Annotated in this window: 60 protein-coding genes and 1 tRNA gene (2 of these 61 running past the window's edge); 28 read left to right on the top strand and 33 right to left on the bottom strand. The window is 60.8% G+C overall.

Going from position 1 to position 56,126, the window contains the following annotated elements:
* Positions 1-775, bottom strand: partial view of a cell division protein ZapE gene (zapE, locus tag KZO83_RS13710; RefSeq protein ID WP_040242152.1) — the 5' portion only. 401 nt of this gene lie to the left of the window's left edge; only the first 775 of its 1,176 coding nucleotides appear in the window; its start codon is at positions 773-775; its stop codon lies off the left edge, out of view.
* 193 nt (positions 776-968) lie between these two features.
* On the opposite strand from zapE, the gene KZO83_RS13705 reads away from it, so the two are divergent.
* On the top strand, positions 969-1,421 hold the full coding sequence (locus tag KZO83_RS13705; RefSeq protein ID WP_178997157.1) for a Z-ring associated ZapG family protein: 453 nt from the start codon (positions 969-971) through the stop codon (positions 1,419-1,421).
* A 101-nt stretch (positions 1,422-1,522) separates the two neighbouring features.
* Here the strand turns inward: KZO83_RS13705 and KZO83_RS13700 are convergent, their stop codons facing one another.
* Positions 1,523-2,281 carry a Nif3-like dinuclear metal center hexameric protein gene (locus KZO83_RS13700; protein WP_247621199.1) on the bottom strand — a complete coding sequence of 253 codons (759 nt, stop codon included), beginning with the start codon at positions 2,279-2,281 and terminating at the stop codon, positions 1,523-1,525.
* 102 nt (positions 2,282-2,383) lie between these two features.
* Between KZO83_RS13700 and KZO83_RS13695 the strand changes: the two genes are divergently transcribed.
* On the top strand, positions 2,384-3,607 hold the full coding sequence (locus tag KZO83_RS13695; RefSeq protein ID WP_247621198.1) for a Do family serine endopeptidase: 1,224 nt from the start codon (positions 2,384-2,386) through the stop codon (positions 3,605-3,607).
* Positions 3,608-3,680: 73 nt separating this feature from the next.
* Here KZO83_RS13695 and hisD read toward each other — a convergent pair whose 3' ends face one another.
* The 9 genes from hisD to KZO83_RS13650 form a co-directional block, all read right to left on the bottom strand.
* Positions 3,681-4,997 carry a histidinol dehydrogenase gene (hisD, locus tag KZO83_RS13690; protein WP_040241813.1) on the bottom strand — a complete coding sequence of 439 codons (1,317 nt, stop codon included), beginning with the start codon at positions 4,995-4,997 and terminating at the stop codon, positions 3,681-3,683.
* 17 nt (positions 4,998-5,014) lie between these two features.
* Positions 5,015-5,668: an ATP phosphoribosyltransferase gene (gene hisG, locus KZO83_RS13685; RefSeq protein WP_178997151.1), complete on the bottom strand. Its 654-nt coding sequence runs from the start codon at positions 5,666-5,668 to the stop codon at positions 5,015-5,017.
* A 67-nt stretch (positions 5,669-5,735) separates the two neighbouring features.
* Positions 5,736-6,998: a UDP-N-acetylglucosamine 1-carboxyvinyltransferase gene (murA, locus tag KZO83_RS13680; RefSeq protein WP_040241817.1), complete on the bottom strand. Its 1,263-nt coding sequence runs from the start codon at positions 6,996-6,998 to the stop codon at positions 5,736-5,738.
* A gap of 12 nt (positions 6,999-7,010) precedes the next feature.
* Positions 7,011-7,265: a BolA family protein gene (locus KZO83_RS13675; RefSeq protein WP_178997147.1), complete on the bottom strand. Its 255-nt coding sequence runs from the start codon at positions 7,263-7,265 to the stop codon at positions 7,011-7,013.
* A gap of 152 nt (positions 7,266-7,417) precedes the next feature.
* Positions 7,418-7,771, bottom strand: a complete 354-nt coding sequence (locus KZO83_RS13670) for an STAS domain-containing protein (RefSeq protein WP_247621197.1) — start codon at positions 7,769-7,771, stop codon at positions 7,418-7,420.
* On the bottom strand, positions 7,768-8,433 hold the full coding sequence (locus KZO83_RS13665; protein WP_247621196.1) for an MlaC/ttg2D family ABC transporter substrate-binding protein: 666 nt from the start codon (positions 8,431-8,433) through the stop codon (positions 7,768-7,770). Before KZO83_RS13665 ends, KZO83_RS13670 begins: the two co-directional genes overlap by 4 nt.
* A gap of 15 nt (positions 8,434-8,448) precedes the next feature.
* Positions 8,449-8,913, bottom strand: coding sequence for an outer membrane lipid asymmetry maintenance protein MlaD (mlaD, locus tag KZO83_RS13660; protein ID WP_178997142.1), 465 nt, complete (start codon positions 8,911-8,913; stop codon positions 8,449-8,451).
* The gene (mlaE, locus tag KZO83_RS13655; RefSeq protein WP_418904320.1) at positions 8,910-9,689 is read right to left on the bottom strand and encodes a lipid asymmetry maintenance ABC transporter permease subunit MlaE; all 780 of its coding nucleotides are present in this window, start codon (positions 9,687-9,689) and stop codon (positions 8,910-8,912) included. Before mlaE ends, mlaD begins: the two co-directional genes overlap by 4 nt.
* Entirely contained in the window at positions 9,689-10,540 is an 852-nt protein-coding gene (locus KZO83_RS13650) for an ATP-binding cassette domain-containing protein (protein WP_248287148.1), read from the bottom strand. The genes mlaE and KZO83_RS13650 overlap by 1 nt, the downstream gene beginning before the upstream one ends.
* A 144-nt stretch (positions 10,541-10,684) precedes the next feature.
* Between KZO83_RS13650 and KZO83_RS13645 the strand changes: the two genes are divergently transcribed.
* The 11 genes from KZO83_RS13645 (at position 10,685) to mgtE (ending at position 19,219) form a co-directional block, all read left to right on the top strand.
* Positions 10,685-11,665 carry a KpsF/GutQ family sugar-phosphate isomerase gene (locus KZO83_RS13645; protein ID WP_247621194.1) on the top strand — a complete coding sequence of 327 codons (981 nt, stop codon included), beginning with the start codon at positions 10,685-10,687 and terminating at the stop codon, positions 11,663-11,665.
* Between the two features lie 8 nt (positions 11,666-11,673).
* Entirely contained in the window at positions 11,674-12,216 is a 543-nt protein-coding gene (locus tag KZO83_RS13640; RefSeq protein WP_247621193.1) for a KdsC family phosphatase, read from the top strand.
* Positions 12,217-12,224: 8 nt separating this feature from the next.
* Positions 12,225-12,812, top strand: a complete 588-nt coding sequence (lptC, locus tag KZO83_RS13635) for an LPS export ABC transporter periplasmic protein LptC (RefSeq protein WP_040241834.1) — start codon at positions 12,225-12,227, stop codon at positions 12,810-12,812.
* Positions 12,809-13,333 carry a lipopolysaccharide transport periplasmic protein LptA gene (gene lptA, locus KZO83_RS13630; protein ID WP_247621192.1) on the top strand — a complete coding sequence of 175 codons (525 nt, stop codon included), beginning with the start codon at positions 12,809-12,811 and terminating at the stop codon, positions 13,331-13,333. The genes lptC and lptA overlap by 4 nt, the downstream gene beginning before the upstream one ends.
* A gap of 49 nt (positions 13,334-13,382) precedes the next feature.
* Positions 13,383-14,108 carry an LPS export ABC transporter ATP-binding protein gene (lptB, locus tag KZO83_RS13625; RefSeq protein WP_133696888.1) on the top strand — a complete coding sequence of 242 codons (726 nt, stop codon included), beginning with the start codon at positions 13,383-13,385 and terminating at the stop codon, positions 14,106-14,108.
* Between the two features lie 124 nt (positions 14,109-14,232).
* Positions 14,233-15,663 (top strand): RNA polymerase factor sigma-54, encoded by a 1,431-nt coding sequence (locus tag KZO83_RS13620; protein ID WP_247621191.1) that lies wholly within the window; start codon positions 14,233-14,235, stop codon positions 15,661-15,663.
* A gap of 135 nt (positions 15,664-15,798) precedes the next feature.
* Positions 15,799-16,107 carry a ribosome hibernation-promoting factor, HPF/YfiA family gene (hpf, locus tag KZO83_RS13615; RefSeq protein WP_040241842.1) on the top strand — a complete coding sequence of 103 codons (309 nt, stop codon included), beginning with the start codon at positions 15,799-15,801 and terminating at the stop codon, positions 16,105-16,107.
* Positions 16,108-16,113: 6 nt separating this feature from the next.
* Positions 16,114-16,590 carry a PTS IIA-like nitrogen regulatory protein PtsN gene (gene ptsN, locus KZO83_RS13610; RefSeq protein ID WP_040241845.1) on the top strand — a complete coding sequence of 159 codons (477 nt, stop codon included), beginning with the start codon at positions 16,114-16,116 and terminating at the stop codon, positions 16,588-16,590.
* A 41-nt stretch (positions 16,591-16,631) separates the two neighbouring features.
* Positions 16,632-17,528: an RNase adapter RapZ gene (gene rapZ, locus KZO83_RS13605; protein ID WP_178997126.1), complete on the top strand. Its 897-nt coding sequence runs from the start codon at positions 16,632-16,634 to the stop codon at positions 17,526-17,528.
* Positions 17,515-17,784, top strand: coding sequence for an HPr family phosphocarrier protein (locus tag KZO83_RS13600; protein ID WP_178997124.1), 270 nt, complete (start codon positions 17,515-17,517; stop codon positions 17,782-17,784). The genes rapZ and KZO83_RS13600 overlap by 14 nt, the downstream gene beginning before the upstream one ends.
* Positions 17,785-17,866: 82 nt before the next feature.
* Positions 17,867-19,219 (top strand): magnesium transporter, encoded by a 1,353-nt coding sequence (gene mgtE, locus KZO83_RS13595; protein ID WP_040241856.1) that lies wholly within the window; start codon positions 17,867-17,869, stop codon positions 19,217-19,219.
* A 75-nt stretch (positions 19,220-19,294) separates the two neighbouring features.
* On the opposite strand, the gene pmbA is transcribed toward mgtE, so the two are convergent.
* Positions 19,295-20,635: a metalloprotease PmbA gene (gene pmbA, locus KZO83_RS13590; RefSeq protein ID WP_178997120.1), complete on the bottom strand. Its 1,341-nt coding sequence runs from the start codon at positions 20,633-20,635 to the stop codon at positions 19,295-19,297.
* Positions 20,636-20,744: 109 nt separating this feature from the next.
* Here pmbA and yjgA point away from each other — a divergent pair, with 109 nt between their 5' ends.
* Positions 20,745-21,263, top strand: a complete 519-nt coding sequence (gene yjgA / locus KZO83_RS13585; RefSeq protein WP_247621190.1) for a ribosome biogenesis factor YjgA — start codon at positions 20,745-20,747, stop codon at positions 21,261-21,263.
* A 92-nt stretch (positions 21,264-21,355) separates the two neighbouring features.
* On the opposite strand, the gene tldD is transcribed toward yjgA, so the two are convergent.
* From tldD to KZO83_RS13550, 7 genes are all read right to left on the bottom strand, one after another.
* Positions 21,356-22,810 carry a metalloprotease TldD gene (tldD, locus tag KZO83_RS13580; protein WP_247621189.1) on the bottom strand — a complete coding sequence of 485 codons (1,455 nt, stop codon included), beginning with the start codon at positions 22,808-22,810 and terminating at the stop codon, positions 21,356-21,358.
* Positions 22,807-26,697: a YhdP family phospholipid transporter gene (locus KZO83_RS13575; RefSeq protein ID WP_247621188.1), complete on the bottom strand. Its 3,891-nt coding sequence runs from the start codon at positions 26,695-26,697 to the stop codon at positions 22,807-22,809. The genes tldD and KZO83_RS13575 overlap by 4 nt, the downstream gene beginning before the upstream one ends.
* Before the next feature lie 4 nt (positions 26,698-26,701).
* A complete protein-coding gene (gene rng, locus KZO83_RS13570; protein ID WP_247621187.1) occupies positions 26,702-28,165 on the bottom strand; it encodes a ribonuclease G in 1,464 nt (487 codons plus the stop codon).
* Positions 28,166-28,196: 31 nt separating this feature from the next.
* Entirely contained in the window at positions 28,197-28,799 is a 603-nt protein-coding gene (locus tag KZO83_RS13565) for a Maf family protein (RefSeq protein ID WP_247621186.1), read from the bottom strand.
* 54 nt (positions 28,800-28,853) lie between these two features.
* Positions 28,854-29,333 carry a rod shape-determining protein MreD gene (gene mreD, locus KZO83_RS13560; protein WP_418904319.1) on the bottom strand — a complete coding sequence of 160 codons (480 nt, stop codon included), beginning with the start codon at positions 29,331-29,333 and terminating at the stop codon, positions 28,854-28,856.
* Positions 29,333-30,256: a rod shape-determining protein MreC gene (gene mreC / locus KZO83_RS13555; RefSeq protein WP_257467242.1), complete on the bottom strand. Its 924-nt coding sequence runs from the start codon at positions 30,254-30,256 to the stop codon at positions 29,333-29,335. Before mreC ends, mreD begins: the two co-directional genes overlap by 1 nt.
* A gap of 123 nt (positions 30,257-30,379) precedes the next feature.
* Positions 30,380-31,417: a rod shape-determining protein gene (locus tag KZO83_RS13550; protein ID WP_040241875.1), complete on the bottom strand. Its 1,038-nt coding sequence runs from the start codon at positions 31,415-31,417 to the stop codon at positions 30,380-30,382.
* Positions 31,418-31,607: 190 nt separating this feature from the next.
* Between KZO83_RS13550 and gatC the strand changes: the two genes are divergently transcribed.
* The 3 genes from gatC to gatB are packed head-to-tail and all read left to right on the top strand — an operon-like array spanning position 31,608 to position 34,848.
* Positions 31,608-31,895: an Asp-tRNA(Asn)/Glu-tRNA(Gln) amidotransferase subunit GatC gene (gene gatC, locus KZO83_RS13545; RefSeq protein ID WP_040241878.1), complete on the top strand. Its 288-nt coding sequence runs from the start codon at positions 31,608-31,610 to the stop codon at positions 31,893-31,895.
* A gap of 41 nt (positions 31,896-31,936) precedes the next feature.
* The gene (gene gatA / locus KZO83_RS13540) at positions 31,937-33,397 is read left to right on the top strand and encodes an Asp-tRNA(Asn)/Glu-tRNA(Gln) amidotransferase subunit GatA (protein WP_247621185.1); all 1,461 of its coding nucleotides are present in this window, start codon (positions 31,937-31,939) and stop codon (positions 33,395-33,397) included.
* Entirely contained in the window at positions 33,397-34,848 is a 1,452-nt protein-coding gene (gatB, locus tag KZO83_RS13535; RefSeq protein ID WP_035412325.1) for an Asp-tRNA(Asn)/Glu-tRNA(Gln) amidotransferase subunit GatB, read from the top strand. The genes gatA and gatB overlap by 1 nt, the downstream gene beginning before the upstream one ends.
* A gap of 25 nt (positions 34,849-34,873) precedes the next feature.
* Here gatB and KZO83_RS13530 read toward each other — a convergent pair whose 3' ends face one another.
* Positions 34,874-36,520: a bifunctional protein-serine/threonine kinase/phosphatase gene (locus KZO83_RS13530; RefSeq protein ID WP_418904318.1), complete on the bottom strand. Its 1,647-nt coding sequence runs from the start codon at positions 36,518-36,520 to the stop codon at positions 34,874-34,876.
* 262 nt (positions 36,521-36,782) lie between these two features.
* On the opposite strand from KZO83_RS13530, the gene ppa reads away from it, so the two are divergent.
* Positions 36,783-37,313, top strand: a complete 531-nt coding sequence (ppa, locus tag KZO83_RS13525; RefSeq protein WP_178997100.1) for an inorganic diphosphatase — start codon at positions 36,783-36,785, stop codon at positions 37,311-37,313.
* A gap of 63 nt (positions 37,314-37,376) precedes the next feature.
* Here the strand turns inward: ppa and KZO83_RS13520 are convergent, their stop codons facing one another.
* Positions 37,377-38,387, bottom strand: coding sequence for a DUF2333 family protein (locus KZO83_RS13520; protein ID WP_247621183.1), 1,011 nt, complete (start codon positions 38,385-38,387; stop codon positions 37,377-37,379).
* A 215-nt stretch (positions 38,388-38,602) separates the two neighbouring features.
* On the opposite strand from KZO83_RS13520, the gene aroQ reads away from it, so the two are divergent.
* From aroQ to purH, 7 genes are all read left to right on the top strand, one after another.
* On the top strand, positions 38,603-39,040 hold the full coding sequence (gene aroQ / locus KZO83_RS13515; protein WP_247621182.1) for a type II 3-dehydroquinate dehydratase: 438 nt from the start codon (positions 38,603-38,605) through the stop codon (positions 39,038-39,040).
* Between the two features lie 62 nt (positions 39,041-39,102).
* Complete coding sequence (gene accB / locus KZO83_RS13510) at positions 39,103-39,561, top strand: acetyl-CoA carboxylase biotin carboxyl carrier protein (RefSeq protein ID WP_247621181.1); 459 nt, start codon at positions 39,103-39,105, stop codon at positions 39,559-39,561.
* 70 nt (positions 39,562-39,631) lie between these two features.
* On the top strand, positions 39,632-40,978 hold the full coding sequence (gene accC, locus KZO83_RS13505; RefSeq protein WP_247621180.1) for an acetyl-CoA carboxylase biotin carboxylase subunit: 1,347 nt from the start codon (positions 39,632-39,634) through the stop codon (positions 40,976-40,978).
* Positions 40,979-41,046: 68 nt separating this feature from the next.
* On the top strand, positions 41,047-41,946 hold the full coding sequence (gene prmA / locus KZO83_RS13500) for a 50S ribosomal protein L11 methyltransferase (protein ID WP_247621179.1): 900 nt from the start codon (positions 41,047-41,049) through the stop codon (positions 41,944-41,946).
* Between the two features lie 94 nt (positions 41,947-42,040).
* Positions 42,041-43,072: a tRNA dihydrouridine synthase DusB gene (dusB, locus tag KZO83_RS13495; RefSeq protein WP_247621420.1), complete on the top strand. Its 1,032-nt coding sequence runs from the start codon at positions 42,041-42,043 to the stop codon at positions 43,070-43,072.
* Positions 43,069-43,368: a DNA-binding transcriptional regulator Fis gene (gene fis / locus KZO83_RS13490; RefSeq protein WP_040241893.1), complete on the top strand. Its 300-nt coding sequence runs from the start codon at positions 43,069-43,071 to the stop codon at positions 43,366-43,368. Before dusB ends, fis begins: the two co-directional genes overlap by 4 nt.
* Positions 43,369-43,467: 99 nt before the next feature.
* Positions 43,468-45,057, top strand: coding sequence for a bifunctional phosphoribosylaminoimidazolecarboxamide formyltransferase/IMP cyclohydrolase (gene purH, locus KZO83_RS13485; RefSeq protein ID WP_247621178.1), 1,590 nt, complete (start codon positions 43,468-43,470; stop codon positions 45,055-45,057).
* Between the two features lie 114 nt (positions 45,058-45,171).
* On the opposite strand, the gene KZO83_RS13480 is transcribed toward purH, so the two are convergent.
* From KZO83_RS13480 to KZO83_RS13455, 6 genes are all read right to left on the bottom strand, one after another.
* Positions 45,172-46,629, bottom strand: a complete 1,458-nt coding sequence (locus KZO83_RS13480; RefSeq protein ID WP_247621177.1) for an NAD-dependent succinate-semialdehyde dehydrogenase — start codon at positions 46,627-46,629, stop codon at positions 45,172-45,174.
* 105 nt (positions 46,630-46,734) lie between these two features.
* Positions 46,735-47,187: a hypothetical protein gene (locus KZO83_RS13475; protein WP_075369864.1), complete on the bottom strand. Its 453-nt coding sequence runs from the start codon at positions 47,185-47,187 to the stop codon at positions 46,735-46,737.
* 43 nt (positions 47,188-47,230) lie between these two features.
* On the bottom strand, positions 47,231-47,629 hold the full coding sequence (folX, locus tag KZO83_RS13470; protein ID WP_040241902.1) for a dihydroneopterin triphosphate 2'-epimerase: 399 nt from the start codon (positions 47,627-47,629) through the stop codon (positions 47,231-47,233).
* A gap of 59 nt (positions 47,630-47,688) precedes the next feature.
* A complete protein-coding gene (gene folE, locus KZO83_RS13465; RefSeq protein ID WP_040241905.1) occupies positions 47,689-48,243 on the bottom strand; it encodes a GTP cyclohydrolase I FolE in 555 nt (184 codons plus the stop codon).
* A gap of 171 nt (positions 48,244-48,414) precedes the next feature.
* On the bottom strand, positions 48,415-49,398 hold the full coding sequence (locus tag KZO83_RS13460) for a serine/threonine protein kinase (RefSeq protein ID WP_075369866.1): 984 nt from the start codon (positions 49,396-49,398) through the stop codon (positions 48,415-48,417).
* 33 nt (positions 49,399-49,431) lie between these two features.
* Positions 49,432-50,160, bottom strand: coding sequence for a ComF family protein (locus KZO83_RS13455; protein WP_247621176.1), 729 nt, complete (start codon positions 50,158-50,160; stop codon positions 49,432-49,434).
* Between the two features lie 209 nt (positions 50,161-50,369).
* On the opposite strand from KZO83_RS13455, the gene KZO83_RS13450 reads away from it, so the two are divergent.
* Both KZO83_RS13450 and KZO83_RS13445 read left to right on the top strand, forming a co-directional pair.
* Positions 50,370-50,454 (top strand) — tRNA-Leu (locus KZO83_RS13450).
* 267 nt (positions 50,455-50,721) lie between these two features.
* Entirely contained in the window at positions 50,722-50,874 is a 153-nt protein-coding gene (locus KZO83_RS13445) for a hypothetical protein (RefSeq protein ID WP_247621175.1), read from the top strand.
* Positions 50,875-51,229: 355 nt separating this feature from the next.
* On the opposite strand, the gene KZO83_RS13440 is transcribed toward KZO83_RS13445, so the two are convergent.
* The 3 genes from KZO83_RS13440 to KZO83_RS13430 all read right to left on the bottom strand — a co-directional run bounded on the left by KZO83_RS13440 (position 51,230) and on the right by KZO83_RS13430 (position 53,697).
* Positions 51,230-51,607 (bottom strand): Rap1a/Tai family immunity protein, encoded by a 378-nt coding sequence (locus KZO83_RS13440; protein ID WP_247621174.1) that lies wholly within the window; start codon positions 51,605-51,607, stop codon positions 51,230-51,232.
* 361 nt (positions 51,608-51,968) lie between these two features.
* Positions 51,969-53,477 carry a sodium:solute symporter family protein gene (locus tag KZO83_RS13435; RefSeq protein WP_247621173.1) on the bottom strand — a complete coding sequence of 503 codons (1,509 nt, stop codon included), beginning with the start codon at positions 53,475-53,477 and terminating at the stop codon, positions 51,969-51,971.
* Positions 53,467-53,697 (bottom strand): hypothetical protein, encoded by a 231-nt coding sequence (locus KZO83_RS13430; protein ID WP_075369869.1) that lies wholly within the window; start codon positions 53,695-53,697, stop codon positions 53,467-53,469. Before KZO83_RS13430 ends, KZO83_RS13435 begins: the two co-directional genes overlap by 11 nt.
* A gap of 211 nt (positions 53,698-53,908) precedes the next feature.
* Between KZO83_RS13430 and KZO83_RS13425 the strand changes: the two genes are divergently transcribed.
* Complete coding sequence (locus tag KZO83_RS13425; protein ID WP_247621172.1) at positions 53,909-54,727, top strand: DUF1206 domain-containing protein; 819 nt, start codon at positions 53,909-53,911, stop codon at positions 54,725-54,727.
* Positions 54,728-54,738: 11 nt separating this feature from the next.
* Here the strand turns inward: KZO83_RS13425 and KZO83_RS13420 are convergent, their stop codons facing one another.
* The 3 genes in view from KZO83_RS13420 to KZO83_RS13410 are tightly spaced (at most 38 nt apart) and all read right to left on the bottom strand, a layout consistent with a single transcriptional unit that may run on beyond the window.
* On the bottom strand, positions 54,739-55,344 hold the full coding sequence (locus KZO83_RS13420) for a HupE/UreJ family protein (protein ID WP_247621171.1): 606 nt from the start codon (positions 55,342-55,344) through the stop codon (positions 54,739-54,741).
* Between the two features lie 38 nt (positions 55,345-55,382).
* Entirely contained in the window at positions 55,383-56,045 is a 663-nt protein-coding gene (gene ureG, locus KZO83_RS13415; RefSeq protein WP_247621170.1) for an urease accessory protein UreG, read from the bottom strand.
* 11 nt (positions 56,046-56,056) lie between these two features.
* Positions 56,057-56,126 carry the end of an urease accessory protein UreF gene (locus KZO83_RS13410; protein WP_247621169.1) on the bottom strand. The gene runs 623 nt beyond the window's last position, so only the last 70 of its 693 coding nucleotides appear in the window; the start codon falls outside the window, past its right edge — the gene reads right to left on this strand; its stop codon occupies positions 56,057-56,059.

Below are 56,126 nucleotides of genomic sequence, written 5' to 3'. Positions count from 1 at the left end.
CATGAAAGCTTTCGCCCAGGGCACGGTCAGCAGCTTCGCCCCACGGGTGATAGAAGATCTTCACTTGTTCCAGCGCCCGCAAGCGGTAATCGATTCCCGAGTCGACATTGACCACGTCGCAGTGACGCTTGAGCAAGTCGATAGCAGGAATGAAACGGGCACGCTGCAGACCATTCTTGTAGAGGTCGTCGGGTACGATATTGGACGTCGTCACCAACACCACACCCTGCGCAAACAGCGCCTCGAGCAGATTGGCGAGAATCATCGCATCGGTAATGTCCTTGACGAAGAACTCATCGAGACAGATTACCCTGGCCTCAGACGCAAACTTGCCCGCAATCAGCGTCAGCGGGTTTTTCTCCCCCTTGTAATGCGTCAACTCATTATGCACACGCTGCATGAAGCGGTGAAAATGCGTACGCATCTTGTCGGCGAACGGCAAGGTCTCGTAGAACGTATCCACCAAGTATGTCTTGCCTCGTCCCACGCCACCCCAGAAATAAAGCCCCAAAACCGCCGGTGGCGCCTCGAAAGGAGAAGGTGCGGACTTCTTGCCGAACAGCTTGGCGACCTTGGACTTGAGGCCATCGCCACTTATCGATGGTGCGCTCGACGATTGGCGTGGCGCATTCACCAAGTCGTCATAGAGTCGCTGCAAATGTTTAACGGCCTCTTCCTGATCGGGATCGTACTCGAAATCGTCGCGCTGCAAGTCCTGGCGATATTTTTCCAGGGGCGTACGTGCTTCCACGGACGGGGGCATGGTGGCACTCATGGGGGCGAAACACACCTCGACTGAATGATGAAAGCTGTCATTATACGCGTCATCACGACACTTGCATGGACACACGCGGCATGGTGCCTCACTTTCGGGTTTGACCCGCCGCGCCAAGACACCGATATAATAGCCATGCCTGGTATGCCAACGCATCGCAACCGCATGCCCCGTGACGATCAAGGAGAGCATTGTGAACGAGAGCAACATCGACTGGATCCTGGCCATCGCGTGCTTTCTGGCAGGCATCGGCATCGGTGCCCTCGGCTACCATCTGCTGAACGCCAACGTGGCCCGTAACCAGAAGGTTCGCCAACGCCTGGCAGAGGCGGAGCTGGAACTCAGTCAAGTAAAGGACTCACTGAACGATCATTTCGCCAAGGCTTCTGAGCTGGTCAACAGCATTCAGCGTCAGAGCCATGAGCTTGAGCAGCAACTATCTCAAGGTGCCGATCGTCTCGTCGACGATTTGCAACTCAAGCGCCGCCTGCATCCACGCCAGGAGGGTGAGACGCAAGAAGATGCTGACCCACCCCAGATGCCACGCGACTACGCTGAGGGCGCTCAGGGCACGCTCTCTGAAAATTATGGCCTAGAGCCACGCAAGCAGCGCGCCACCGAAGACGAGACACCGCCGCGTTACTGAGTTAGATATTCAGGCATCCTTGTTGGACACCCCTCAGGCTTGCTACAACGCTTAGGCGCCGACCGTTTCAAACGCTCGGCGCCTTCTTGTTTCGGAATCACTCAGGCAGGGTTGTCGATATCCATGAAACGATGCGTGATATCGAAACGTGACGCCAGCCAATCCCCCAGCGCCCTGACGCCATCACGCTCGGTGGCGTGATGGCCGGCCGCCACATAGGTCACGCCCATTTCACGTGCCATATGCGTGGTGCGCTCGGAAATTTCTCCCGAAATGAAGGCATCGACACCCGCCTCGGCCGCCAGCGGCAGCATGTCCTGTGCGCCACCCGTACACCACGCGACACGTTCGATCGAGCGAGCATGTCCCGCTATGACCAAGGGCTCACGCCCCAATTGTCGCTCGATATGCGCCGCGAACGCGGCATGATCCATCGACGACGACGTATTCCCGTACCACAAGAGACCCTGCCCGAGCGCACCATCGAGACAGCCTGACGGCGTGAGGTCGAGACGCTTGGCGAGCTGTACGTTATTGCCCAACGTCGCATGCGCATCCAGCGGCAGGTGGTACGCCAACAGATTGATATCATGCGTCATCAACGTGGCCAGACGGCGGCGTTTCATTCCCGTGACCGCTACCGGTTCGTTCTTCCAGAAATAACCATGATGGACGAGCACCAGATCCGCTTTCCAGGCCACGGCTTCATCGAGCAATGCTTGGTTGGCGGTGACGCCGCTCATAACGCGCGTCACCGTGTCACGCCCTTCCACTTGCAGACCGTTTAGGGTGTAGTCCTTGAAGTCGCCGCACTGCAATTCGGACTCAATCGCGGCGATCACTTCTTGTCGAGCACTCATGGGCGGCTCCAGACAGCTTAGGGATGCAATGTTACACTCAGCGCCATTGTAACGGCTGCCCTACGGGGCAGCGACTGCCCGCTCGCCGACAAGGAACCCTACATGCGTCGCTCACTGATGTCGCTCGTCTGGCCCATCATCAGTGGCATCCTGCTCGCCATCGTGCTACTCAACGCCTTTCCCCAACTGATGGGCGAGCGCAGCACCGACGATGCCACCACGCCAGTGCCCGATACCAGCGCCGTGCGCGCCATCGCCGAACGTACCGATACCGCCGAGCGCGCGCCGGAGGTCGTCGAGGCCGCGCCCCTGAACAGGTCTCAAGGCCCCGCAAGCTATGCCGGTGCCGTGAACAAGGCAGCCCCCGCCGTCGTCAATATTTATTCGTCGCGCATGGTCGAGCGTAGCGAACACCCGCTGATGTCCGACCCTTTTTTCCAGCAATTCTTCGGCAAGGACATGCCGCAACGTCAGCGCATGCTCTCTAGCCTGGGCTCGGGCGTCATCGTCAGCGCCGAAGGGTACGTACTGACCAACAATCATGTCATACGCGATGCCGATGAGATTCAGGTCGCCCTGCGCGACGGCCGCGAGACACTTGCCAAGGTCGTGGGCACCGACCCCGAGAGCGACTTGGCGGTGCTCAAGATTCCCAGCGAAAACCTCCCCGTCATCCAGCTCAGTGACTCCGAGCAAGTTGCCATCGGCGATGTCGGCCTCGCCATCGGCAACCCCTTTGGCGTCGGACAAACCGTCACCATGGGCATCATCAGTGCCACGGGCCGTAACCATCTCGGTTTGAACGCTTACGAAGACTTCATCCAGACCGATGCTGCCATCAATCCTGGCAACTCAGGCGGAGCACTGGTCAATGCGGAGGGGGCACTCGTAGGGATCAATACCGCGATCTTTTCACGCTCAGGCGGGTCACAAGGCATCGGCTTCGCCATTCCCGCCAACCTGGCGCACCAAGTACTCGATCAGATCGTCGCCCATGGCCGTGTCATCCGCGGCTGGCTGGGCATCGATGTTCAAGCGATGACGCCCGACCTAGCCGCGTCGTTCGGCCTCAAGACCCTGACCGGTGTGGTCATCGCCAGCGTCGTACCCGACGGGCCAGGTGACAAGGCTGACCTGCAGCCGGGTGACGTACTCCTATCCATCGACGGCGAGCCCATCATCGATGCTCGTGAGGCCATGGCCGATATCGCCGAGATTTCTCCCGGCACAAAGCTGCCCATTACCATCGTGCGTGATGGAGAGAAACGCGAGATCACACTGACGGCCGGCGAACGCCCCGTAGCGTCGGAGTCGGAGGCGCAATAATCCTAACGCAGCATGCCCCCACCGGCGCACCGGCGGGGGCATGCGATAACTGCCCTTAGGATGCCAATCGTCGTCAGGTGTCGCCGAGACGATTCTCCGCCGAACGCGCATGCGCCGTCAGCGACTCTCCTCGCGCCAGCACCGAGGCAGTACGGCCCAGAGTGGCCGCGCCTTCCGGCGAGCAATGAATCAGCGACGAACGTTTCTGGAAATCGTAAACGCCCAAGGGCGAGGAGAAGCGCGCAGTGCCTGATGTCGGCAACACGTGATTGGGGCCGGCGCAATAATCGCCCAACGCTTCCGCCGTGTAACGGCCCATGAAGATCGCACCGGCGTGACGCACGCCTTCCGCCATCGCTTCAGGATCGCCAACCGATAGCTCAAGGTGCTCGGGCGCAATGCGGTTGATGATCGTCAGCGCCTCCTCGCGATCACGGCACTGGATCAAGGCACCGCGTGACGCCAGCGACTCACGGATGATCGCTTCGCGCTCCATGGTAGGCAGTAAACGTTCGATGGCGGCGTGAACCGCATCGAGATGGGCCGCGTCCCAGCCCACGAGGATTGCCTGAGCGTCCTCGTCGTGCTCGGCCTGCGAGAACAAGTCCATGGCCAGCCATTCGGGATCGGTCTCTCCATCGGTCACGACCAGAATCTCGGAAGGCCCCGCGATCATGTCGATCCCTACTTGTCCGAACACCGCGCGTTTGGCCGTGGCCACGTAGATATTGCCCGGCCCAACGACTTTATCCACGCGTGGAATGCTCTGAGTGCCATACGCTAGAGCCGCCACGGCCTGGGCGCCACCCACGGTGAAGACATAATCGACCCCCGCCAGATACGCGGCTGCCAGCACGAGGTCATTGAGCACCCCGTCAGGCGTAGGCACCACCATGACGATTTCGTGCACCCCAGCAACATGCGCGGGAATGGCGTTCATCAGCACCGAGGACGGGTACGCAGCCTTGCCGCCCGGCACATAGATGCCCGCGCGGTCCAGCGGCGTGACTTTCTGGCCCAGCACACTGCCATCGGCCTCGGTGTACTGCCAGGACTCAGGCTTCTGACGCTGGTGATAGAGGCGAATGCGCTCGGCGGCGTGTGCCAGCGCCTCGCGCTGCGCATCCGGCAGGCCCTCATAGGCCTCGCGCAACCGTGCCGCATCCAGCGTCAACTCACTCATGTCACGCGCCTGCATGCGATCCAGGCGATTGGTGTATTCGATCACTGCGGCATCGCCTCGCGAGCGCACGGCATCGATGATCTGTTCGACGCTTTCGGCTACCTGCTTGTCGGAGACCCCTTCCCACGCCAGCAACGCTGTCAGACGTGTATCGAAATCGTCTTGTATGGTGCTCAGACGCGCCACATTCACGGCATTGTCAGTCATCTCGCCCTCTCGTGTTCTTACGCCTGCGTTTCACCGCGCCGCGACTCGACCGCGCGCCCCAGGCGCTCGATCAGTGGCTTGAGCCGATCATGCTTCATGGTCATCGAGGCCTTGTTAACCACCAGTCGCGAACTCACCTCGTCGATCAACTCGCGCGGCTCCATGCCATTGGCGCGCAAGGTGTTACCGGTATCGACGATATCGACGATCTCATCGGCCAGATTCATCAAAGGCGCCAACTCCATAGCCCCGTAGAGCTTGATCACCTCGGCCTGAATTCCCTGTCGGGCATAGTAACGACGCGCCACATTGACGAACTTGGTGGCCACCCGACGCCGCGCATGGGTCGGCTGCGCCCCGACCACGCCGGCCGTCATCAACTTGCAGCGCGATATTTCCAGATCCAGAGGCTCATACAGCCCTTCGGCCCCATGCTCGAGCAAGGTATCCTTACCCGCCACGCCAACATCGGCGGCACCGAGTTGCACGTACGTCGGTACATCGACGGCACGAATCACGACCAATTTGACATCGGGAAGATTGGTATCGAACAGCAACTTGCGGCTCTTGCCGAAGTCTTCCGCCGGCTCTATGCCCGCGTCAGCCAACAGCGGGAGCGTTTCTTCCAGTATGCGCCCTTTGGACAGGGCCAGAATCAGTTGCTTTGACATGATGTTGGCACGTCTATTGAACTTGGCGTTCCGCCACCATGGCGGAACGGGAGAATGAAACCGCCGATCAACCGGGTACGCGACGAATCTTGGCACCGAGCAATTGCAACTTCTCCTCGATGCATTCGTAACCGCGGTCGATATGATAAATGCGATCCACCTGCGTTTCGCCTTCCGCCATCATGGCCGCAATGACCAGGCTCGCCGACGCCCGCAAATCAGTGGCCATCACCGGCGCGCCGGAGAGATGTTCGACGCCCGTGATGACCGCGGCGTTACCTTCCAGCGCGATCCGCGCCCCCATGCGATTGAGTTCCTGCACATGCATGAAGCGGTTTTCGAAGATCGTCTCGACGACGGTGCCCGAGCCTTCGGCGACACAGTTGAGCGCAACGAATTGGGCCTGCATGTCGGTGGGAAACGCGGGGTACGGAGCAGTACGCACATTGACCGCCCGTGGACGCCGTCCACGCATATCGAGTTCCAGCCAGCCATCGCCCACCTCAACGCGAGCTCCAGCTTCATCGAGCTTGGCAAGCACGGCCTCCAGCGTATCGGCACGTGTGTTACGTACCCGAACGCGACCACTGGTCGCTGCGGCCGCCACCAAGAAGGTGCCCGTTTCGATGCGATCCGGCATGACATCGTAATGGCATCCGTGCAGGCGCGGCACACCCTCGACCACGATCGTATCCGACCCGTGACCACGAATCCGAGCCCCCATGGCGATCAGACACTCGGCCAGATCCACCACTTCCGGCTCACGCGCCGCGTTCTCGAGTACCGTAGTGCCGTCGGCCAAGGTGGCCGCCATCAGCAGGTTTTCGGTGCCGGTTACGGTCACGGTGTCGAAGAAGATCGTCGCCCCTTTCAGGCGACCGGCGCAGCGTGCCTGCACGTAACCGCCATCGACATGAATCTCGGCGCCCATGGCCTCGAGACCGCGCAGGTGCAAATCGACTGGACGCGACCCGATCGCGCAGCCACCCGGCAAAGACACATCGGCCGTACCGAAATGAGCCAGCAAGGGGCCGAGCACGAGAATCGAGGCGCGCATCTTCTTGACCAGTTCGTAAGGCGCATGGCAATGCGTTACCTGAGAGCCATCAAGCTGAATGCTCATCTTGTCGCCCATCACCGGCTCGACGCCCATGCGCCCCAATAGCTCCAGCGTGGTGGTGATATCCTGCAAATGTGGCAGGTTGCCGATAGTCACCGGCTCATCGGCCAACAGGGTCGCCGCCAGAATCGGCAAGGCGGAGTTCTTGGCACCACTCGCCCACACTTCCCCGTCGAGCGGCCCATTACCGGTAATGATCAATTTGTCCATGAAATTCCGTGCTTAGACGCCCGCGTTTTCAGGAGCTTGCTCCCACTGAGACGGGGTGTAGGTCTTGATACTAATGGCATGTAGGGCGCCACTGGCGATTTCATCTGACAACGCCGAATAAATCAGCTGCTGGCGCTTGACCGGCGATAGTCCCTCAAAAACGTCACCGACGGCGACCACCTGGAAATTGCAGCCTTCACCTTGAATATGAAACTGGCAATCGTCGATACGCGATTCGAGTAGGGCCTTGACGTCGCTGGGTTGCATAAGGCGTTGGCTCCTGTTCTACGGCACGGCGCGCGTAACACGCACGAGTGCGGTAATTGGGTCGGGATTTCAATCAGGCATGATAAAGAAAACGGGCGCCGTTGGCGACGCCCGCTTGCACGCAGAACCCCGGGAGGCGACGCGCCGCGCTGTCATGACGTGTGCGAAGCCACCCGCGTCTCATCAATGGGAAGCAAGGGATCCAGCCCTGCCATGGCCGTCAAACGCGCCAAGGGGTGCGACAGGGCCACATGAACGATATGCACGCCGTGCGACTGCGCGCAACGCAACCATTCGAGCAGGACACTGAGCACGGCACTGCTGGCACAGCTCACGCCGGTCAGATCGAACTCGACCTCGACATCGCGCGGCAAGCTTTGCAGCCATTCCCGCCCTTTGGCTGCCAACGAGGCGGCACTGTCGAAATCCGCCTCGCCATCGACTTTCAGAATACGCGCGTCGCGCACTTCAAGCCGGGCATCGTCACGCTCGAGGAGGACGCTCATTGGTTGCCGTCGCCGCCTTTTTCGAGCTCATCGGTGGCGACGTCGGGCGCCCAGCCATCGATGACCGCATCGATATCGCGATTATTGTCGCGCATGGCCTGATCGAACTGATTGCGGAACGTCAGTCCCAGATTAATGCCATTGACGATGACATTGATCACACGCCACTCGCCGTCGCGCTTATGCAACGTGTACACCACGGGATAAACATCGCCATTGCTTGAGACCACTTCCATATCGACGCTGGCCTGATCCTCATAACGCCGCTCGCTATCATTATCGAGCACCCGGATGTCGCGATAATCGAACGTCACCAACCCCTTGGCATACGTCTCGATCAGCGTCTTACGAAACGTCTCGACGAAACGTGAGCGCTGCTGCGGCGAGGCATTACTGAAATATCGGCCCATGACGCTGGCGCCGATGTAGCGAAAATCGGCCACGTCGTCGAGGCTATCGTCAACCAGCGACTCAAGCTCGCCTTCATGCTCGGCGTAATAATCCTTGCGCCCATCCAGCTTTTGCATCAACGCGGCCACGTTGCCTTCGATCAGCTGCTGGGGCGTTTGCTGGGCCTGCGCCGTCAATGCCACGCACCATAGAACCGACAGCAGTAGTGCGCAAAGACTGAAGCGCCGGGGAGTGAATTGCCTTGATGTCATGGGAACCTCCTTGGCTCAATCGTTTGTCATGTTCGACACGAACTGCTGAATCAATTGCTCCAGCACCAGCGCTTGCTGTGTATCGCGGATGGTGTCGCCTTCTTCGAGCATCTCGGGGTCGCCCCCCACGCTCAGGCCGACATATTGCTCACCCAATAACCCCGAGGTGAGGATCGACGCCGTACTGTCCCGCGAGATCTTACCCTCCAGATCCTCGTCGAGCTCCATGGTCACGCGGGCATCGAGCCATTCGGTGTCGAGCGCGACATCGCTGACGCGCCCGATGGTCACGCCTGCCATGGCAACCCTGGAACCCGACTTGAGTCCGCCGATGTTGGCGAAATTGGCCTGCAGCGTGAATGTGTCCTGCGGTACACCAAGGCTAAGGCCACTGACGCGCAGGCCAAGAAACACCATGCCTAAAATCCCGGCCAGGACGAACAATCCCACGCCGAACTCCATCATCTTGCTGCGCTTCATCCAAGTTCTCCAAACATCAGCGCGGTCAGCACGAAATCCAATCCGAGCACCGCCAGGGACGAATAGACCACCGTGCGGGTCGTGGCCCGCGAGATGCCTTCCGACGTCGGGATCAGGTCATATCCCTGAAACACCGCAATCCATGTAACGACGAGACCGAACACCACGCTTTTGAGCATGCCGTTGAGAATATCGTCGACGAACGCGACACTGCTTTGCATATTGCTCCAATAGGAGCCATCGAACACGCCCAGCCACTGCACGCCGACCAGGTAACCGCCCCAGATACCGACTACGCTGAAGCCCACCGTCAGCAACGGCATCGAGATAAACCCCGCCCAGAGACGTGGTGCCACGATGCGCCGCAACGGATCGACCCCAATCATTTCCATACTGGTTAACTGTTCGGTTGCTTTCATGAGCCCGATCTCGGCCGTCAGCGCCGAACCGGCACGCCCCGCGAACAGCAACGCCGCCACTACCGGCGCCAGTTCACGTAACAGAGACAGCGCCACCATCTGTCCCAACGCATCCTCCGCGCCGAAACCGACCAGAATGGTATACCCCTGCAAGCCCAGCACCATGCCGATGAATAGCCCCGACACCAGCACGATCGCCAACGACATGACACCGATGAAATGCATCTGACGAAGCCACAGATGCCATCCTTCGCGAGAAGGAATGCCCACTGCCGACTGCGCCAGGAACATCGCCGCCCGGCCCAAGGCACTCAGTGCATCGAGCGTGCTTCGTCCAAGCGACGCGATAGGACGCATCATGAACGCTCTCCTTTGCTGGCCAGGATATCGCGATAAAAATCGGGCGCCGGGTAGTGAAACGGCACCGGGCCATCAGGCTCGCCATGCACGAATTGCTTGACGCGCGCGTCGCGATTGACATCCAGCGTTTGCGGCGTGCCATGGGCCATGACCTGACCGTCGGCGATGATATACACATAATCGGCGATAGAGAGCGTCTCCTTGATATCGTGCGAGACGATGACCGCAGTCAGCCCCAAGGCTTGATTGACCGTCTTGATCAGTTCCACTAGCACGCCCATTGAAATCGGATCCTGGCCGACGAAAGGCTCGTCATAGAGCACTAGCTCAGGATCGAGCGCCACCGCACGCGCTAACGCCACGCGCCTGGCCATGCCACCGGACAACTCCGCCGGTGACAAATTGCGCGCACCTCGCAAGCCTACCGACTGAAGCTTCATCAGCACGATATCGCGCACCATGGCCTCCGGCAGGTCGGTATGCACACGCAGAGGAAAGGCCACGTTCTCGAAAACGCTCAGATCCGAAAACAGCGCGCCGCTCTGGAACAGCATGCCCATGCGCCGCCGCATCCGAAACAACGCACGACGAGACAAACCATGCACATCTTCTCCGTCGATACACACACGTCCCGCATCCGGCACTAGCTGACCGCCGATCAACTTGAGCAGCGTCGTCTTACCCGTTCCGCTAGGGCCCATGACCGCGGTAATCTTGCCTTTAGGAATACGCAGATCGACGCCTCGAAAGATGTCATTCTCGCCTCGCGAGAAATGCAACCCCTCGACGTCGACCAGGGTCGTGTCAGTCACGTAACGCTCATCCACGTCTCGATAATTATCGAACATCGTATCCTAACTCGAGCGATCACCGCCAGCCTCACCTTGCAACACTCTCGGCGAGTGCGTTTAATGAGCGCCCCAATTCGCTCGCCGCTCCCCCGGAGTCAGCGATGCTTGAGCCCAAGGCCGCGAAGGGCAACAATCACTACCATGAACACTGTCACCAATTACGATTATCGAGCCAGCGCGCGACGCACGCTGACACTCGAATCGCAAGCCATCGCCGCTTTGATCGAACGCCTCGACGAGTCCTTCGACCACGCCTGTCGACTGCTACTAGCCTGCGAAGGGCGCGTCGTTGTCACCGGCATGGGCAAGTCTGGGCACGTCGCCCGCAAGATCGCGGCGACGCTAGCCAGTACCGGCACGCCAGCCTTCTTCGTCCACCCTGGCGAGGCCAGCCACGGCGACATGGGCATGATCACGCCCCGTGACGTCGTCCTGGCCCTTTCCAATTCGGGAGAGACGGCCGAAGTCACGGCGCTGTTACCGCTTCTCAAGCGCATGGGCACCCCTCTGGTCAGCATGACCGGACGCACCGGTTCGACCCTATCGCGCCACGCCGAAGCACATTTGGATACCGCCGTGGCCCGCGAAGCCTGCCCCCTCGACCTCGCGCCGACCACTTCGACAACCGCCGCGCTGGCCATGGGGGATGCCCTGGCGGTGGCCCTGCTGGAGGCACGCGGATTCACCGCCGAGGACTTCGCCCTGTCACACCCCGGCGGCAGCTTAGGACGACGCCTTCTGCTCAGGGTCGAAGATCTCATGCATCATGGCGAGCGCCTGCCCTGTGTCACACTGGGCAGCCCGCTACGCGACGCCCTGCTGGAAATCACCCGTCAGGGCCTAGGCTTTACCTGCGTAGTTGATGAAGCCGGGCATCTAGCCGGCATTTATACGGATGGCGACCTGCGGCGCACTCTCGACCACCACGATGACCTGCGCCGTCTGCGCGTCGATGACGTCATGACCCACGGTGGCAAGACGATCCGACCGGAACTACTCGCCGCCGAGGCCGTCAAGATCATGGAAGACAACCGCATCACGGCACTCGCCGTGGTCGACGACGACGGACGACCGGTCGGCGCGCTGCACATGCACGACCTATTGGTCAGCGGCGTCATTTGAGGAGCCCCATGACATATTCCAACGATTGGCGCGACAAGGCACGTCACGTCCGGCTCTTGGCCTTGGACGTGGACGGCGTACTCACTGACGGCACGCTGCACTTTCAAAGCGATGGCCAGGAAACCAAGAGCTTCAACATCCTCGACGGCCTCGGCATCAAACTGCTGCAACAAAATGGCGTCGCCGTGGCATTGATCACCGGGCGTGAGTCGCCCATGGTTAGCCGGCGCGCCGAGGCGCTTGGCATCGCCCACGTCGCACAAGGTCGCGAGGACAAACTAGTGGCGCTGACCGCCTTGTGCGCACAGCTCGGCCTACCGCTGAACGCCGTCGCCTATTGTGGCGACGACTTGCCTGACCTGGCCGCGATTCGCGCCGCCGGGCTCGGCCTGAGTGTGAACAACGCCCCGGATTACGTCCGTGCACACGCCGACTGGGTTCCCTCGCGCTCGGGCGGCCAAGGCGCGGTGCGCGAAATCTGCGACGCCTTGCTGAGCTGCCAGGGACGGTGGGATGCTTGTCTCGCGCCCTATCTCGATGGCCAAGGATGAATCGCGTCATGCCGACTTTTCTGTCTTCTCGCAAATGGGCACGACTGGGACTATTGCTAGTACTGATAGTCCTGGGTATCGGCCTAGCCATCGTCGAGCAACGCGACTCTTCTTCCCCGGGCCCCGTCCCTAGCGATGACGCGGGCGAGCCCGATTACTACCTCGAAGGCGTCACCATGACGCGCTTCAACGCGCAAGGCATTCCCCATCAAACGCTTAAATCGCCGCGCCTCGTGCATACCCCTGTCGACGACATCATTCGCGCCGACTCACCTAAGGCCAAGATCCGTGACGAGGCGGGACGCAAGTGGGACATCGCCGGTGACAAGGGAAGCCTGGGGCCGCAACGCGATTTACTCACCCTGACCGGAAACGCCCAGCTCGTACAACCCGAGCAGGGCTGGCGCCTCGACACCGACGTGCTGTACTACCAATCCAGCGAAGGCCACGCCTGGAGTGACACCGAGGCCGTGTTGCGGCAGCATGAGCAGCGCGTGCGCGGCAATCGCTTCGATGCCTGGATCGACACCGATCAAGCGCGTCTGAGCGGTGATGTGCGAGGCCACCATCCACAGCTTGCCGAGGACGAATCATGAGGACACGACCATTGACGACGGCGCTGGCATGCGCCGCGCTAGGACTCGCCAGTCACACGGCACTAGCATTGGAAAGTGATGCCAGCCAACCTATCGAGATCGCCGCCGATCAGCTCGATCTCGACGATAACGCCGGCACCGCGGTCTACACCGGCGACGTCGATATGCAACAAGGCAGCATGCAACTGACGGCCGCGCGCGTGGAAATCGAACGCAACGCGCAGGGTGAAGTCTCCACGGTCACCGCTCATGGCGGCGGTGGCGAACGCGCTTATCTCGAACAAAAGCCCGCGCCGGACGAGCCGGTGGCCAAGGGATGGGGCGATACGGTGATCTATCATGCCGCCGAGCGTCGCGTGGAACTCATCGACAACGCCGAGCTTCACAAGGCCCGAGATACCTTCAATGGCGCCTATGTCGAATACTTTCTCGATCGTCGCCAGGTACAGGCACGCTCCGACGATGACGGCGATGGCAAGCAGCGCGTTCGCATGACGCTGACGCCCCGCGACAGCGAGTAGCGGCGTGTTTCGTGATTCACTCCCCCCCATTAGGTAGGACCCGACGCCCATGAAGACCCTGAGTGCCGCCAACCTCGCCAAGAGCTACAAGGGCCGCCGCGTGGTGCATGACATCAGCCTGACCATACGTCAGGGCAGCATCGTCGGCTTGCTAGGCCCTAATGGCGCCGGCAAGACTACCTCGTTCTACATGATTGTCGGGCTGGTAGGCGCCGATGCCGGCAGCGTACACATCGACGAACGCAACCTGTCGCATGCGGCCATGCACGAGCGCGCCCGCGCCGGTATCGGCTATCTTCCACAGGAAGCATCGATCTTTCGCAAGCTCTCGGTCGCCGATAACATCATGGCGATTCTCGAGACGCGCCGCGATCTCGACAAGGCCGCACGCAAGGCGCAACTCGAACGCCTCCTAGAAGAGTTTCACGTCACTCACATACGGGACAACCCCGGCATGAGCCTGTCCGGGGGCGAGCGTCGTCGCGTTGAAATCGCCCGCGCCCTGGCCACCGAGCCCGCCTTCATTCTTCTCGACGAGCCCTTCGCCGGGGTCGACCCGATCTCCGTTGGCGAGATAAAGAGCATTATCCGCCAATTGCGCGACCGTGATATCGGCGTCTTGATCACCGACCACAACGTCCGCGAAACCCTCGATATTTGTGACAACGCCTACATCGTCGGAAACGGACAGATCATTGCCGAAGGTCATGCCGACGCCATACTCGCCAATCAAAAAGTACGTGATGTCTACCTCGGCCATGAGTTCCGACTGTAAACGCAAGCCACTGGAACCGCCGCACGCTTATATAAATGGCATGATTGTTGCTTATATTCTTGCAAGTGGCGTCGTCGCGAGATAACTTACGGGCACCGTTTCAGGAAGCGACGATCGATTTTCCATGTCCATGAAACCTACCTTGCAGCTTCGCGTCGGCACACAGCTGACGATGACGCCCCAGTTACAGCAAGCCATTCAGCTCTTGCAGCTTTCAACGCTGGATTTGCGACAGGAGATCCAGCAAGCGCTGGACTCCAACCCCATGCTGGAGCTCGAAGAGGACTTCGAGGAGCGCGAGGTCAGCGAGACGCAGCAAGAGGATGACTGGACGAACGACATCCCTGAGAACCTGTCGCTGGATAGCGAATGGAGTGACACTTACCAGGATTCAGGTCCCTCACTATCGGGCGGCGGCGGCAGCGAGGAAGGTCCCGATATAGAGCGCAATACCGCGCATACCAGCCTTCACGACCATCTGGCCTGGCAACTCGCCATGGCCGATATGACACCGCGCGAACAGGCTATTGCCGAAAGCCTGATCGACGCTGTGGGGCCCGACGGCTATCTCACCCTGCCCCTCGAGGGACTGGTCGATGGCTTGCGCGGCCAAGGCCTTTCGGGGCTCAAGGTGGGCGATGTCGAACACGTCATGATGCGTGTACAGCAGTTCGATCCCACCGGCGTCGGCGCCCGCGACCTGCGCGAGTGCCTGTTGCTGCAACTCGGCGCCCTGCCCGAAGACATGCCACTACTAACTCAGGCCAAGCGTCTGGTACGCCAGTTCCTGGAAGCGCTCGCCAGCAACGATCGCAAGTTGCTCAAGCGACGGTTGCGCCTCGACGAGGCAGAACTCGATCACATCATCGCCCTCATTCAGTCACTCGACCCGCGCCCCGGCCTTGCCTTCGAGGACAGCAGCAACGATTACGTCATCCCCGACCTCGTCGCACGACGCATCCGGCAAGATTGGCGCATCGAGCTCAATCCCGAGGCTTTGCCCCGCGTCCGCATCCAGCCGGATTATGCCGCCCTCATCAAGCGCGCGGACAAGAGCGACGACAACACCTTCCTCAAGCAACACCTGCAAGAAGCCAAATGGCTGCTCAAGAGCCTTTCGAGCCGTAACGACACCTTGCTGCGAGTGGGCCAGGAGATCATGGCGCGCCAGCTAGATTTCCTGGAGCGCGGCGAGGAAGCCATGAAGCCGTTGATTCTGGCGGATATAGCCGATGCAGTGGACATGCACGAGTCGACCATATCCCGCGTGACCACGCAGAAATTCATCCATACCCCACGCGGCGTCTTTGAGCTCAAATACTTCTTTTCCAGCCACGTTGGCGGGCAAGGCGAAACCGACGCCCATTCCAGCACGGCGATTCGTGCACGCTTGAAGAAATTGATTGGTGACGAGCCACCACGCAAGCCTCTATCCGACAGCAAGCTCGTCGACCTGCTAGCTCAGGACGGCATTCCGGTCGCACGACGCACTGTCGCCAAGTACCGCGAAGCCATGGGCATCCCCTCTTCCAGCGAGCGTAAGCGACTCGCCTGAACGCGGGCGGATTGCACGTATCGGCCACGCTGCGTAGACTCGCCGCGGCCATCGTTATCCAGCGCTTTCTAGGGCTATGCAGCGCTCTAAAAAGGGTTACAATCGAAGTGCCAACCGATGGAATAGGAGCGTGCCATGCAAGCCAATATCACCGGTCATCACATCGAATTGACCGATGCTCTACGCGACTACGTCAATGAAAAGCTCGCGCGTCTGGAACGTCACTATGACAACATCACCACCGTCCAGGTCACGTTATCCATCGAAAAGGAACGTCACCTGGCTGCATGCACGCTTCATGCCGCAGGCGCGGACCTGCACGCCGATACACAAAGCGACGACATGTACGCCGCTATCGACGCCCTAACCGACAAGCTCGACCGTCAGCTCGTCAAACACAAGGAAAAGGTGCAGGCACGCGCTCAGGGCGCCGGTGCCCGTTAATTCGCCATGATATTGGAAAGCATCCTACCCCCCGAGCGCGCACTCTTCGGCGTGGCCGGGGGGAGTAAGAAGCGCGTGCTGGAATTTTTCAGCACCTTCATCGCCCAGAACACACCCAGCCTCGATAGCCAGGAAGTATTCGGACGCCTCATCGGCCGTGAACGATTGGGCAGCACCGGTATCGGCAATGGTGTCGCTATTCCGCATGCGCGCAATCCACATTGCAAGGAGCCGATTGCCGGCTTTCTACGCCTGCAGGAGCCCATCGACTTCGATGCCACCGATGGCGACCCCGTCGATCTGATCTTCGTCCTGCTGGTACCAGAAGAAGCCGACGATGCGCATCTATCGTTGCTGGCTCAGGTTGCCGCCATCATGAACGATAGCGCCATCCGGACCAAGCTGCGCCAGGCACAGACCCAGCGGCAGCTCTACGATACTCTGATCGAGGCGATCCGCCAGCACGATAACAGCGCAAACTGACATCCGCGTAAACTGATATTCGCGCAACACAAGGGGCGCCCATGCAGCTCGTGATCATCAGCGGCCGTTCCGGCTCCGGCAAATCGATTGCCTTGCAAGCACTCGAGGATCTCGGCTACTACGCGATCGACAACCTGCCGGCCAGCCTCATGGCGCCCCTGATCGATGAGCTGCGTGAAGGTCCGCCGTCACGCACGCATATCGCGGTTAGTATCGACGCGCGCAATCTTCCCGAAGCCCTGCGGCGCTTTCCGGTGCTGCTCGAAGAGATCCGCGCCCGAGGCATTCAGTGTCAGGTCGTTTATTTGACCGCCGACTCGCGCATACTACTGGAACGCTACTCGGCGACGCGCCGTCGTCATCCGTTGACGCGAACCAGTGAAATGACGCTCGCCGAGGCCATCGAACAGGAACAGACCTATCTGTCGTCGATCCGCGATATCGCCGATTTGGTCATCGATACCTCCAACTTATCGGTACATGAGCTGCGTGGCCGCATCGCCGAGCAGGTAGCCCGTCATAGCGGTCGACATCTAACCTTGACGTTCGAGTCGTTCGGTTACAAACGCGGCGTCCCGCTGGATGCCGACATGGTGTTCGATGCTCGCTGCCTGCCCAACCCTTACTGGGACCCCCAACTGCGCGGTTTCGACGGTCGCGACTCACAGATCGTCACGTTTCTCGAAGCTTACCCCGACGTGCACGCCATGGCCGACGATATACGTCAGTGGCTGGAGCGCTGGCTGCCCGCCTATGTTGCCAGCAATCGCAGTTATTTGACCGTCGCGATCGGCTGCACCGGTGGCCAGCACCGCTCGGTATACCTGATCGAAGGGCTGGCTCGGTATTTTGCGACGCAAATGAGTGGCGTCCGTCTACGCCATCGCGAACTGGGTGTGCAAGCAGCATTGCCGGAGAATAGCGATGCCGCGTCGTAGGCTGCAGCTCATCAACAAGCGCGGCCTCCACGCACGCGCCGCGACCAAGCTCGTGCAATGCTGCCAATCCTACGCGGCGCGCGTCTGCGTCTTCCATGGCCAGCGTGAAGCGGATGCCACCAATATCATGTCCCTGCTCATGCTAGCGGCTCCCTGCGGGACCGAACTCGACATTCAAGCCGAGGGCGACGATGCCGAGGAGGTACTCAAGGCCCTCACTGCCTTGTTCGAGGCACGCTTCGAGGAGGATGTTTGATTAGCGAACAGCGTTCGCGCCTTCCCAAAGCAATGTTAGAATGAAGCCTCGCCCTAGAATCGACAAAGGATGCCGATTCCCCATGAGCCCCAATCACAAGCAATTACAGCCCCGGCTGGACCGCCTCAGCGAGGCCTTGGAAAGCGGTGCGTTGGACCAAGCGCGCCGCATGCTCAATCGTGGTCTGGCACCGGTCGACGTCGCTCACCTGCTCGAGTCGACGCCGCCGCGTGAGCGCAATGTGCTTTGGGAGCTAGTCGAACCCGACTTGCAAGGCGATGTCCTGCAATACTTGGGTGACGATATCCAGAGCGAGTTCCTTAGCCGCATGGACGCCGAACAGCTCGTCTCGGCGACCGAAGGGCTCGACGTCGACGACCTCGCCGACCTGCTGCAACGCTTGCCCAACACGGTCATTCACGAAGTCTTGCAAGCCATGGAGGCGCAAGAACGCCAGCGGATCGAGACCGTGCTGTCCTATCCCGAGGACACCGCCGGCGGCTTGATGAATACCGATACCATCACCATTCGCCCGGATATCACCCTGGACGTGGTGCTGCGTTATCTACGTCGACACGAGAAACTGCCCGACTCCACCGATACGCTGCTCGTCGTCACCCGACGCGACGAACTGATCGGCACCCTACCGCTCAATTTGCTGTTGGTGTCCGACCCTTCGATCTTGGTTCGCGAGGTCATGAACACCGATTTTGCCTCGGTGCAGGCCACGGCCGCGGACACCGAGGTCGCCAGCCTGTTCGAGAAATTCGATCTTATTTCGGCGCCGGTGGTGAGCACCGACGGCGCCCTGCTGGGCCGTATTACCATCGACGACGTGGTCGACGTCATTCGCGAGGATGCCGAGCATCAGGTCATGAGCATGGCCGGCCTCGACGAGGACGAGGACACCTTCGCGCCGGCGTGGCGCACCGGGCGCCGACGTGCCGTGTGGCTGGGCATCAACCTGATCGCGGCGACCATCGTATCGTTCGCTATCGGCATCTTCGAATCGACCATTCAGCAAATCACCGCGCTGGCCGTCTTGATGCCCATCGTCTCCAGCATGGGCGGTATCGCCGGATCACAGACGCTGACGGTGCTGATTCGTGGGATTGCCCTGGGGCACGTCGGCGGCGCCAACGTGCAGTGGCTGCTAGTCCGCGAAATGCTCTCGGGGATGATGAACGGGGTGCTATGGGCCGTGATCGTAGCCTTGGTCGCCATCGTGCGCTTCGACGACTACAAACTAGGCGGCATCATCGCCTTGGCGATGGTCATCAACCTGACCGTCGCCGCGCTGGCCGGCACCGTTATTCCCGTGCTGCTCAAACGCCTTAAGATCGATCCAGCGCTCTCGGGAGGCGTGCTCTTGACGACGATCACCGATGTCGTCGGCTTCGTCGCGTTCCTGGGGCTGGCCGCAGCGTTTTATTGAGGCGCGACGAACGCCGCGCCATCACAACATAAGGCAATGACGACGCGGCACCGAGGTTCCGCGTCGCCGAGCGCTTTACTCGCCCGCTACCGTCATGTCATCGATCAGCCAACTTCCGGTGTGTACACTGCCCCGCGTATCGATATCGCTACCCACACCTTGAAGATTGGCGAACATATCGCGCAAGTTGCCGGCAATGGTGAACTCTTCGACGGGATGCTGAATCTTGCCATCCTCGACCCAGAATCCCGATGCACCGCGTGAATAATCGCCTGTCACGCCATTGACGCCCTGCCCCATCAACTCGGTAACGAGTACGCCGCGCCCCATCTGCGCGAGCAATTCATCCCGCGAGACGAGAGGCGCGTCGATACGCAGGTTGCGTGCACCGCCGGCATTGCCGGTCGTGGTCATTCCCAGTCGCCGTGCGCTATACGTCGAGAGCATGTAACTCGCCAAGCGCCCCTGGTCGAGGAATACGTTATCGCGCGTGGCCACGCCATCGTTATCGAAGGCCGTGCTCGCCATGGCGCCATATTCGCGAGGCCGTTCGCGCAGAGTGAACCATTCAGGAAAGATCGTCTCACCCAACTGACCGCACAGGAAAGATGCCTCGCGATACAAGGCGCCCCCGGCGATGGCGCCCATGAAACTTCCCACCAGGCCGCTGGCCAGCTCGGGAGCAAAGAGCACCGGCATCCGTCCTGTCGCCGGTGAGGTCGCCCCCAACCGGGCTAACGTCTTCTCGGCGGCACGCCGCCCCACGACTTCGGGTGATTCCAAGTCCGCCGGATTGCGTACCGAGGTATAATCGTAATCGCGCTGCATGTCCGCCCCCTGACCGGCGATCAACATGCACGACAGCGAGTGGCGGCTTCCGCGCTGACTACCCAGAAATCCATGGCTATTGCCGTAAACGCGCACACCTTCACCACTGGAGAGGCTCGCACCCTCGGAATTGGCGATACCCTCGACCCCGCGACCGGCGGACTCGCAAGCCAGTGCCAGCTCGATGGCATCGTCGGTGCTCAGCGACCAGGGGTAATGGACGCCGAGATCCGGCAATTCCGTCGCCATCAACGCCGCATCGGCCAAGCCCGAGGCCGGATCCTCCGCCGTATAGCGCGCGATATCCAACGCTTTCTCTACCACCGCACGCAAGGATTCATCGCTCGCGTCGGATGTCGATACGCTGCCCTTGCGCTGCCCCACGTAAACGGTCACTGCGATCCCCTGATCGCGGGATAGCTCGACGTTTTCCACGTCACCCAGGCGTACACCGACCTCGATCCCTTGGTCCACGCTGGCGCCCACTTCGCACGCATCGGCGCCCAATCGCTTGGCCAATTCCAAGGCCTGCGCGACGCGTGCCTCCAAGCGTGCTTGCTGCTCTACGGCATCGAAGGCCTGGCTCATGGTCTACTCCTGTACTCATAAGGCCCGAGACACTGCTCAAGGGCTCGGTAGGATTGTCGAGGAAGCCTGATATACTGCACGGTCATCCCCGAAGCATGATGGTAATGCAATGTCGATCGACCTCCCCGACCCGCACGATGAAGAGGCGGGACGCCCCAGCAAGACCCAGCGCAAGAACGAGATGAAAGCCCTGCAAGCGCTGGGTGAGCGTATCATCGCCATGAGCGATGCCGAACGCGCACGCCTGCCGCTTTCCGACGACATGCGCTTCGCGGTCGAGGAAACTTCACGTATCCGCTCCCACGAAGGGCGGCGTCGCCACATGCAATACGTGGGCAAGGTCATGCGCCGCGAAGACCTTACGGCCATCCAAGCCACGTTCGACGCCATCGAGCAAGAAAGCTTACAACGCGATAACGCCTTTCATCGTCTCGAGCACTGGCGCGACCGGCTCATCGAGGACGACAGCGCGGACGCGCTGGAGGCTTTCATCGCCGAATACCCCGAGGTCGACCGCCAGACGCTACGGCAACTCACCCGCAACGCCAGAAGCGAGCGCCAGCGCGAGAAACCGCCGAAGACTGCTCGCAAACTGTTCAAACTGATCCGCGAAACCGCCGGCCTCTAAGCTAGAAGGCCCGGCTCCGCCGCTCGAAGCTCGCAGCCAGACATTGTCTTCAAGCTTCCAGCCGCTTAGCGGTGCTCTTTCCGCTTCGAGCTTTATGACTGCGTTCCACCCACGGTGAGCTCGTCAATTTTGAGTGTCGGCTGGCCCACGCCGACCGGCACTCCCTGACCTTCCTTGCCACAGACGCCAATACCGGTGTCCAGCTCGAGATCGTGACCGATCATCGATACCTGCTGCATCACCTCCGGCCCGTTGCCGATCAAGGTCGCGCCCTTGACCGGCGCGGTGATCTTACCGTCCTCGATCAAATAAGCCTCGGAGGCAGAGAACACGAAACGTCCCGACGTGATATCGACCTGGCCGCCACCAAAGCTCACCGCATAGATGCCCCGCTTGACACTCTTGACGATATCCTCGGGATCATCCTGTCCGGCCAGCATGCAAGTATTGGTCATGCGCGGCATGGTGACGTGTGCATAGGACTCGCGACGCGCATTACCGGTGGGCGCCATACCCATCAAGCGTGCGTTGAGCTTGTCCTGCATGTACCCCTTGAGGATACCGTCCTCGATCAGCGTGTTGCGCTGGCTCGGCGTACCCTCGTCATCCACGCTCAGCGATCCGCGCCGGTCGGATAGCGTCCCGTCATCGATGACCGTAACACCGGGCGCGGCCACACGTTCACCAATACGCCCCGCGAAAGCCGAGCTGCCTTTGCGGTTAAAGTCCCCTTCGAGACCGTGCCCCACCGCCTCGTGAAGCAGAATGCCGGGCCAGCCGTTACCCAACACCACCGGCATCTGACCGGCCGGCGCATCGACCGCCTCCAGATTGACCCTGGCCTGACGCACCGCTTCCTTGGCGAAGCGCTCCGCCACATTCTCGTCACGCAGCCGCGCCATCGAATAGCGCCCGCCGCCGCCAGCACTGCCGCGCTCGCGACGGCCATCGCGCACGGCGATGACGCTGACGTTAAACCGCACCAAGGGGCGAATATCGGCTGCAAGCGTGCCGTCGCTGGCGCGCACCATCACCACCTCATAGACGCCCGACAGCGAAGCACTGACCTGCGTCACGCGTGGATCGGCAGCGCGGGCCACGCGATCCGCCGTCTTGAGCATGGCGATTTTATCCTCGGCGGAAAGCCCCGCCAGAGGATCGACATCGGCGTAGCGCCGCGTGGGCATGGCGGCCTGCACCGCCTGGGGTGGCAAGCGTTGGCCACTTCGCGCAATGCCCGCTGCAATACGCCCGGTATCGGCCAACGCATCGGCACTGATCTGATTCGAGTAGGCGAAGCCGGTCTTTTCCCCGGTCAGGGTGCGCACGCCAACGCCGCCATCGATACTGTAGCCAGCTTCCTTGACGTCACCATCTTCGAGAATCCAGCTTTCTTGCCAGGTACGTTGAAAATATAAGTCGGCATAGTCGATGCCTGGCCCCATGGCGTGGCCCAGACCAGTATCTAGCGCCGCCAGGTCGAGACCGCCCGGCGCGAGGAGCAATGAGGTCGCCTGATTCAAGGCGCTGTCGTTGAGTGCGTTCATCGGGCGCTTTCCAGTGTTAGTTGCGGCGACGACCATGGGCCGTGCACGCGGTAATGTATCTGCGTTGCCTTATCGAGCCAGCCGCCGAAGAGCTTGTGGGCAAGGTACAAGCCCACACCTACTTGCGGTGCGCCAACGAGCACGGCCGCCAGCGGCAAATTCTGGCTCACCGGAACGGTGATACCCAGTCGCTGATTCAGTGTACGCTGCACGAGATCGACTTCGCCTTGCAAGGTAAAATGGGTGGCCGAACCGTCGATTTCAACCGGGCCTCGGGTCACGAGCTTGCCGTCGAACAGCGTCGCCTCGCCATTCACGCTATTGAACGCCGTCCCCTCCTGGGTAATATCGGAGAAGTCCAACGTCAGCCGACGGAAGATGTTATCCAGATTAAGCAGTCCCACCAGCTTGGCTGGGCCCGAATCGACCTGCCGAAAACGCCCATTGGTCAATGACAGCGACGCGCTACCCTGCGAGCGTTCCACTGCAAATTGCCATGGCGCGCCAGGCCATGCCAAGCGCGCATTCAGATCGACGCTTTCGCTATTGACCACTTCAGGCTGCCCCAGGCGAACCAAGGCGTCGCCGAGGTTGCTACCTTTCAGGGCCAACCGTGCGCGCGTCAGGCTACCTTCTCGCCCCGCGGTTTCCCAAGCCAGTTCGCCGCTCGCCGTCACGCCGTTGACCACCAGCGACAACGGCTTGATATCCAGACGCTGCGATGAGGTCTGCCAGTCGGCATCGAGCGGACCGAAGGTTTGTCCATCATGACGCAGCTCGCCGACGTGCAAGCGCCCATCGGGCCAGCCTTCCACGCCATCCGGAAGCGCTACCGGATCCGGCGGTGTGGCGATTTCATCGATGAGCCTCACCTGGCCGTCGTCTTGGGTGCCCCCCTCGGCAGGCCACAAGGTATCGAGGTCGAGACGTGCGAGGTCAATATCCAACGGACGCGACGTCTCTGGCCGCCACTGCGCTTCTCCCGCTGCAACCGGGCCCGCCAGTGTCAGTTGCCATCCCTCCTCGAGTGGGGTGACATCGGCTTGTAACGCCCCCCGGCACTGTTCATCGAGCACGACACAGGGCGTCGAGACGGCGATACGCCGCAGACCGCTCGATACACCCTCGCCCGTGCCACTCGATATATCGTCCGGCATGCCTTTGGGTTGCGCGGTGACTTGCCGATTGAGATCCCGTTCGCGCAGCAGCGAGATCCATTGTTGAGGATCCAAGCGCGGCGGCTGCCAGTTCACGGTCCAACCGTCCTGCTGTGGCCACTGAGGCGCTTCCGGCCAATTCTCCAACCATGCCTGGCCTTGTAAACGTTCGCCTCGCGTACGCCAGCGTAACCGCCCCCAGTCCGACACTCGCACTCGACCGCTACCCGATGCCACATCCGCGCTGACTTCCAGCGGCGTCGTGGCATCGACGGCCTTGCCGAAGGGCGCCGGCAGATGCAACGCCAGCCCTGCGAGATCACTGGTGACGCGCACACTCGCATTGTCCTCGTCGTCGAAGGTCACGCGCGCCCGGTAGGGCATGCTGCCCTCGGCAAGCGCGGGCTGCGGCGACAGCCCCGCCCATGCCAATAGCCCCGCAGCGCTGGCGCGACCATCGAACGTGAAGCCCTCGCCCCCCATGTCCAGCTCGCCATCCACACCTCCCCCCAAGGCACGTGCCGAGACGTTACCAGCCAACAAATCCTGGTCCTTGAGGTGGCGATAATGCAGATCACCCTCAACGTCCTCGAGCGGCAGGCGCAACATGCCGAGATACAGGCGCGAGGCCTCGACGCGCCCCTGAATATCGGCCTTCATCGCCTCGGGAATCGCCAGCGGAATCGTCATATCGAGATCGGCCTCGACGCGGCCTTCACTCTGCCACTCGGCGAAAGTTGCGCTGAGATCTTCCAGCGGCGCCTCGGCGAGATAATCCAGTAAAGCCTGACTGGACCCCGTGACCGGCCCGCGCACACCCAACGTCTTGCCGACCATAAGGACACGGGCGTCGCGGGTTTCTAGCCCCATGCTGGTAGCATGGTCGACCTGCGCCACCAGGGATTGATTATCGATGTCGAGATGTCCAGAGACGTTGTCCAGGGCGGGCCATTCAGGGTCATAGGGCAGGTGGCCCTGTTCGACATCCAATTCCAGTTGCAGCCGATCGTCGGGATTGACGAACATCTGCCCCTCTGGCGCCTCGCGTTCGGTCAGCGTCTGCGATAACGACAGACTCCCTTGCGAGACACGCCCACTGACCTGCGACAGCCAATCGAGCAGTTCGTCGTCCATGGCTTGGGTGGGTAGCCAGTCGAGCAGCGGTGTATCGATCGCATCGGCATCGGAAAACGCCAAGTCAAGATCGAGGTGTCCTGGTACGTCTTCGGCCAGTGGAAGATGGACCGCAAAGGTGCCCTTCACCTCGGCCCCTCGCCAGTTAGCTTGCAACGCCTTGCTCTCAATGTCGAAGGCGTTGCCGTCACGCTGCCAGTCGATACGCCCGGTCGCGGCATTTGCCTCGATCGGCTGGGCATAGACGTCGGGGAACGCCAGCGCCATGCCCGACTCATCGCGAAAACGCACGCTGCCCGAAGCGTTGTCGGTGGTCACCCAAGCGCTGAAAGGGCCGCCGCCAGGAATGCCATCCCAAGCCGACACGCGTGCGTCCGTCAATGCCGTGCGTGAAAACCAGCGGCCGTCTTGACGCCCGACTTCGAAGCCGACGACTTTCCCCATTGGGGCCATTTGCTCGAGCATGCGTGCATGTTCATCGGATAACGGCAGCATGCCACCCCAGGCAGCCAGCGCATCCAGGGAAAAACCACTGCTGCGCAGCCACCAGTCGGCGCCTTCAACGCGCGCCTGTAGTCGGTCAGGCAAGGGAGATCCGTTGCGGTCGTCGCCATCGCGTTTAGCGACGAGGCCATTGGCCCAGATATCCCAGCCGCCATCATCATCCCGCAACGCCTGGGCACGCACGCCGATATCCTCGAACGCCAGCGGCGGGCCATCACGCCGATTGATATTCAACTTGGGTAGCGACAAGCGCAGGCGAGCATCCTCGAGGCGGGCATCATGCCAGCGGGCCCATAGCCGGGCATCGCCTTCTACCGTTTTCAGAGTGTAGCGTTGCTGAGCGGTCAACACCTGTCCCAAGGCACGCAACCCTTGAGCGTTGACGTCAACTTGCAAGGCGGCATTGAAGGCGCCCAGCCCACGACGTCCGGGCAGCACCTCCAGGACCGCGCTCAAGGCAGCATCCGGTTGTCCATCGACATGCATCTGGCCTTCGAGGTGGGCCTGTGAATCGCCACCCGCCATCAGCACGCGCGGTGCCACGAGCGTGACATCGTTCTGTCGCCCATGCAGCACCACGCGCACGTCATGAATGGCGACACGCTGACGCAGAAGAGCGCCAACCCAACGGTCGATATCGGCGAGGCGAAAGCGGCCCGGTGCCTGAACTTCATCAGGCACTTGCGCCGAAGGCCAGCCCCACCCCCCTTCGGCACGCTGATAGAGGTGCAGCGTCGCTTGTTCGACCTCGGCCCTTTCGAAAACGGGATACCCCGCGCGCAGCGACCCCAGAGTATCGAGACGCGCATGAGCACTCTCGAGGCTCAGCAAAGGCGGCGCTTGGGGTGCTTTAGCACGCAAGGTCATCCCCGAGAGCGCCACCGACGGATCCCAGCCATGCCAATCGGCGCCGATATGCTCGAGCTCGGCATCGGCGCTGAAACGCTCGGAAAGCTGGGCTTCGATATCGTCGCGAAACGTATCGACCTGTGTCGCCAGGCCGCGCACCGCCAGCAGTACCAGCACGATGATGCTCAGTACTACTGCCACGACCGTGAGCGCCCAGCGCCACCCTCCTCGCAACGCATTCATGGGCTCACATCAGCACGATGTCGTACTGCTCCTGGGAATAGTGGGCTTCGACCTGGAAGCGGATCGTCTTGCCGATAAAGGCTTCCAGATCCGCCACCGCCGTCGATTCCTCGTCGAGCAGACGATCGACCACTCCCTGAGACGCCAAGACCATATAGGTTTCCGGGCTGTAGGCACGCTCCTCGCGCAGGATTTCCCGAAATATCTCGTAGCACACGGTCTCCGGTGTCTTGAGCGTTCCGCGTCCCTGGCAAGTCAAACAAGGCTCGCATAGGGTCTGCTCGAGGCTTTCGCGGGTACGCTTGCGCGTCACTTGCACCAAGCCGAGTTCGGTCACGCCGGTCAACTTGTTCTTGGCGTGGTCGCGTTCCAGCGCCTTCTCGAGAACACGCAGGACTTGACGTTGGTGCTCGAGCTCTTCCATATCGATGAAATCGATGATGATAATGCCACCCAGGTTGCGTAGCCGAAGTTGACGCGCAATCGCCGTGGCCGCCTCGAGGTTGGTCTTGAAGATGGTTTCCTCGAGATTGCGATGCCCTACGTAACCGCCGGTATTGACGTCGATAGTGGTCATCGCCTCGGTCTGGTCGATCACCAGATAGCCGCCCGACTTGAGCTGCACCTTACGGCCCAAGGCTTTCTGGATCTCGTCCTCGACGCTGTAAAGATCGAACAGCGGGCGCTCGCCAGGATAGTACTCGATACACGACTCGACATCGGGCATGAACTCCTTGGCGAACTCCTTGAGCTTGGTGTAGTTTTCGCGCGAGTCGATTCGTACGCGCTCGATATCGGCACGTAACACGTCGCGCAACGTGCGGATGAATAACGGCAGGTCGTCGTAAAGTAGGGCCGGCGGCGTAGCGCTGTGGCGACGTTCATCGACCTTGCGCCAGAGCCGCAACAAAAAATGCATGTCAGTCGCCAGCTCTTCCTGCCCCACACCCTCGGCCGCCGTGCGGATGATCACCCCTCCCGGCGCTTCATCTTGCATTGCGGTCTGGGAGGCTTCGATCAGCGTCTTGAGCCGCTCGCGTTCACCCTCATCCTCGATACGCTGGGAGACACCCGTATGCGGCGAGTCGGGCATATACACCAGATAGCGCGACGGCACCGACAGGTGCGTCGTCAAACGCGCCCCTTTCGATGCGATGGGATCCTTGGTGACCTGCACGACTAACGGCTGCCCTTCCTGGAGCAAGTGCGAAATCGTGGTGTGTTCATCGATGCTCGCATTCGGCGCAACGACTTCATTGACATGAATGAAGGCCGCCCGTTCGAGCCCGATATCCACGAAGGCGGCCTGCATGCCCGGCAGTACACGCACCACCTTGCCCTTGTAGATGTTACCCACGATGCCACGCCGACGGCTGCGTTCGATGAAGGCTTCTTGCAAGACACCGTTCTCGACCACGGCGACGCGTGTCTCCATGGGCGTCAAATTGATCAGTACCTCGCCGCTCATGCGTTGCCCCTAACCAGATTATCTGTCGGCATTATGGCACAGCCAAGCGCTCGCCCCACAGCGAGACACCTTGACGAGTCAATAACTTGGCGGTCTCAAAAAGGGGTAATCCGACCACTGCGGAGTGACTGCCCTCAATGCACTCGACGAAGATTGCCGCCAAGCCTTGAATGGCATAGGCGCCGGCCTTGTCGACGGGCTCACCACTACGCCAGTACGCTTCGATCTCGTGCGCTTCGAGCGGGCGTAGTGTCACCCGGGTCGTCACGTAGGTCGACAACATGCCGCACGGCCCCGTCACCGCCACACCCGTCATCACCTCATGTGTGGTGCCCGACAACGCCGTGAGCATGGCAACGGTATCTTCGCGATCACGCGGCTTCCCCAGGATACGCTGTCCTAGCACCACCGCTGTGTCAGACCCCAGTGTGGGTAACGACGTTCCCACCGCACCGGCCTGCGCCTTGTCTCGTGCCAGGCGCTCAACATAAGCGGCAGGCAACTCCCCTGACCGCGGTGTCTCATCGATATCGGTCGGTGATATTTCGAGCTTGACGCCGATCGAAGCCAACAGTTCACGGCGGCGCGGAGAGGCCGATGCCAGGCGCAACGACGCCCCCTGGTGTGTGGACATGCGGTTTTCCTCACGGCTTGGGTGGCAGAGGCCACGCGAATCGCGGTAACAGGGTCAGACGATTTTCAAGCGGCGCCGCAATACTTGCATCATGGTGAACAACCACGGCCACAAGGCAGCGCCTACGAGCGCGGGCAGCAAGAATGCCAGATGGATAGAAACTGGGCCGAAGATCGTGCGCAGCCATTGCTCGACCAATTGAATCAAGCCCAGCAACACAAACAGCAGGACGGCCTGTTGCCAAATGGAATAGGCACGCAGGCGTTGATAGAGCAAAAGACACAAATAGGTAAGCAGCGACAACGTCAAGGCATTCTGACCCAAGGGCGTGCCCTCGATCAGGTCAAGCAGTAAGCCGAGCACGAAACCATGGAGAACACCGACGCGCTGCGGGGCCGCAATGCACCAATAAGCCAATGCCAGGCCAAGCCAATTGGGACGCCACATCAACCATGCATCGGGCAGCGGCATGACTTGCAAGCACAAGCTCACCAGCAGGGTAAACCAGATCATGAGAAGTCCTGGCAAGCGCATCATTGACGCGCCTCCTCGAGCTCGTTGGGCATTTTTCCCGTCCCACCATCCATCAAGTGCAAGGCGGCCTCGATATTGACGTCGCTGGTAACGGCCGCCGCTGCAGGTGAGGGAAAAAGCAGTAAGAAATGCCGTGAGCGCTCGGGTTGCGAAAGCGGTCGCGCCTCGACATTCGCGAAAGAATGCTGGCCATCCCTATCGACCTGCGTGACCTCCGCAACAGGGTAGCCCTCGGGAAAACGTCCGCCCAAACCCGACGTCGTGAGCAGGTCACCTTCCTTGATATCAGCGGTCGCCGGCACATTGAGAACATTCAGAGTATCGAGATTGCCGGAGCCCTGGACGATGAAACGCTGCCCGCTGCGATTGATCTGAATCGGCACTGCATTGTTGGCGTCACTCACCATCAATACACGGCTCGTATAGGCGGATACGGCAATGACCTGCCCGATCAGGCCGGAGGCATCCATTACCGGTTGGCCTACATAGACACCATCACGTCGCCCTCGCCCGATCACCATCTGCTGGGTGAAAGGGTCGGAATCCAGCGACAATAACTCAGCCGTGATATATGGCACCTCATCACGCGGCGCGGCATGCAGTAACTCTCGCAGACGCACGTTTTCCGCCGTCAAGTTCGCCATGCGCTGCACACGATGCGATAGCGTCAGCAACTGCTGGCGCAAACGCTGGTTCTCATCCACCAGAGCACGCTGATCCGAAAAGACCAGTGCCGCCCAGGACAACCCTTCACTGGGCCAACTCACCGCCCATTGCACGGGCGCCACCACCGTGGTCAGTTGCGAGCGCACATCGTCCATGAAAGGCAGGCGATGCTCCGCGAACATCAACGAAAAAGCAGCCACCGCACATAGCAACATACGATAGCTAGGCACCGGGCCATGCGAAAACAGAGGTTTAATAAGCCTTCCTCCGCAGACAGGGCGCAAGACTCATAACGACCGGACACACGCCTGAAGCCACTCGCGATGCGTGTGGCTTCCAGGCAAGCGTATCGGCGCTAACATGGCAAGCGCCCGCGTGCGTCAATCGCTGGACAGCAACTCGAAGGTCCGCTGGTCGATCATTTCCAGCGCCTTGCCGCCGCCACGGGCCACACACGTCAACGAATCCTCGGCAACGATCACCGGCAAGCCCGTCTCTTCGGCGATCAGCTTGTCGATGTCACGCAGCAACGCACCACCGCCGGTCAACACCACGCCACGTTCGGCGATGTCCGACGCCAGTTCGGGAGGCGATTGCTCCAAGGCGCTCTTGACCGCCGCCACGATGGACGAGAGTGGGTCCTGCAAGGCGTCGAGAATCTCGTGCGAATTGAGCGTAAAGCTACGCGGAATGCCTTCCGCCAGATTGCGGCCGCGCACATCGATTTCACGCAGCTCGCCGCCGGGATAGGCACACCCGATTTCTTCCTTGATACGCTCGGCGGTCGCCTCGCCGATCAGGCTACCGTAATGACGGCGCACATACGCCGTAATCGCCTCATCGAAGCGATCGCCCCCGACGCGAATCGATTCGGAATACACCACGCCGTTGAGCGAGATGATCGCGATCTCGGAGGTCCCACCACCGATATCGACGACCATTGACCCCGTCGCCTCCTCGACCGGCAGGCCGGCACCGATGGCCGCGGCCATGGGCTCTTCGATGAGGAAGACCTCACGCGCACCGGCACCTTCCGCCGATTCCTTGATGGCACGCCGCTCGACCTGGGTCGACATGCACGGCACACAGACCAAGACACGCGGGCTCGGCGTCAAGAATGTACTTTGATGCACCTTACGAATGAAGTGCTGGAGCATCTGCTCAGTGACGGTAAAATCAGCGATGACACCGTCCTTCATGGGACGGATCGCGGTAATGTTGCCAGGGGTACGACCTAGCATGCGCTTAGCATCGATCCCCACGGACGCGACGGTGCGCATATTGCCAGACTGGCGGATAGCCACGACCGACGGCTCGTCGAGCACGATACCGCGACCGCGCACGTAAATCAGTGTGTTGGCGGTTCCCAAGTCGATCGACAGATCGCTCGAGAAAAGCCCCCGTAAACGTTTAAACATGGAAGTCTTTCACCTAGTCCAGACCGGAACCCTGTGCGGACGCAAACGGTACCATCGCGGGGATGGCGCGGCAAGCAAAGGCCTGTCAGCGCTCGCCAGATATGGTAAATTCTGGGGTTATCCCCGGCGTCAGACCTTCATTGGCGCGGCGATGACATGCGCCGCGCAGTATCCATAAAAGGCAAACGATATGGCGATCGAACATGCAGACGTTCTCCGTGCCGCTCACTTGGCCCGCGTCGGCTTGAGTGAGGACGAAGCAACCGGCTATGTCGACGACTTGAGCCGCATCCTGAAGATGGTCGACCAACTTCAGGCCGTCGACACTCAAGACATCACCCCATTGGCGCATCCGCTGGATGCCACCCAGCGCCTACGTCCCGACGAGGTGACCGAGCATAGTCAGCGAGAACGCTTCCAGGCTTGTGCACCCGCCGTCACCGACGGTCTTTACCTCGTCCCGCGCGTCGTCGAGTGAAGCATCCTCGTCAGGATTCGAATCAGGAGTCATATTCTTCCATGCATGACAAGACCCTCACGGAGCTTGCCGCCGGTCTTCAAGCAGGCGAGTTCTCCAGCCGTGAGCTGTGCCAGGCGGCACTCGAACGCATCGAGCACCTCGATGGCGAGCTCAACAGCTTCATTACCGTGACCGCCGAGCAGGCACTGGCCAACGCCGATGCCGCCGACCGTGCACGCGAAGCCGGCGACGCCGGCCCTCTCGCAGGTTTGCCGCTCGCCCTCAAGGACATCTTCTGCACCCAGGGCGTGCGTACCAGCTGCGGCTCGAAGATGCTCGACGACTTCGTCTCTCCCTACGATGCCACGGTGGTCGAAAAACTACGTCAGGCCGGCACAATCAACCTTGGCAAGACCAACATGGACGAGTTCGCCATGGGCTCGTCCAATGAGAACAGCTTCTACGGCCCGGTCAAGAACCCCTGGGACTTGAGCGCCGTGCCCGGCGGTTCCTCGGGCGGCAGCGCCGCGGCCGTCGCCGCGGGCCTGGTACCGGCAGCGCTCGGCACCGATACCGGCGGCTCGATTCGGCAACCGGCCGCCTTTTGCGGCATTACCGGCCTGAAGCCCACCTACGGACGCGTGTCGCGCTATGGCATGGTGGCCTACGCGTCGAGCCTCGATCAGGGCGGTCCCATGGCACGCACCGCCGCCGACTGTGCCCTGCTGCTCGAAACCATCGCCGGCCACGACGTTCGCGATTCCACCAGCGTGGCACGCGTGGTGCCCGACTACTCCGCCGAGCTCGACACCTCGCTGGCCGGCCTCAAGATCGGGCTGCCCAAAGAATATTTCGGTGACGGTCTCGATCCCGAGGTCGAAACCGCCGTGCGTGAAGCGATCAAGGTCTACGAGTCGCTCGGCGCCAAGGTCTGTGAAGTCAGCCTGCCGCACACGCACCTGGCGATTCCTGCCTACTACGTCATCGCACCGGCGGAGGCATCGTCCAACCTGTCGCGTTATGACGGCGTGCGCTTCGGCCACCGCTGCGAGGATCCGACCGACCTCGAGGACCTGTACAAGCGCACGCGGGCCGAAGGCTTCGGCGAAGAGGTCAAGCGGCGCATCCTGATCGGCACGCACACGCTTTCCGAAGGGTTCTTCGACGCTTACTACCTCAAGGCACAGCAAGTGCGCCGCCTGATCCGCCAGGACTTTCTCGACGCCTTCGACGAAGTCGACGTGCTCATGGGGCCGACCGCCCCCACGCCGGCCTTCGACCTCGGCGCGCAGAAAGATCCGGTCTCGATGTACCTGCAGGATATCTACACCATCGCCGTCAACCTGGCCGGCATTCCGGGCATCAGCGTTCCCGCCGGCTTTGCCGGTAACCGCCCAGTCGGCCTCCAGGTGCTGGCCCCGCACTTCGCCGAGGCCCAGCTGCTCGGCGTGGCGCATCAATTCCAGCAGGCCACCGACTGGCACCTCAAGCGTCCGGCATTCGGCAAGGAGATGGCATGATGCAGTGGGAAACCGTGATCGGGCTCGAGGTCCACGTTCAGCTCGCCACCCAGTCCAAGATATTCTCCGGAGCGTCCACCGCCTTCGGCGCCGAGCCCAACACCCAGGCGTGCGCCGTCGACCTCGGCATGCCCGGCGTGCTGCCGGTGCTCAATGAAAACGCCGTGGCGATGGCGGTGAAATTCGGTCTCGCCGTCGACGCCGAGATCCCCGAGACCTCGCTGTTCGAGCGCAAGAACTACTTCTACCCGGACCTGCCCAAGGGATATCAGACGAGCCAGATGGCACAGCCCATCGTCGGCCCCGGCAAGGTCGAGATCACCCTCGACGACGGTTCGACGCGCAGCGTCCGCATTCATCACGCCCATCTCGAGGAAGACGCCGGCAAGTCGCTGCACGAGGACTATCACGGCATGACCGGCATCGATCTCAACCGTGCCGGCACGCCGCTGCTGGAGATCGTCTCCGAGCCCGACATGCGCTCGGCCAAGGAAGCGGTCGCCTACATCAAGGCGCTGCACGCCATCGTCACCTATCTCGGCATCTCCGACGGCAACATGGCCGAAGGCTCGATGCGCTGCGACGTCAACGTCTCGGTGCGTCCCAAAGGACAAGCCGCTTTCGGCACCCGCGCCGAGATCAAGAACGTCAACTCGTTTCGCTTCGTCGAGAAAGCCATCGCCTTCGAGGTCGAGCGCCAGATCGAACTCATCGAAGATGGCGGTCAGGTCGTGCAGGAAACTCGACTGTTCGACCCGGAACGCGACGAGACGCGCGGCATGCGCACCAAGGAAGAAGCCAACGACTACCGTTACTTCCCCTGCCCCGACCTGCTTCCGGTGACGCTCGACGGTGCCTATGTCGATCACCAGCGCGCGCTCATGCCCGAACTGCCCAGCGAAAAGCGCCACCGCTTCGAAAACCAGCTGGGCTTGTCCGCCTATGACGCCGGCGTGCTGGCCTCGAGCCGTGCCATGGCCGAGTACTTCGAAGCCGTCAAGGATGTCTGCGGCGACGCCAAGCAGGCCGCCAACTGGGTGCAAGGCGAACTCTCGGCCAACCTCAACCGCGAAAACCTGGAGATCGGCGACAGTCCGGTCACGGCCGAGCAACTCGGCGGCCTCATCCAGCGCGTCATGGACGACACCATCAGCGGCAAGGCCGCCAAGCAGGTCTTCCAGGCGCTGTGGGACGGCGAGGCGGACAGTGCCGATGCCATCATCGAGGCCCGCGGACTCAAGCAGGTCACCGATACCGGCGCCATCGAAGGCATGATCGACCAGGTCATCGCCGACAGCCCGGTTCAGGTCGCCCAGTACCGTGAAGCTGACGAGGCCAAGCGCGGCAAGATGATCGGCTACTTTGTCGGCCAGGTCATGAAGGCCTCGCGCGGCACCGCCAACCCGCAACAGGTCAACAGCCTCCTCAAGCAGAAGCTGGATCAGGCTTGACGGTGCCCTAACAAATCTTATGGCCTCACCTCAGCCACCACGACAGCAATAACAGCAACAACAGCACACCGGCCACGGCTTTCCACAGCGTGGCCGGCGTCTGCCAGGGCTGGCGTGCTACGCCGTCTTCGTTCCGCCTAGGCGTGCGCAAGTGATAGGCAAACTCGCCCAGCCGCCGAAAACGCAAGGCACGTTGGGGGTCGAGGGCACGTTTCAAGGCGTCATCGAGTTCGCTGGCGATGGCCGGATTGTAGCGACGTGCGCTGGTGTAGCTCATGCGCTCGAGGTCGGTATGGCTGCGCAATTCGTTGGGCGCCAGCGCATAAGGCTGATGGCCAGTCAGCAGCCAGTAGATGGTCGAGGCCAGCTCGTATTGATCGCTACGCCGCCCTACTTCGGTATCCAGCGCGTATTCCGGTGCGCTGTGTTCGTTCAACCCTACCTGACGCGCGAGTTCGCGAGCCGCCTGCTGGCTATCACTTTCACGCAGGTGACACGCCCCGAAATCGGTGAGCACCAGCCGGCCATGTGCATCGACCATCAGGTTGTCGGGATGGATGCTCTGATGCAGCACGTCACGGCGATGCAGAGCCTGCACAGCCTTGATCAATTGTCTTGCCAAATCCAGACGCGCCCCGAGACTGGCCTGGGGATGTCGCAACGCCCAGTCGCTGAGCGATTCGCCCTTGATATAGTCGACTAGGTAATACTGATAACGGCGCGGGCGGGACGTCTCCACGATTTTAGGAACGAACGGCGAATTGACACGCTGCACCACCCACTGCTGAAGCGCAAAATGCTCCTGATAGGCATTGCGCAGCGAGAGCTCAGGGCTAGGCGCTTTCATTACCATCTCGCGTTCATTGCGTGCATCATGCACGCGATAGACACGCGACTTGGCCGTACGCGACAACACCGCCTGCACTTCAAATCCATCGAGACGCTCACCGGGAGATAATTCGGGAGGCACCGGCAAGTCACCATATAACGGCACGGGATGCTCGGGTTCGACTTCTTCGGGCAACCGATCGATGCGCACCAGTTGGAAGCAGAATTGGTCGCCACCGTAACCGCGTTCCTGCGCCCGGGACAGCGCCGCCTCGGCCAAACGCTCGCAGGTCGCATCGAGATCGCTGACATCGGCACGGATCAGCTGTACAAAGTCCGAGGGCAACAGGGTGCCGCGTACGGCCTGGGTGGTGAACAGAAAAAGATCGCCCTGCTTGAGTGAATCCGTCACATAATCGATGTCGAGGCTACCGTCCATGCCCAACGCACGTGACGGATAGCGATAGCCGCCCAGGTCGGTGACATGATCGCGGGACATTTGCTCGAATTCGGCGCCGCGCAGACGGAACACCAACGTGTCCCCCATATGAAAGAGATGCACCTCACGATGACGGAACACCATGGCCGACAGTGAACAGATATAACTGCCGCCTTCAATATAGGCGCTTTGGCTATAACTCCAGCCATTCAGGGCACGCAGCACACGATGCGCCGATGTCTTGACGTCCCAATGCTCCGGCGTCGAATAGTAATCGGCGAGAAAGCCCCGTACGCTCAGGTCTCCGGCCTGCTTGGCAATAGCATTACGCCAAGTGGAATCACTAATCAGGGCGCAGGCGCCCTTGGCGGACAATTGCGAGCCGCCGGGTATCTGCACCGACATCGAACTGCGATGGCGACGCCGATCCGGTGCCACGAATGCCTGACCGAAGCTGATAGAAAGGCTGCTTTCCGTCAACGATCGTCTCCTTGTCGATGATGATGAGACGGATAATTCCCGCGTTCGCTGAGCATGACAATGCAAGACGACAATTGCATGATGCCATTTACATCCCACGTCGGTTGGTAAACGCTGGACGCTACTCGTATAATTTCTGGGATTTTCCCCCGCTGGTGTTCAACCTGCAAACCGCAAGGACTCGACGATGAGTTTCAAAAACATTCCCGCAGGCAAGGATCTTCCCAACGACGTCTATGTGGCGATCGAGATCCCCGCCAATCACGCGCCGATCAAGTATGAGATCGACAAGGACATGGACGCGCTGGTCGTCGACCGCTTCATGGCGACGCCGATGTTTTATCCGGCTAACTACGGCTTCATCAACAACACCCTGGCCGACGACGGCGACCCGCTCGACGCCCTGGTGGTTACCCCGTATCCGGTACAGGCCGGCAGCGTGATTCGCGCCCGTCCGGTCGGCGTACTCAACATGTCCGACGAAGCCGGCGAAGATGCCAAGTTGGTCTGCGTTCCGCACTCCAAGCTGAGCGCATTGTATGACGAGGTGCAGGAAGTCACCGACTTACCCGAGCTTCTGCGCCAACAGATCGCGCATTTCTTCGAGAACTACAAGGATCTCGAGAAAGGCAAATGGGTGAAGATCGATTCTTGGGACGGCGCCGAAGCTGCCCGCAAGGCGATCGAGAAAGCAGCCGACGCTTATACCAAAGCCTGAAGCGCTCGCCGCCCGCCCAACACCCCGCGCCGGACATACCGCCGCGGGGTGTTTTATTGAGGGCTATTTTGCCCCGAGATCGCTGCGTATCTCTTGAATCAGTTGTGATGCACGCAACGTGTAGTTGGCCATCATCAGCGAGTGATTGGCAAAGATGCCAAAGCCGCTGCCATTGAGTACCACCGGACTCCAGACGCGTGCCTGCGAGGCTTCGAGCTCGTCGATCAACCGATCATATGCCTCGCCGACCCCGGCCTCCTCGATGGTCGGTGCAAAGTCACGCTTGGCCGCCTTGAGCAGGTGCATCAAGGCCCAGGTGTTACCGCGCGCTTCGAAAAAGACGTTGTCGATTCGCCACCACGGGGTGTTCTCGCCATCCTCGCCGGTTTCGATATCGGCACTGCGACGCTCGGCGCTTCCCACACTCGCCGCCAGGCGCTTCGTCTGCTGGTCGAGTCGCGTCTGTACGCGATCCAGCCAGGCAGCCAACGCTGGAGCGTCCGGTGAGAAGTCCGCCTGTTGCTCACTCAAACGCCCCAAGTAATCGCGCAGCGCCTCGCGCGCCTCTTGGTAACGCCCTTCGGCTGACGGAAAACGCCAAGCGTCACTGCGCGTTGCCAGGGCATCGACAGCTTGTTGCACGTCATCATCGTCACTGGCGATGGATTCGTTGAGAGTCGCACTCATGGCCCGCACCTGCCCAAGCACGCCATGCTCCCAGCTCGGCATGTTATCCAGCCACAGCCCCGGCGGTGCAATATCGTTGCGCAAATAGCCACCAGGCTTGTCGAGCAAGCTGCCGAGAAGCGTCAAGGTGGTGGCGGTGACAGTCTCGCCAGGCCGAGGGGCATCCGACGCGGCCTCAGCACCGGACGACTGCGCGGCACCGCGCTGCACGCCCACCGCATCATCGACGTTGAAATCGTCGGGCCGCTGACTCCACCAGACGCCCAGCGCCACGCAGACCACGAGGTAAATGACCAGCAAGGCAACCAGGGGCTTCCAGATCCAGCCATACTGGGGCGATTCCAAAACATTGCGCTGGTGACGCTCACGCTTGCGAAAAAGAGCCATAAGACGTCCTTGTGATGAAGTTGAGGGCAATGACTTCCATCCTATCATGCAGTGGCGTTTTTGCTTGTGCCAACGCAAACTAGACAGCTCGTCCGTTTTTGGGCAAACTCCGCCCACACTAACGATATATGGCACCAGCGGCGACATTTTGCGTGATCGTGCCGTGATCTAAGCCAATCCTGAACAGGTTAACAGCGTCGATCAGGACCCATGACATGGCGAAGCTTCTCGTACTCAACGGCCCTAACCTCAACCTGCTCGGCACCCGCGAGCCAGGTGTTTACGGCACCACCACCCTCGAGGACATTCGTCTGCGCCTGACCCAGCGCGCCTCTGATGCCGGCCATCGACTCGATTGGCTACAGTCCAATGCCGAGCACTTACTGGTCGAGCGTGTGCATGCGGCGCGTGACGACGGCACCGACTTCATCCTGATCAATCCGGCCGCTTTTACGCATACCAGCGTTGCCTTGCGCGACGCGCTCACGGGTGTCGCCATCCCTTTTATTGAGTTGCATCTTTCCAACGTGAATGCGCGCGAGCCGTTTCGCGCGCATTCGTATTTTTCGGATGTCGCTCGCGGCGTCATAGCTGGATTCGGCGCCGACAGTTACGAGCTTGCCCTGGAGGCCGCGCTACGCCAGCTCGGCTGACAGCACCCACGCTCCGATGGCAAATCACGCCACCTCACATTCACATTGATCGAGACAGGCTTATGGATATTCGCAAGGTCAAGAAACTCATCGAACTCCTGGAAGAGTCCAATATCAGCGAGATCGAAATCCAGGAAGGCGAGGAATCCGTCCGTATCAGCCGCCACACCGGTGGTTTCAGCGCACCGCCCGCGGCCCAGGCTCCTGCTCCCGCCGTCGCGCCCGCCCCTGCCGCACCGAGCGTAGCGGCCGCGCCGGAGGCCGAGGCGGCACCTGCTCAGCCTAGCGGACACCCGGTGACCTCGCCCATGGTCGGTACCTTCTATCGCTCGCCGGCACCGGGCGCGAAAGCCTTCGTGGAAGTCGGCCAAAGCGTCAAGAAAGGCGAGACCGTGTGCATCGTCGAAGCCATGAAGATGATGAACCAGATCGAGGCCGACCAGGATGGCGTGATCGAAGCCATCATGGTCGAGGACGGCGAACCGGTCGAATTCGACCAGCCGATGGTCATCATCTCTTGAAGCCGTTTGCGATCGCCCTTGGCGGTCGATCGCGAAACGCTTCCGAGCTTACATAGAGACGGACGACACTATGTTGGACAAGGTACTCATCGCCAACCGTGGCGAGATCGCTCTTCGCATACTGCGCGCCTGCAAGGAACTGGGCATCAAGACCGTGGCGGTGCACTCAAAGGCGGACCGTGACCTCATGCACGTGCGCCTGGCTGACGAAGCCGTATGCATCGGGCCGGCCTCCTCCGCGCAGTCGTATCTGAATATCCCGGCGCTGATCAGCGCCGCCGAAGTCACCGATTCCAGCGCCATCCACCCCGGCTATGGCTTTCTCTCCGAGAACGCCAACTTCGCCGAGCAGGTAGAGCGCTCGGGCTTCGTATTCGTCGGCCCCCGTGCCGAAACCATCCGCATGATGGGCGACAAGGTCAGCGCCATTTCAGCGATGAAGGCAGCCGGCGTGCCCACCGTGCCCGGCTCCGACGGCCCGCTTCCCGAGGATAACGACGAGGCCATACTGGCCACCGCGCAACGCATCGGCTATCCGGTCATCATCAAGGCAGCCGCCGGCGGTGGTGGGCGCGGCATGCGCGTGGTGCACAGCGAGGACAGCCTGCTCTCCTCGGTCAGCGTGACGCGCAACGAAGCCAATGCCTCGTTCGGCGACGGCACGCTGTACATGGAGAAATTCCTCGAGAACCCGCGTCACGTCGAGGTGCAGGTACTGGCCGACGGTCAGGGCCATGCCATTCATCTCTACGATCGCGATTGCTCCCTGCAGCGCCGCCATCAGAAGGTGCTTGAAGAAGCCCCAGCACCTCATCTCGATCCCCAGGCCCGCGAGAACGTTTTCAAGGCCTGCATCGATGCCTGCATCGAGATCAACTACCGTGGTGCCGGGACCTTCGAGTTTCTGTACGAAAACGGCCAGTTCTTCTTCATCGAGATGAACACGCGCGTTCAGGTCGAACACCCGGTCTCCGAAATGGTCACCGGCGTCGACATCGTCAAGGAACAGCTGCGGATCGCTTCCGGCTTGCCGTTGTCGATCACCCAGGATGATGTTCAGCTCAACGGGCACGCCTTCGAATGCCGGATCAACGCCGAAGACTCGCGCACCTTCATGCCCTCGCCCGGCAAGATCGATCTCTACCACGCGCCGGGTGGACTGGGCGTGCGCATGGATTCGCATATTTACACCGGCTATAGCGTGCCGCCGCATTACGACTCCCTGCTTGGCAAGTTGATCACCTGGGGGGCCAGTCGTGAGACCGCGTTGACGCGCATGCGCAATGCCCTCGACGAGCTGCTAGTCGAAGGCATCAAGACCAATATCGACCTACAGAAGGATCTGGTCCGCGATAGCGCGTTCCAGCAAGGCGGGGTCAACATTCACTACCTCGAGAAGAAGCTTGGCCTGACCTGATCAGCCCTCGCGACTCGATACGGGGCGGCCTTGGCCGTCCCGTTTGCGTTGATGCTCAAGGAGACTTCATGCCCTGGCTGCAACTCAAGGCACACATCGCCCCGCAGCATGCCGAAACGTTGGAAGAACTGCTGCTGGCCGAAGGTGCTCAGGCCATCACCCTGCAGGACGCTTACGACGACCCCGTCTTCGAGCCTGAAAGTGGCACCACGCCGCTGTGGGATGAAACCATACTGACCGGTCTCTACGACGACCTGGAAGACATCGAACCGATGCTCGACCGAGTCCGCCAACAATGGGCCGCCGAGATGGCCGACGAACCCTGCCCCGAAATCGGCTACGAGCTGCTTGCCGATCGTGATTGGGAGCGCGAGTGGATGGACGATTTCACCCCCCTCAAGATGGGCGAACGGCTGTGGGTGGTGCCCAGTTGGCATGCTGCCCCCGAACCCGATGCCGTCAATCTGCTGCTCGACCCCGGACTGGCCTTCGGTACTGGTACCCATCCGACCACGGCACTGTGCCTCGGCTGGCTCGACGGCCTCGACCTCGATTCAAGCAAGGTGCTGGATTTCGGCTGCGGTTCCGGCATCCTGGCCATCGCCGCGCTCAAGCTGGGCGCCGATCACGCCACGGGCACTGATATCGATCCACAGGCCCTGCAAGCGAGCCGTGAAAACGCCCAACGTAACGCCATCGCCGATGAGCGTTTGTCGCTTTGCTATCCGGAGCGACTTGCGGCCGAGCGTTATGATGTCGTGGTCGCCAACATTCTCTCCGGCCCTTTGGTGGAACTCGCGCCCACGCTCTGCGCGCATCTGGCACCAGGAGGACGCCTGGCCTTGTCGGGCATTCTCGCCGGCCAGGCCGATGAGGTCATGGACGCGTATCGCGAGCAAGGCATGCTGCTCGATGCACCCGACGAGCGCGAAGGCTGGGTGCGCATCACCGGCGTGGCGCCGGCATGAGCGCGCTTGACGCGAGGGGCGGCGAACTGCCCCTTCAAGAACATCGCTCTGGCGGCTATCATAAGCCCCTTTCACTACCTAGACCCGTCTCGTGATGCCGACCCACGTCTCATCTCCGGTGACGCCGTTGCCGCGCATCGGCCCTTACGCATTGCCCAACCGGGCGATTCTGGCGCCCATGGCGGGCGTGACCGATCGCCCGTTCCGGCAATTGTGCCGAGAGCTCGGCGCGGGCTTGGTCGTCTCGGAAATGGTCACCGCCGACGCGCGCCTATGGCATACCCGTAAGTCGCGGCAAAGGCTCGACCATGCCGGCGAACCCGGCCCGCGCGATGTGCAGATCGCTGGCGGCGACCCGGAAATGCTGGCCGAAGCCGCACGCCTCAATGTCGCGCAAGGTGCTGAGATCGTCGACATCAACATGGGCTGCCCGGCCAAGAAGGTCTGCAACAAGGCTGCCGGCTCGGCATTGTTGCGCGACGAACGCCTGGTCGCAGCAATTCTCGAGAGTGTCGTGGCGGCTGTGGATGTCCCGGTGACATTGAAGATCCGGACAGGGTGGTGCTCAGAGTCGCGCAATGGCATACGCGTGGCACAACTGGCCGAGGCCGCTGGCATTCAAGCACTCGCAGTGCATGGTCGTACTCGCGAGCAGCGCTATCGCGGCGATGCCGAATACGACACCATCGCTGCTATCAAGCAAGCGGTATCGCTGCCGATATTCGCCAATGGCGATATCGACAGCGCCGAGAAAGCCGCCCGCGTCCTCGACTACACTAAGGCCGATGCGGTCATGATCGGACGCGGCGCCCAAGGCAATCCGTGGATCTTTCGCGAGATCGAACATTACTTACGTACCGGTGCCCCCCTGGCGCGCCCGACGCCCGCAGAAATCGCCGCCGTGATGCACCGTCATCTCGAGGCACTGCATGCCTTTTACGGTGAGCACATGGGGGTGCGCATCGCACGCAAGCATGTGGGCTGGTATCTCGCCACTCGCCCACAAGCGGCAGCATTGCGCGCACGCTTCAACGTTCTGGAACAGCCCTCGGCTCAACACCGCTTCGTGGATACGCTCGCTCACGATGCACCGGCGTTGGCCTCAAATGGAAGCAATGCAGCATGACCAGCAGGCAAGCATTTCCCATCGATCAGAATACGCTCGATGCCAGCGCCACGGCATCGCCAGCGCATCAGCAAACTTTGCGTGAGTCGGTCGAGCTCGCCATGCAACGCTACTTCGGCCACCTGGATGGCGAAACGGTCAGTGACCTTTATGGCATGGTGCTGACCGAGGTCGAAGTGCCCTTGCTAGAAGCTGTGATGCGCTATGCCGACGGCAATCAGACACGCGCCGCCGACATGCTGGGCCTCAATCGCGGCACCTTGCGCAAGAAGCTCAAGCAGTACGACCTGATCTGAGTACAAATCGATCTGATAGGGGCGCCCCACCGGGCGCTCTTCACGTTTCACGCTATTGGCTGGCGTCAATCGTCCCTCATCTTTCAAGAGTAGAGCTTCATGGCCGATCACACTGCAACCTCGTCTCCCCAGCCCGTGCGTCGCGCATTGATCAGCGTGTCCGACAAGACCGGCATCGTCGATTTTGCTCGCGAACTCAGCACGCACGGCGTCGCCCTGCTCTCCACCGGCGGCACCTTTCGCCTGCTCAACGAACACGGCATCCCGGTCACGGAGGTCTCGCAGCATACGGGCTTCCCGGAAATCATGGATGGCCGCGTCAAGACGCTGCACCCCAAGATTCACGGCGGCATCCTCGGGCGCCGTGGGCAGGATGACGAGGTAATGGCCGAGCACGGCATCGACGCCATCGACATGGTTGTGGTCAACCTCTACCCCTTCACCGATACCGTGGCGCGCGAGGATTGCACCCTGGAAGAGGCCATCGAGAACATCGACATCGGTGGCCCTACCATGGTCCGCGCCTGTGCCAAGAACCACGCGCACACCAGCATCGTAGTCAATGCGTCCGACTACGGCCGCGTGCTCGGCGACATTCACACCCATGGCGGCGTTAGCGCAACGCTACGTTTCGACCTGGCGGTCAAAGCCTTCGAGCATACCGCAGGCTACGACGGTGCCATCGCCAACTATCTGGGTACCCTGGTGGAAGGCGGCGAGAGCGACTTCCCGCGTACCTATAACGTGCAGTTCCAGAAAAAACAGGCGATGCGCTACGGTGAGAACCCGCATCAGCAAGCGGCCTTCTATGCCGAGGCCGATGCTACCGAAGCCAGCGTGACCACGGCAGAACAGCTTCAGGGCAAGGCATTGTCGTTCAATAACGTCGCCGACACCGACGCTGCTTTCGAGTGCGTCAAGGTCTTCAACGAAACAGCCTGCGTCATCGTCAAACATGCCAACCCTTGCGGCGTCGCCGTCGCCGACACGCCACTCGCCGCCTATCAGAGTGCGTTCGCTACCGACCCCACCAGCGCTTTCGGCGGTATCATCGCTTTCAACCGCCCGCTGGACGCCGATACGGCACGTGCCATCGTCGACCGCCAATTCGTGGAAGTCATCATCGCACCAGGCATAGACGACGATGCCGCCGAGATCGTCGCGGGGAAGAAAAACGTGCGCCTGCTCGATGTCAGCAAGCACTGGCCCAGCCAGCCGCGTCCCGCTCATGACTTCAAGCGCGTCACCGGCGGGCTCCTGGTCCAGGACCGTGACCAAGGTATGGTCGAATCCGAACACCTGCGCACCGTCACCGAACGCGCCCCCAGCGACCAAGAGCTACGCGATCTCAGCTTTGCCTGGAAGGTCGCCAAGTTCGTCAAGTCCAACGCCATCGTCTATGCCAAGCACGGTCAGACCATCGGCGTGGGAGCCGGGCAAATGAGCCGCGTCTACTCGGCCAAGATCGCCGGCATCAAGGCCGCCGATGAAGGCCTGGAAGTACCCGGCTCGGTGATGGCGTCGGATGCCTTCTTCCCCTTCCGCGATGGTATCGACGCCGCCGCCGCCGCCGGCATCACGGCCGTCATCCAACCTGGTGGCTCAATGCGTGATCAGGAAGTGATCGATGCCGCCAACGAAGCGGGCATCGCCATGGTCTTCACCGATATGCGTCACTTCAGGCACTGAGGCTCGAAGACAGCCTAAGTCCAGCCAATAGCAAAACACCCTGCCGGTGCATCCGACAGGGTGTTTTTCTTCGCACTTACAGGCGCGTAGCGCTGCGCTGCGAGCTGCTAGCGTTTAGCCTAGATCCATGCACAGATACTTGGTTTCCATGTATTCGTCGATACCGTACTTGGAGCCTTCACGCCCCAGTCCCGAGGCCTTAACGCCTCCGAAAGGTGCACTGGCGTTGGAGATCAGGCCCGTATTGATACCGACCATGCCGTACTCCAGCGCTTCGGCCACACGCCATACACGGCTCAGGTCGTTGGCATAGAAGTACGATGCCAGCCCAAAGCGCGTGTCGTTAGCCATCTGCACGGCATCTTCCTCGTCATCGAACGGCAGTACCGCCGCCAATGGCCCGAAGGTTTCCTCGTGCGCGACCTTCATATCGGCATTCGCGTGGCTCACCAGTGTCGGCGTGAAAAAGCGTCCACCCAGTGGATGCGTATGGCCGCCTAACAGCAGTTCGGCGCCCTTGTCGACGGCATCTTGGATATGTTCGGAGACCTTGGCGACGGCATCATCGTCGATCAACGGCCCGATGTTCACGCCTTCTTCGGTGCCCGGGCCGACGTGCAATTCGCTGTTCATGGCCGCCGCCAGCTTTTCACTGAACGCATTGATCACGCTGGACTGCACCAGAAAGCGGTTGGTGCAAACGCAGGTCTGACCGGCATTGCGGAACTTGCTGGCCATTGCCCCCTCGACGGCGGCATCGAGATCAGCGTCTTCGAAGACCAAAAATGGTGCGTTCCCCCCCAGTTCCAGAGAAATCTTCTGGATATGCTCGGCGGCGCCGGCCATCAGTTGGCTGCCCACCTCGGTGGAACCGGTGAAAGTGATCTTGCGTACCACGGGCGACTCGGTCATCGCCTTGGCGATCTCGCTGGCACGCCCCGGCACCACGTTGAACACACCGCGCGGCACCCCAGCCTGCTCGGCCAACGCCGCCAGCGCGGTAGCGGAAAACGGCGTCTGACTGGCCGGCTTGATGACGATCGGGCACCCCGCCGCCAATGCTGCGGCCGCCTTACGAGTGATCATGGAAGACGGGAAATTCCACGGCGTGATCGCCCCGACGACGCCGACCGGCTGCTTGAGCACCACGATGCGCTGGTTAGACTTGGCGGCGGGGATGGTATCGCCATACACGCGCCGCGCTTCTTCGGCGAACCAGCGCAGGAAGCTAGCCGCATAAGCGATCTCGCCAGCCGCTTCCTTGATCGGCTTACCCTGCTCGGCGGTCATGATGGCCGCCAGTTCGTCCTGATGCTCGAGCATCAGGTCGTACCATTTCATCAAGGTGTCCGCGCGCTCTTGCGCCGTCAGGGCACGCCAAGCCGGCCAGGCCGACTCGGCGGCTTCGATGGCACGCTCGGTCTCGGCACGCCCCAGCTTGGGCATGCGTCCCACGATCTCACCGGTGGCCGGGTCGTCGACCTCGATCTGTTCGCCGCTGTCCGCTGCCACCCAGTTGCCGTCGATATAGGCAAAGGGGCGAAACAGCGAGTTCTCCTGAAGGGACTCCATGGCGTTCTCCTTCCTGACAATGAGGGCGACGCTGGCCGTCGCCATGAATTCATCTTATGCCGAGTCTCTGGATGCCACCAAACGCAGCGCGCCATGACATGACGTTCACCCCACACCCCAGATAAAGAGACTCAGCACCGCAATGGCGATGGCGGCCCCGCACAGCGCCTGGCCTCTGTAACGCGACGGCGAGCGCCGTACCTGCCGAATCCCGAGCACTGCCAGTAGCACCGCCAGCGCGTCGACGAGCAGCATATAAGACGCCAACAAAGGCGCCGTGGCGACGAGCACCAGCGCCAGCACCGCCCAAGGAGACAATAAAGAAGATTTGACCTGCCCTTGAGCGTCACGCGTTTGCCGCGCGGTGCGCTGAGGCACGGGCGCGTCGAAGACCTGCTCGGCACGTCCGGCATCCCCGTCGAAGCGTAGCCGACTGCCTTCCCTCGGCAGACCCCGGCCACGCCACTCGGTCAATGTGAATGTATAACGATACCCATCATCGCCGACGATCACGCCGCGCTGGCCAGCATCATCGAAGGTTTCCAGCTTACCGTTCACGACGCGACTCCCGACCAAATACCGATGGCATGGTCATATCACCTCAATCCAGGCGCGAGTCCGATAGCGTCACCGACACGGAGTCGGAAAAACGCAGCGCGAAAGGTTTATCGATTTCCACCTGCGCCGTGAGGACCTGCTCGTAACTCATGATGATATCCAAGACTTCGCGGGTCATGCGTTCCAGCAAGAGGAAGCGGTTATCCTCGACATAGCCGATGATATGCTTGGTGATCGTACGGTAATTGAGCGCCTGCTCGATATGATCGAACTTGACCGCACGATCGGCCCGATAACGAATGGTGGCATTGATCACCACATCCTGCCGGTTCTGGATTTCCTCATCCTTGATCCCGATATGGGTACGCAGGCGCAGATTCTTGATGTTAATCGTCGCCAGATCATGATCGAGGTGCTGATCGTTCAGGGCATGTAAGGCCATGCGGCATTTCTCCTAAAGTGCGTAACGCGCGTCACGCGCGGCGATGACCGACGCCTCGCTCAGCCATGCACTAACGTCAAGAACTCCTGACGCGTGTTCAGGTTATTGCGGAAAGCGCCCAGCATCACGGAGGTCTTCATGCACGAATTCTGTTTCTCGACCCCACGCATCATCATGCACATGTGTTGTGCTTCGACGATCACTCCCACACCGCGCGCCTCGGTCACCTCCTGCACGGCCTCGGCGATCTGACGTGTCAGGTTTTCCTGGATCTGCATGCGTCGCGCATACATGTCGACGATACGCGCGAACTTGGAGAGCCCCAGTACCTTGCCCTTGGGCAGGTACGCGATATGGCACTTGCCGATGAATGGCAACAAATGATGTTCACACATCGAGTAGAGTTCGATGTCCTTGATCAGCACCATTTCGTCGGTCTGCGATTCGAACACCGCGCCGTTGACCAGCGACTCGAGCGTCTGCCCATAGCCCTGGTTGAGAAACTGCATGGCCTTGGCGGCTCGCATGGGCGTATCACGCAGCCCTTCCCGGTCGGGATCCTCGCCCAAGCCGGCGATGATGTCGCGGTAATGCGTTGCGAGTTCTTCTGTCATTTAAGTGCCTTTGAGTGCCTTCGTCATGACGCCCGACCGGGCATACGTTACAAAATGAATACAACACCGGAAGTTTGCCACACGGGCAAAGCGCGACGCACGCGCGATTCGCGCCCACGTCGGCGACACGACATTTCCCGACGCCGCGCCAGCGCCTTCGAGGTGGCGACGTCATGCCAGCCAACGCGGATTTTCCAACGCTAGGCGCTGTTGCTCAAGAATGCGGATGTGCTGATCCCAATATCCCTCACTGGCCACCCAAGGAAAAGCCCTGGGAAACGCCGGATCTTCCCAGCGATCGACCAGCCAGGCGCTATGGCGCATCAAGCGCAATGTGCGTAGCGGCTCGATCCAGCGCAGCTGGCGCCGATCGAACTCGACATGCTGCTCGTAGCCCTCGATCACTTCGGATAACTGCATCTGCCATTCATCGGCTTCAGGCGCCGTCAATAACATCCACAAATCCTGGACCGCCGGCGCCATGCAGCAATCATCGAAATCGACCAGCGCAAAATCTTCGTCGCGCCCAAGAATGTTGCCCAGATGACAGTCGCCATGTACGCGTTGCAAGGCCGTCTCCGGCCACCGCTGCTCGACCAGTAGCGTCTGCAGACGCTCAGCAATGCGGGCGTACGCCTGACGTTGACGACGACTCAACCAATCGCTCGCCAGCACGCGCTCACAACTCGCCTGGCTGATCGCCATGGGCTCCTGAACAGGGCGCGCCTGGAAGGAACCGCGGCGCGCCACGGCATGCACTTGGCCGATCAAATCGCCGAGGGCAAAGAGATGCGCGGGGTTCTCGAGCTCCGGCGCCTGCCCCGCGACGTGTGGAAACAACGCGAACGCGAATCCATAGGCATGATGGAGCGTCTCTCCATTATCGTCGCGCCAAGGCGGCGCGCCGGGCACACCCGCCGCCTCGAGTTCATCGAGAAAGGCATGCTCCTCGCGAATCTGCGCCTCGCTCCAGCGCTCGGGACGATAGAACTTGGCCACCCAACGGCGGCGATCGTCATCGCTCAACAGAAACACGCGATTTTCATAGCTGTTGAGCGCAAACGGCTCACCCGGCAACCAAAAACCCAGCGACTCGACCGCATCGACAACGTGTGCGGGCGACAAACTTTCGAACGGGTGCTTTGGGGCGGTCATGGCGTGTCCTATTGGAGATGCCCTCGTATGCTATCAGATTCCTCGCGGCGTTCGCGTCATCGCCCAGGCTTCAACATGCTGCGCGCCCGCCCTTCTGCAGGCATCGGCGAGTGCCGAGAGCGTGCTACCGGTAGTCATCACGTCGTCGACGATCGCCACATGAGCCGGCAAGCCGGGCGTCACTCGAAAAGCCCCGCGTACGTTGCCGCGGCGTGCACGGCGTGTCAGCCCACGCTGGGTCGGCGTGTCACGCTCACGCCAGGCACGACGATGTGGCACGCCCAGTTGACGCGAGAGCTCACGTGTCAGCCAAACGCTATGATCAAAGCCCCGCTCACGCCGCCGCTGCGGGTGCGTCGGCACCGCGATGAGTGCCTCGGGTAACACGCCGTCGTCGCGGCTACGCACGAAGAGGGTCGCCAGCAGGATACCCGCACGCGGTTGCGCGCCGAACTTGAAGCGCTGAAGCAATGCCTGCGAGGCATCTTCGTAACGCAGTGGCGCCCGCGCCACATCAAAAGACGGTGCATGACGCAAACAATGACCGCAAAGCTCGGTGGGACGCGCCAACGGCTCGGCACAGCGCGCGCAGGCCACGCAATTCCAGGGCAGCGCCTCGAAACACGCCTCGCACCACGGCGACGCCTGCGGCGTCATGCCCATGCAAAAGGCACAATGGCCCGGCAGCCCCACCCGCACTGACTGGTCAGCCAATGACTTTATTCTGGCTGACAACTCCCAGGCGCTTCTAACTATCATCATGGTTAACGAATTCTTTTTTAAGTTCACAGGGCTATCACGCCCTGATCGACAGGAACAGACTAGCATGCCGACTACCTCCCGCACGCTGCGTTCGATGCCGAACAGCCTCCCCATGGCCGAGAACCGCCGAGGCGTTCAATATCACTCGATGCCCGTGACGATTGACTTCCCTCTCGGTATACGTACAATATCGCTCGACCTGCCAGACTGCGGATGTGGTGGAATTGGTAGACACGCTAGATTTAGGTTCTAGTGCCGAAAGGCGTGGGAGTTCGAGTCTCCCCATCCGCACCATCAAGCTTCCCCAAGCAACGCCTATTCTTCTCAAGATGCTCTGAAAGCCGCTCAACCACGGGCTTTTCTTTGACCTGACCTAATCCGAACTATACGCAACAGCGCTTTGCACGGTGTACACCCGCGTGTGTACTAAAGTTCATGGGGACAAGCGTTGCAACACGCTCATCATGAAACGATTACGAATCAAGCAGCGGCGACTGGCGCAGACCTCTTTTGACTACTAAACCTATGGGTGCGTAATCAAAACGATGGAGGAACGCACACATGGATTTGTACACGGTTGAATTCAAATTGCCGGGTGAAGATGAGCTCCGGAGCGAAGAGATCAAAGCGGAGAGTGAGGCCGAGGCACGTACGATCATTGATCGTAATCATAAACCGTCTGAGATCGTCAGCGTAACACCTGACAGCGCTTAATCACTTCGAATAGCTGAGCTTTATAGCCCTTTTGTGCTATCCGAGAAATTGCCCAGCTTGCGAGCTGGGCAAATGTATAGCTGAAATGAACCGGCTGATGATGCATTGAAAGAGAGAGACCCCGAGGACGATCGGAGGCTCTCAATCAGCATAAGCCCATGTGGTTGAATGAATTCAACACATCCTTGGCAGCTGGCTATCCTTCCTAGATGCCGTCATTCTGACAAATTTCGAATGCAATAAAATTAACCTGCATCAACAAAAGGGTCGCGAGAAGACCAGCATGAATATGTGGTCGTCCAGATCCGCTTTTGCATGGTATCTCTCAGCGCCTCACCATCCTAATACCAATATATCATTGACAGGCGTACGCCTTTTTCAAGGATTCGGTGACTACATCACTGGCCGGTTCGCTCCAGCTCTTGGAAGTCTTTTCCAGATATTGCGACACTTTATCCAAGATATCGCGGCCGCGAACGTCACTGGGCGCACAAATCTTTCCTCGGGATTCTAACCGGTCGAAAATGCCTAACACGTAACCGGTATACGTGAAAAATTTACTGGTATCGTAGGATTCATTATCACGAAACTGCTGGTAATGGCGCTGAAAATCGAGAAGATCAGCACCATTGTAGAAATAACCCCAGGCGTTACCAATTCCCACACTGCCCAATCCGGCCACTACTAGTAGCACGCTCAATGCCCGTTTGGCGGTTTGTTTCTTGTGACTCACCCTGACTCCTTATATTCATCAAACGTCAACACGAAGACAAAAAAACGCCGGCTGACAATCAGCCGGCAAGCCGCCACGTGCTGCATGGCGAGAGACATACGCCGGCCTTTTCAGGCCGGTTGGAGGCGAATGATTTCCACCTCTGGAGACACATGAGACCTGCGTCTTCCTTGGCGATTCGGATCACATGAGCCTGCGAGGCGGTATCCACCTCCTTCCCTGGCTGCCGGCCACCAACCAGCGCGAGCGCGCAACTCCCTTGGCAGCGTCCCAGTGACCGGTGATCGCTTGAATCACCTCCATCTTAGACGTCACACCGGGCTTGGAAAAGCTTTGTACAATACGCGGCGTAAGCACGTACTCAGCCGCGCGATCCCAAGTCTTCACTGCCTGTTGCATTGCGACGACTTCTCACGGGTGCGGCAATCGAGAAAAACCGCTCGATCACGGCTGTCGAAGCCGGGCGTGTCAGGCTAGAGATCGCCACGAATACTGGCAGATTGATCAGCAGCCCCCAGAACCCAGCGTGGATGCCCAACGGATTGCGCCACACCAGCGTAAACAGCAGCGTGACGATAAATCCCATCACGATACCGCTCAACACGCCCAGTTTGGAGGCCCGAGTCCAGAAGAACATACCGATAAAGGCAGGCAGAACCTGGGTGGCAAACCCCAGCCCCACGAGTAGTATCATCACTAGATTGCTGGGTTCGGCGATCGCCACCGGCGCGACGATCAGCGCCATGATCGGCAATAGCAAGCGCCGCGCCAGCTTGCCGGCGGCGGCATCGGAAAGCCTGAAAGCCGGCTGAGCGATATCCTTGGCATAGGACAACGCCACCGAATGCAAGAACGGTTCGCAGGACGACATCGATGCGGCGAGCGTGCCCGCGCCCAGCAAGCCCACCAACCAGACCGGCATCTGTTGCATGGCAAGCTCCAACGCCACGGTATCGGCACGCGCCAGCTCAGGCAGGCTATAGATGCCGATGAAGCCCACAACCACCATCGGCAGGATGACCACGTAATAGCTCGGCAGCCAAGTCGCGCTGCGGCGAATGGTGCGTGCCGATGACGCACTCATCCACTGCGTCCAGACCGGCGGCATGAACGACAGCATCGAGACGATGATCGATGTCGTCCAGAAGGCGAAACTCATGTCTCCCTGCGCGCCCGGCAAGGTCAGAAAGGCCGGATCACGCTCACGCAGGGCAGTAAAGACATCGCCGAACCATAGACCACCGCCGAAACGCTGTGATGCCCAAAGCCCAATCGCCCACGCTACGGCCAACATCAGCACGCCCTGGAAGGCGTTGGTAATACCAATCGCACGTTGGCCGCTGGCATAGAGATAGAGGGCGATGCAGCTCAAGACTACCAGCACCCCCACCCAGATCGGTAAACGTCCAGCACTCATGACGTGCAGAATATACGCCGCCCCTATGGTCTGCAGTACTGCATAAGCCAAGGATGCGATCGACATGACCCCGGCGGCCAGAGCGCCCAACAGCGGACTTTCATAGCGATCGGCAATGGCCGCCCCTTGCGTGACATGGCCGAAACGCCGACCGAAGGCCCATACCTTGGGGCCGAAATACCAAGCCACCAGTGCCAGGTAGGATAAATAGATCACCACGTAGAAGACCGCCACGCCCTTGGTGTAGGCCCAGCCTGGCGCGCCCATGAAGGTGTAAGCGCTCACGCTACCTGCGGCGATGAGCAGATAGAGCGTGACCGGCCCCATGCTGCGACCGGCGACCCCCCACTCTTCCAGCGAATTCATCGAGCGTCCTGTCCGGGCACGCAACCCCAGGAAGATCGCCACGCCCAGATACGCGAGCGTCATGACTATCGGCACACTACTCGTCATCGCAAGAACGCTCCACTAGCCGATTGCCGATGGCCATGACGCCGCAACAGGCGAACACGATGACGTAAGCCCATACCGCGATCAGCGGCAAACCGAGTACCACGCAGGCGCGATTGAACCAACCGATCACCGGCCAGATCCCCGCCGCAATGAGCACGACAAATGCCAGAGTCAACCCCCAGCCACGGCCCGTGGTCGGCCGCACGATATAATGCTTCATGAAACGTTTCGCTCAGGAAAGATGGTCTACGTTGCTAGGCGTATGCCCTACAATGGCGATACTCGAAAAAGCGCTCATGGTAGCGCATTCGTTCGCTCTAGGGGATCGGCGCGTACGCGCATAGTCTTAACGGCCTATGGGTATCGTCAGTACACTTGCCATAGCATGGCGCCTACCGATTCCTCCGTTTCCCGGCGACAAGGATGTCTTAATGAAATTTTCCCTGGCCGGTTTGCGCAACGCGCTCAGCGGTACGGCAAGTGCCGGTTATATCGCCAAAGGAGTGGTCTACGTCACGGTGGGATGGCTATCGTTGCTCACCACGATCGGGCTCGGTGGCCAGCAGGCCGGTACCGGCGAAGTCATTCGCGCCATCGCACTATGGCCGTTCGGGACGCTGTTGATCGCGTTGCTCGGTATCGGCCTACTCGCCTATGTGCTCTGGCGGCTCGCTCAAGCCTGGTGGGACCTCGAACACAAGGGCAGCGACTGGAAGGGAATCCTGCAGCGTCTCGGCTTCGCCATCAGCGGGCTGTTGTATATCGCCCTGGCCTGGCAATGCGCCACGCTACTCATCCTCTCTCTGTCCAGCGGCGGCGACAGCAGCACCGCGCAGCGTACCGCTGAACTGCTCGACTATCCTGGCGGGTTATTCGTTTTGCTGGGGATCGGTATCGCATTCGTTTGCGTGGGACTCCACCAGTTCTACCGCGCCTGGAAGCGCCATTACCGGCGCAACTGGCACATCGAGGACATGCCCCAGGGCCCGATGCCGCTGCTCGAAGGCATCGCACGTCTGGGCCTGGCGGCACGGGGGCTGGTCTTCGTGATCATCGGGACCTTCCTGAGCGTGGCCGCCATCGAAGTCGACCCCGACAACGCCGAGGGGCTGGGAGGCGTGCTCCACACACTCGCCGAGCAACCCTACGGCCGCTGGCTGCTCGGCGGTGTCTCGCTGGGCCTCGTGGCCTATGGACTCTATTGCTTCATCAATGCCGGTTATCGGCGCACACGAACGCCGCGCCTATAACCGGCGTCGACTCAGCCCATCATCAAGGCGCCGCCAGCAGCCGCGATGGCGGCGCCGATGCCGCGTAGCCAACGATTGTCACGACGCGACAACCACTCGCCCAGCACTCGTCCTGCCAGCGTGATGGCCACACTGGTCAACACGAAGCCCGCCGCATACAACAACGCGGATGCCCCCGGTGCCAGTTCGCTGCCATGCGCATGGCCATGCAGCAGGATGAAGGCGAACACCAGCATGCCTCCCAGGGCACTTGGCAAACGTACCAGCGAGGCCAGCAGCACTCCGGCCAGCAACACGCTCGAGGCGATGCCGAATTCGACGCCCATGAGCGGCACACCGGCCCAGGCGAGACCGGCACCGGCCACCATGCCCAATGCCATCAACAGCGGCATCGCACGACGCAGCGCGCCCGCCTGGCGGAAGCTCCACAGCCCGATGGCCGCCATCGCCAGCAAGTGATCGAGCCCGGTTAGCGGGTGCATCAGGCCGGCCACGAAGCTGCCGGCATGCGAATGCGGCATATGCCCTGGGTGAGCCAATGCAGAGCCGGCGAACAACAAGGCCAAGGGAGACAACGCCAGGATTAGATGACGCATGTGAAGACGAGACAGGGACATGAATATTCTCCTTTATAGTCAGTGATAACCAGCGTGTCTTAGGTATTCGGTGCCATATCGGCGTGCGCTGCCTGACCTGCATGCTGCGGCCGGCGCTCCGGCAGCATGCCCCGCTCGAGGATGAAGGCGACGATCTCCTCGACCCCCATCCCGTCGTGCAGGTTGGTGAACACGAACGGCCGCTCGCCGCGCATCGTGCGTGCGTCACGGTCCATGACCTCCAGCGAGGCATGTACCTGCTCGGCGATATCGATCTTGTTGATGATCAGCAGATCGGACTTGGTGATCCCCGGCCCGCCCTTGCGTGGAATCTTGTCGCCGGCGGAAACGTCAATCACGTAGAGTGTCAGATCGGAAAGTTCGGGGCTGAACGTCGCCGACAGGTTGTCGCCACCTGACTCCACCATCACCAGCTCGAGCGCGGGGTGGCGCGACTGAAGCTCGTCGATGGCCGCCAGGTTCATCGAGGCATCCTCGCGGATCGCGGTGTGCGGACACCCCCCGGTCTCCACCCCCAGGATACGGTCGGCGGACAGGGCTTCATGCTTGAGCAGGAAGTCGGCATCCTCGCGGGTATAGATGTCATTGGTGACCACGGCGATATCGTAATGATCGCGCAGGGCCAGACAGAGTTGCTTGAGCAGCGCCGTCTTGCCGGACCCCACCGGGCCGCCGACACCGACGCGTAGACAATGTGTCATATTTTTTCTCCTCAACTCCTGAACAAGCGTGAGTACTGCGTTTCGTGCAAGGCGCTGGCCAGCGCCAGTCCCGGCAACGCC

The organism is Chromohalobacter moromii (genome assembly GCF_023091865.1).
Lineage (GTDB): Bacteria > Pseudomonadota > Gammaproteobacteria > Pseudomonadales > Halomonadaceae > Chromohalobacter > Chromohalobacter moromii.
Note: the sequence above shows the minus strand (reverse complement) of the source record. Positions and strands in the feature narration are given on the sequence as shown.

Bases quoted from the DNA above. Each gene is read 5' to 3' on its own strand.
- ppa (WP_178997100.1), top strand. From the start codon at position 36,783: ATGAGTTTCAAAAACATTCCCGCAGGCAAGGATCTTCCCAACGACGTC.
- accB (WP_247621181.1), top strand. From the start codon at position 39,103: ATGGATATTCGCAAGGTCAAGAAACTCATCGAACTCCTGGAAGAGTCC.
- KZO83_RS13670 (WP_247621197.1), bottom strand. From the start codon at position 7,771: ATGAGCGTCCTCCTCGAGCGTGACGATGCCCGGCTTGAAGTGCGCGAC.
- KZO83_RS13530 (WP_418904318.1), bottom strand. From the start codon at position 36,520: ATGTCGGTGCAGATACCCGGCGGCTCGCAATTGTCCGCCAAGGGCGCC.
- mgtE (WP_040241856.1), top strand. From the start codon at position 17,867: ATGAGCCCCAATCACAAGCAATTACAGCCCCGGCTGGACCGCCTCAGC.
- mreD (WP_418904319.1), bottom strand. From the start codon at position 29,333: ATGCGCTTGCCAGGACTTCTCATGATCTGGTTTACCCTGCTGGTGAGC.
- gatA (WP_247621185.1), top strand. From the start codon at position 31,937: ATGCATGACAAGACCCTCACGGAGCTTGCCGCCGGTCTTCAAGCAGGC.
- lptB (WP_133696888.1), top strand. From the start codon at position 13,383: ATGAAGACCCTGAGTGCCGCCAACCTCGCCAAGAGCTACAAGGGCCGC.
- KZO83_RS13425 (WP_247621172.1), top strand. From the start codon at position 53,909: ATGAAATTTTCCCTGGCCGGTTTGCGCAACGCGCTCAGCGGTACGGCA.
- KZO83_RS13695 (WP_247621198.1), top strand. From the start codon at position 2,384: ATGCGTCGCTCACTGATGTCGCTCGTCTGGCCCATCATCAGTGGCATC.
- folE (WP_040241905.1), bottom strand. From the start codon at position 48,243: ATGACAGAAGAACTCGCAACGCATTACCGCGACATCATCGCCGGCTTG.
- murA (WP_040241817.1), bottom strand. From the start codon at position 6,998: ATGGACAAATTGATCATTACCGGTAATGGGCCGCTCGACGGGGAAGTG.
- KZO83_RS13665 (WP_247621196.1), bottom strand. From the start codon at position 8,433: ATGACATCAAGGCAATTCACTCCCCGGCGCTTCAGTCTTTGCGCACTA.
- KZO83_RS13645 (WP_247621194.1), top strand. From the start codon at position 10,685: ATGAACACTGTCACCAATTACGATTATCGAGCCAGCGCGCGACGCACG.
- KZO83_RS13565 (WP_247621186.1), bottom strand. From the start codon at position 28,799: ATGTCCACACACCAGGGGGCGTCGTTGCGCCTGGCATCGGCCTCTCCG.
- KZO83_RS13420 (WP_247621171.1), bottom strand. From the start codon at position 55,344: ATGTCCCTGTCTCGTCTTCACATGCGTCATCTAATCCTGGCGTTGTCT.
- pmbA (WP_178997120.1), bottom strand. From the start codon at position 20,635: ATGAGCCAGGCCTTCGATGCCGTAGAGCAGCAAGCACGCTTGGAGGCA.
- KZO83_RS13460 (WP_075369866.1), bottom strand. From the start codon at position 49,398: ATGACCGCCCCAAAGCACCCGTTCGAAAGTTTGTCGCCCGCACACGTT.
- hisG (WP_178997151.1), bottom strand. From the start codon at position 5,668: ATGTCAAAGCAACTGATTCTGGCCCTGTCCAAAGGGCGCATACTGGAA.
- KZO83_RS13480 (WP_247621177.1), bottom strand. From the start codon at position 46,629: ATGGAGTCCCTTCAGGAGAACTCGCTGTTTCGCCCCTTTGCCTATATC.
- KZO83_RS13700 (WP_247621199.1), bottom strand. From the start codon at position 2,281: ATGAGTGCTCGACAAGAAGTGATCGCCGCGATTGAGTCCGAATTGCAG.
- purH (WP_247621178.1), top strand. From the start codon at position 43,468: ATGGCCGATCACACTGCAACCTCGTCTCCCCAGCCCGTGCGTCGCGCA.
- mlaD (WP_178997142.1), bottom strand. From the start codon at position 8,913: ATGAAGCGCAGCAAGATGATGGAGTTCGGCGTGGGATTGTTCGTCCTG.
- dusB (WP_247621420.1), top strand. From the start codon at position 42,041: ATGCCGACCCACGTCTCATCTCCGGTGACGCCGTTGCCGCGCATCGGC.
- ureG (WP_247621170.1), bottom strand. From the start codon at position 56,045: ATGACACATTGTCTACGCGTCGGTGTCGGCGGCCCGGTGGGGTCCGGC.
- KZO83_RS13575 (WP_247621188.1), bottom strand. From the start codon at position 26,697: ATGAATGCGTTGCGAGGAGGGTGGCGCTGGGCGCTCACGGTCGTGGCA.
- KZO83_RS13445 (WP_247621175.1), top strand. From the start codon at position 50,722: ATGGATTTGTACACGGTTGAATTCAAATTGCCGGGTGAAGATGAGCTC.
- folX (WP_040241902.1), bottom strand. From the start codon at position 47,629: ATGGCCTTACATGCCCTGAACGATCAGCACCTCGATCATGATCTGGCG.
- KZO83_RS13455 (WP_247621176.1), bottom strand. From the start codon at position 50,160: ATGATGATAGTTAGAAGCGCCTGGGAGTTGTCAGCCAGAATAAAGTCA.
- KZO83_RS13600 (WP_178997124.1), top strand. From the start codon at position 17,515: ATGCCGCGTCGTAGGCTGCAGCTCATCAACAAGCGCGGCCTCCACGCA.
- prmA (WP_247621179.1), top strand. From the start codon at position 41,047: ATGCCCTGGCTGCAACTCAAGGCACACATCGCCCCGCAGCATGCCGAA.
- accC (WP_247621180.1), top strand. From the start codon at position 39,632: ATGTTGGACAAGGTACTCATCGCCAACCGTGGCGAGATCGCTCTTCGC.
- KZO83_RS13675 (WP_178997147.1), bottom strand. From the start codon at position 7,265: ATGCAACCCAGCGACGTCAAGGCCCTACTCGAATCGCGTATCGACGAT.
- hpf (WP_040241842.1), top strand. From the start codon at position 15,799: ATGCAAGCCAATATCACCGGTCATCACATCGAATTGACCGATGCTCTA.
- KZO83_RS13435 (WP_247621173.1), bottom strand. From the start codon at position 53,477: ATGACGAGTAGTGTGCCGATAGTCATGACGCTCGCGTATCTGGGCGTG.
- KZO83_RS13430 (WP_075369869.1), bottom strand. From the start codon at position 53,697: ATGAAGCATTATATCGTGCGGCCGACCACGGGCCGTGGCTGGGGGTTG.
- lptC (WP_040241834.1), top strand. From the start codon at position 12,225: ATGCCGACTTTTCTGTCTTCTCGCAAATGGGCACGACTGGGACTATTG.
- hisD (WP_040241813.1), bottom strand. From the start codon at position 4,997: ATGACTGACAATGCCGTGAATGTGGCGCGTCTGAGCACCATACAAGAC.
- aroQ (WP_247621182.1), top strand. From the start codon at position 38,603: ATGGCGAAGCTTCTCGTACTCAACGGCCCTAACCTCAACCTGCTCGGC.
- fis (WP_040241893.1), top strand. From the start codon at position 43,069: ATGACCAGCAGGCAAGCATTTCCCATCGATCAGAATACGCTCGATGCC.
- KZO83_RS13640 (WP_247621193.1), top strand. From the start codon at position 11,674: ATGACATATTCCAACGATTGGCGCGACAAGGCACGTCACGTCCGGCTC.
- rapZ (WP_178997126.1), top strand. From the start codon at position 16,632: ATGCAGCTCGTGATCATCAGCGGCCGTTCCGGCTCCGGCAAATCGATT.
- rng (WP_247621187.1), bottom strand. From the start codon at position 28,165: ATGAGCGGCGAGGTACTGATCAATTTGACGCCCATGGAGACACGCGTC.
- KZO83_RS13550 (WP_040241875.1), bottom strand. From the start codon at position 31,417: ATGTTTAAACGTTTACGGGGGCTTTTCTCGAGCGATCTGTCGATCGAC.
- KZO83_RS13520 (WP_247621183.1), bottom strand. From the start codon at position 38,387: ATGGCTCTTTTTCGCAAGCGTGAGCGTCACCAGCGCAATGTTTTGGAA.
- gatC (WP_040241878.1), top strand. From the start codon at position 31,608: ATGGCGATCGAACATGCAGACGTTCTCCGTGCCGCTCACTTGGCCCGC.
- mlaE (WP_418904320.1), bottom strand. From the start codon at position 9,689: ATGCGTCCTATCGCGTCGCTTGGACGAAGCACGCTCGATGCACTGAGT.
- gatB (WP_035412325.1), top strand. From the start codon at position 33,397: ATGCAGTGGGAAACCGTGATCGGGCTCGAGGTCCACGTTCAGCTCGCC.
- tldD (WP_247621189.1), bottom strand. From the start codon at position 22,810: ATGAACGCACTCAACGACAGCGCCTTGAATCAGGCGACCTCATTGCTC.
- ptsN (WP_040241845.1), top strand. From the start codon at position 16,114: ATGATATTGGAAAGCATCCTACCCCCCGAGCGCGCACTCTTCGGCGTG.
- KZO83_RS13620 (WP_247621191.1), top strand. From the start codon at position 14,233: ATGTCCATGAAACCTACCTTGCAGCTTCGCGTCGGCACACAGCTGACG.
- KZO83_RS13650 (WP_248287148.1), bottom strand. From the start codon at position 10,540: ATGTTCGATAATTATCGAGACGTGGATGAGCGTTACGTGACTGACACG.
- yjgA (WP_247621190.1), top strand. From the start codon at position 20,745: ATGTCGATCGACCTCCCCGACCCGCACGATGAAGAGGCGGGACGCCCC.
- lptA (WP_247621192.1), top strand. From the start codon at position 12,809: ATGAGGACACGACCATTGACGACGGCGCTGGCATGCGCCGCGCTAGGA.